The organism is Lentibacter sp. XHP0401 (genome assembly GCF_025751535.1).
GTDB lineage: Bacteria > Pseudomonadota > Alphaproteobacteria > Rhodobacterales > Rhodobacteraceae > Lentibacter.
Genome location: NZ_JAOWLC010000006.1, coordinates 55,820 through 112,084, shown reverse-complemented (window position 1 = coordinate 112,084; position 56,265 = coordinate 55,820). Strand labels below are relative to the sequence as shown.

Sequence of the window (56,265 nt, the reverse complement as noted above, 5' to 3'; positions counted from 1 at the left end):
TCACGCCCTCGGCGTAATCATGGCTCTCGCCGCAGCGCTTCATATAGCCTGCCTCAAGCTCGAGTTGCTCTTCCAGCGTGTTCACCGCAGCCGCCTGAATGGCCGCTTTGGTCAGGCTCAAGCCAAGTGTCGGCCCGCTCGCAAGCTGCTCCGCCAGCGCGCGCGCCTCGTCCATAAGCTGCGCATCTTCAACGCATTTCCAGATGAGGCCCCAGTCCTCGGCCTGTTGTCCGCTCATCGGCTGCGCGGTAAAGGCCAGTCCCTTGGCACGCGCCTCTCCAAGAAGGCGGGGCAAATGAAAGCTCCCGCCCGTGTCGGGGATCAGGCCAACCTTGCTGAACGATTGAATAAACTTCGCCTTATCCGAGGCCAGAACCATATCACACGCCAGCGCCAGATTGGCCCCGGCCCCCGCAGCAACGCCATTGACGGCGCAGATCACAGGAAACTCCAGCGACCGTATCAAATTGACCAAAGGCGCATAAAACCTGCGCACTGTCTCGCCAAGGTCGGGTGGCCCGTCCATCTTGCTGGGGTCTCTGTCGCCCAGATCCTGCCCCGCACAAAAGCCGCGCCCCGCACCCGTCAGCAGCACAGCCCGCGCGCCTTCGTCTCGCGCAGCTTCCAAAGCTGCGCGCAAAGCAAGGTGCATTTCCTCGTTAAAAGAGTTGAGCTTATCCGCACGGTTTAGCGTAATCTCGTGCCAAAGCGGGTGTTTCACCACCAAAATAGTATCCGACATAACACCCTCCCAAGCTTTCGGTTCAAGATCAAGCTTGCATAAACCGAACGGTTGGTCAATAAATTATGCAACCATGAGAAAAGGGAGATAGCCATGAAAGAGATTGCAAGCTACGCGGTGGGGCAGTGGGTCCAGCCGGATGATGCCGCCCGTAACGTGGACTGCGCCATTACAGGTGCGCCTTTTGCACGCATCGGCTCAAGCAAGCTCGATACATTGGCCATGCTCACCCATGCCCGCGAAGTCGGCGGGCCGGCTCTGCGCAAGTTCAATTTCCACGAGCGCGCCAAGATGGTCAAAGCCCTCGCCATGCACCTCGGCGAGCACAAACAAGCGCTCTATGATCTCAGCTTTCACACCGGCGCCACGCAAAAAGATCACCTGATCGACATCGACGGCGGCATCGGCACGATGTTTGTGTTCGCTTCCAAAGGTCGCCGCGAGTTGCCTGAAGCACATGTCTATGTCGATGGCGAGCTGGAGCAGCTTTCCCGCCACGGCACCTTTATGGGCCAGCACATCTGCACGCCCCTGCGCGGTGTCGGCGTTCATATCAACGCCTTCAACTTTCCCGTCTGGGGCATGCTGGAAAAGCTCGCACCAACCCTCCTCGCAGGCGTCCCCGCGATTGTGAAGCCCGCAAGCTCGACAGCCTATGTCACCGAGCTCGCGGTCAAAATCATGCTCGAGTCCGGCATCCTCCCCGAAGGCGCATTGCAGCTCATTTCGGGCGGTGTGGGCGACTTGTTCGAAGGCCTCGGCCCTCAGGATGTGGTCAGCTTCACAGGCTCCGCGCAAACCGCGCTCATGCTGCGCTCACACCCCAATATCGCCAAAAACTCTACGCGCTTTATCGCCGAGCAAGATAGCCTCAACGCCTCGGTGCTTGGCCCTGATGCCGCCCCCGGGACGGAAGAGTTTGACCTCTTCATCAAGGAAGTCACCCGCGAGATGACCGCCAAGGCAGGCCAGAAGTGCACCGCGATCCGCCGCATCATGGTTCCCGAAGCGCAGGTTGAGGCTGTCACAAAAGCGATCTCCGCCAAGCTCGACACCCTCACAATCGGCGATCCGCGCGAAGAGGGCACGAAGATGGGCGCGCTCGTCAGTGCCAGCCAGAAACGCGATGTCTTGGCGATGATCGACAAGCTCGCCACCGAGAGCAAGATCGTATGGCGCGACGAGGCCCGCGTTCCAACAGAGGGCGCATTCGTCTCCCCCGTGCTCCTGCATTGCGAAAACCCCGACACCGCCACAGAGGTGCACGCAACCGAGGCTTTCGGCCCCGTCAGCACCGTTATGGGCTACCGCGATCTGGCTCACGCGGCTTCGCTTGTGGCGAAAGGCGAGGGTAGTCTTGTCACCTCGCTCATCACCGCAGATGCCGATATCGCTTCATCCTTCGTTGCCGAGGCTGCGCCATGGAACGGGCGCATTTACATCAACAACCGTCACTCCATGAAAGAAAGCACCGGCCACGGCTCACCGCTTCCGCATATGGTGCACGGCGGACCGGGCCGCGCAGGCGGCGGCGAGGAAATGGGCGGCGTCCGCGGTGTCATGCACTACATGCAGCGCACGGCCATTCAGGGCAGCCCCGACATGCTCACAAGCATTGGCCAGAAATGGGTTCCGGGGGCCACGCAAACCATCGGCCCCGCACACCCCTTCACCCGCCGCTTTGGCGAGCTTGCCTTGGGTGAAACGCTGCACACGGCAAGCCGCACCATCACGCTCGAAGACATCGAGACATTCGCCAATTTCACGGGCGATACCTTCTATGCCCACATGGATGAAGAGGCCGCCGCGCGAAACCCCTTCTTCCCGGGGCGTGTGGCGCATGGTTACCTCCTCATCAGCTTCGCCGCTGGCCTCTTTGTGGAGCCCAACGAAGGGCCGGTTTTGGCCAATACAGGCCTTGATAACCTGCGCTTCATGAAGCCGGTTGTCGCTGGTGATGCCATCAAAGTTGCGCTCACCGTCAAGCGTAAAACAACCCGCAACGAGGAATACGGCGAGGTGCGCTGGCATGTCAGCCTGACCAATCAGGATGATGAAGCCTGCGCAAGCTATGAACTCCTCACCATGAATGCGATTTGACAGGGAATACCCTTTAACGCCTGACGCGCCCGCGCTACTGTTCTTGCATGAACTCGGGTGCATCAGAGCTTTTTGACACAACCTTCACGGCCCTGCACGCGCAGGGCCCCCTGAAAACGTGGTCGCTCATCGTGACTATTTTTGGCGATATCGCGCCCGCGAAAGTCGACCTGATAGACAGCCAGCTTCTTGCGGCACTCACAGCGCCCTTTGGCGTGAAGCCCGAGGCCTTGCGCGTCGCGCTGCATCGCCTGCGCAAGGACGGCTGGCTTGAGGCCGTGAGAACGGGCCGCCGCTCTGCCTATCACCTGTCTGAAACAGGCGAGGCGCTCACCCGTGCCGCCTACGCGCGTATCTACCGCAATGTGCAAAGCGGGCAGGGGGCCGACTGGCAAATCGAACTGATCGAAGATGCCGCTGCCGAAGGCCGCGCCAAAACGGCCCTTATCGGGCCGAACATTCTTGTGTCCGCTAAGCCTGCAGAAGGCGCTCCGCTCAGCCTGCCAGCTGCCGATGTGCCCGAGTGGATGCGCGCAGCGCTGACGACCGATGAGGTCCTTGAAGAGTTCGCACTCTATGAGCAAACACTTGATGCTCTCGTGCCGGCGCTTGAGGGCAAAGGGCTCACTGATGAAGCAAGGCTCGCCCTGCGGTTTCTGGTGCTACACTACTGGCGCCGCATCGTTCTGCGCCAACCCGAGGTGCACGAAGTATTGCTTGGCGCAGATTGGGCTGGCCACAGGGCACGCGTGCTTACGTTGCAAGTGTTTGAAGCGCTCCCACGCCCGGCGCTGGCTGATCTGGCAGCACAGCAAAACGCTTAATCGCTCTTCTTGCCCTCGGCCAAAGCCTGAAGCGACAGTTCCAGCTCTTTCTCCAGCTCGCGCACGCGCTTGCGATAAGCCTCGTTGGTGCTCATGTCCTGATCGGGCTTCCAAAGCTCCGCCAGTTCCTTCAGCGCCAGACGGTCATGGGCATAAAACGCCTGCTCGGCCTCGGCCGCTTCATATTCCGTCATGCCCACGTTTTCGAGCACATAGCGCCCCGCGCGCAACGAGCTGTCAAAAAGCTCGCGCACAATGTCATTAGCTCCGGCCTCATAGAGCGCAAAAACATGGTGGCGGTCACGGGCCCGCGCGATGATATGAATATCCGGCCGCTCCTTGCGCGCATGGCGCACCAGCCGCAATCCTGCTTCCACATCATCCAGCGAAACAACCAGAACAGCCGCATCGCGCAAGCCAGCCGCGCGCAAAAGCTCGGGGCGTGTCGGGTCGCCCAAAAATGCGCGATACCCGAAGTTGCGCATCAGCTGGATGCGCTTGAGGTTGTTGTCCAGAACCACGGTCTTGAACCCGCTGCTCTCGACAAGCCGGTTCACGATCTGCCCGAAGCGGCCCACTCCGGCAATAATCACCGCGCCTTGCTTGTCGATCTTGTCAGGCTCGCTGACGTGTTTTACGCCTTCAAAACGGTTGGAGACAAAATCATACGCCAGAAACAACATCGGCGTCATAAGCATCGACAGGGTGATAATCAGGTTCAGACGGTTGCCAAGAGAGTCACCAAACACCCCTTGCTGCCCGCCAAACGACACAAGCACAAAGCCGAACTCCCCCGCTTGTGCCAGTGCCAGCGTAAAGAGCCAAAGCTCCCGCTTGCGCAAGCCGAAACCGTAGCCAAGCACAAACAGCACGCTTCCTTTCAACATAATCAACCCGCAGGCCAGCCCCAGCAACAAAGCGGGTTCTGCCGTCAGAACCTCAAAGTTGATCGAGGCACCAACAGTGATGAAGAACAACCCCAGCAACAGGCCTTTAAAAGGTTCGATATCGCTCTCAAGCTCGTGGCGAAACTCGCTGTTCGCCAGAACGACCCCCGCCAGAAACGCGCCCAAAGCAGGTGAAAGGCCCAAAAGGGTCATGATATAAGCGTTGCCAATCACAATCAGCAGGGCAAGTGCCGTATACATCTCGCGCAAGCGCGTTGCATGAATATAGCGAAACAGCGGCTTGCTCAGGAACATGCCCGCCACAATCACAACAGCAATCGTGGCCAGAGTGGCGAGTGTCACGCCCCAGGCAGGCAGGCTCTCGAATAAAGTGGCATCATGAACAGCCTCTTCGCTGGCCAGCGCAATCGAGCCATCCGCGTTTATCGCGGCAAGCCCTGCCACACCCAGCAAGGGAATAAGCGCCAGAAACGGGATAACGGCAATGTCCTGCGCCAACAGAACCGAGAAAACAGAGCGCCCCCCGGATGTCTGCACAAGTCCCTTTTCCGTCAGCGTTTGCAGCACGATAGCAGTCGAACTCAGCGCAAGCACCAGCCCAATGGCAAGGCTCGTCTGCCACGCCAGTCCAAAGGCCGAGGCGGCAACAAACACCGCAAGGCACGTCAGCAGTATTTGCAAACCGCCCAGCCCGACAAGCTTGTGCCGCATCGCCCAAAGGGTGCCGGGCGTCAGCTCAAGCCCGACTATAAACAACATCATCACAACGCCGAATTCGGCAAAATGCTGCAAACTGCGGGTGGCTTCGCCAAGGCCGGGCATAAGCCCGATCAGCACGCCAGCACTGAGATACCCAAGGACCGAGCCAAGCCCCAAACGCGAGGCAAGAGGCACGGCAATGACCGCTGCCAAAAGATAAATCGTAGGGAGTAAAAGCATTGAGTGCATTAAGCTGGCAACGGCGCGTCTTGTTTGATCTGGTTCATGACTATCTGGCTGTGCACACGGCTCACCGCCCCGTGCGCCAGCAGAATGTCATGGATGAGGGCATTTAGCGAGGCAAGATCTTTAGAGTAAATCCTCAGCAGCAGGTCCGCATCGCCGGTCATTGCCCAAGCCGAGACAATCTCGGGCTGCGAAACCATCAATTTGTTGAAACTCTGCGTTATTTTCCTGTCGTGGTTGAGCAGCTGCACCTGCACAAACGCCTGTACGCCAAGCCCGAGCTCTGCGGCATCCAGCTCGGCCCGATAGCCCCGGATCACACCGCTCGCCTCAAGCTTCTGACGCCGCCGTGCCGCCTGACTGGCCGACAGGCCAAGCCGCTCGGCCAGTTCTTGCGAGGTCAGTTGCGCGTTTTCCTGTAAAGCGGTGATAAGTTTTGAATCAATTTGGTCTCTCATGCTTCGAGCTTACGGTAGTAAGGTAAATAATGCGAGAAACCCGCGTAACATTTTCGTAACGCGCGTTGAGTTGCGCAGGAAGCCGCCACATGCGGGCTTGAGCTTTCACATCCAGATCACCCTTGGCCTCGCAACTGCGCGCTGCAACTGTTTTACAGCCAGCCCCAGACAAGCGCGCCCACCACAAGATAGCGCCCGGTTTTGGCCAGCGTGACCAGAGTGAGAAACACCCAAATGTTCTCGCGCAGCACACCCGCCGCCAAAGTGAGCGGATCACCGACCACAGGCGCCCAACTCAGCAACAATGACCAGCGCCCGTATCGGTGATACCAGCCTTCCGCCCGCGCCAGAGCTTCGGCCCCGATGGGGAACCAGCGCTTGCCCTGAAGCGCATTCGCGCCGCGCCCGATCCAGTAGTTGAATAGCGCGCCCAAGACGTTGCCAAAACTCGCCACCAAAATCAGCACCGCTGCGCTGCGGCTTTCCGATGCCAGCAGCGAGGCCAGCACCAGTTCGGATTGCGCAGGCAAGAGGGTTGCTGCCAAAAAGGCGGATAGAAAAAGCCCGCCGTAGACGCTCAGATCGCTCATAGTGGGTGCGGCTCCTTCGGGCGCAGCGGGCAGGCAGCGCACGCTGTATTAATCAATTTTCGGTAAATAAAAAACCGTTTCAGGCGGTGCACGGGGTGTGCACGCATGGTGCACACATATCACCCCCCTGTTTTTACGGCTTCGGTAAAGCTTAACAGGTAGAATCGCCGCGTTAACCTGATCTTCAGGTCAGCCTTTCGGCATCTTCAAAGTCACATCACGGCCGTTCTTCTGATAGCGCAGTTCGGTGTCGCCAATGGCCGAGACGCGACCCCCATCAATACGGTCACCGACAGCGACTTTGCGGTAGCGACCGTTAGACAATCTGACGAGTGCACGGCGGCTCGACGGCTTGCCGTAAACTCCGATCAGGTTCACCCGTCTGAGGTTGATTGCGTTGCGCACTGTGGCCTGTTTGGTAACCGAGGAGCGTGACGGAATGGCCGGTGCAACAGTGCGGGGCGCAACCGCTGCAACCTGCGTAACCTCTTCTTCTTGCTGGTTTCTTTCAGCCTGCTTGACGATGCGGTCAAAGTTGCGGGGGCGATCCTTGGGCTTCACGGAACGGGCTACAGCCTGTGGTGTAGCGTTCGGGTCAAGGTCGCGCGTGTCCGCGTTCGGAACCCTGATCACAACCGCTCCGGCCGTGGGCGGAACAGCTTGGGAAATCGCCTCTTCAATAGCGGCCTCTAGCTCGGCACTCGGGGCAGGATCAGGCTCCGCGCGGGGCACAGCGGCGGCAATTTCCGTGGCCGAAGGCGGGCGCAGCTTGGGTCGAATCGCAGCCAGTTCATTCAGGCTCAAACCGCCCAGATTGGCCCGCTCATTGGCCACTTCCAGCCCCTCAGGCCGCGCCTTGGGCCGAAATGCCGCAAGCGCGTTCGGAGCCTCTTCAACAGCCTCGGGAGCCTCACTTCTGTCAGGGTAAGACTTTGGAAAGTAAGGAGGTTTTCCTGCGAAGACCATGTGTCCTTCTGGCGAGATCGCGCCCTCTGGCGTGGCGATTACAAGACCGTTTTCGTTCAGTTCAAACTGTTGGCCCTGCGCAGAAGGATTGGCCTGTTCTCCAAGCCCACCATCAACCTGCTCAAGCGCCAAAGGTGGCAGCGCAATCGCATCTTGAGACCCGATTTCACTGTCAATCGAGGCGATGTAAAGGTCATCATCCCGCACCAGAGCGGGCGCGTCAGGCGCACTCGGTGGCAGGGTCCAAATGCCTGTAACTGCATAATTTTCCTGGGCTTCCTGAACTGTGATGGGGGAAACCGGCTGGACAGTTGCGCGCGCGTCGCCGTTTTCGACTATCCCCTCGGGCGTGCCCGAAAGGGATGCAAGCTCCAGCGGATTTTCGGGCAACATCGCCTCTTCACCCTCAATCTCGGTTTCATCAAGATCAGGCAGCGCAGTCGCTACATCGGTGCGCTCGCTGCCGAGGAAACGAGACAGCCCTTCGCCGACAAAAATGGAGGCCCAAGCGGCAACACCCAAAAGGAAAACGAGCAGAACTGCCGTTAAAATAAGCCCTAAAAACCGTGGTTTACCCATAACAGCAACGGGTGCTTCAAGCTTCTCGGGTTTGCGTGCGCCAAAGACCGTGAGGCGCTGCTTTTCGCTCTGGGAGGGCGGTACAATGTTAGGTGGGGGGGCAGGCAAAGGCGGCGTTGGGGAGTCGTTGTGTTTACGGGCCGCAGCAGGCGGGGGGGGGGCGATTTTGCCTGCGGGAGCTTTTGTATCTGAACTGCGCCGGCTAAAAAAAGACATGGCGCTTCGTTCAGCACCGGCAATAGGCGCCGGTGCGGCTTTGGGCATGGGCGGCGCAAGCGGCGCCTTTTCGGGTGTCTCGCTTTCAGACGCAGGCAGAGGAATAGTTGGCGCAACGGCACTGGGCTTTTGGCCCGTTTCATGACGTGTCACACCGGACAGCACAGGCGGTGCGCCGTCCCCGCCCTCACTGCGCCGCGATGAAAAAGCGGCGGCGGGAGGAGCCTGCTCTGGCTCAGGTTGCTTCGGTTCAGGTGCTTTGTTTTCAAGCATTTCAGGCGCTTTTTCAGGCGCGGAAAACTCGTCCGTTACGGGGGGGAGCACGGCAGCTTCGTTGTTTGATGTATCGTCTGATTTGGTCTCTGTGGGCGCTGTCGGGAAGGGCTTTGGCTCCGTAACAGGATCGGGCATCCGCGCCACACCCGTCACTTTGACCGCCTCATTGTCGCGTTCCACGGGGCTTTCAGCGGCGTAGCTTTCACATTTGCCGAAGAATGGTTCCCCCGAGAACTCTTCGGCCTCGGGTTGTGCTGCAAAATATACAAGGTCGAACCCGTTTTCACGGGCAAAGCCCTCGGCCTCACGCAGAGTTTCGCGCGCTACGGCGGCAACTGTGAGTTCACCGTGAGATTCGGACCAGTCATAAGACAACTCGTCGAGTGCGTAGGGAGTCGTCCCATCAAGCGCGGCGCGCACAGCAGATTCCTGCGCATCGCGTCCGCCTTCAGGTGCAGGCAGACGGATGTATTTTATCTGTTCAGATGGTAAAACCAGCTTTGCATTGAGCGCATCCGAAGTTAGCTCGCTTGCTGTTTTCTTCAACAAATTCAAAGCTTGAGGCAGATCAGGCACATCAAGAGGCACTTCTCCGACCCGGTCCCAACCGGTATCAGATCTGTGCAGAAGGCCGATGCCTTCAAAGGATAATGTCAGAGCAAAATTGGGTTTCATACAACCGCCTTAAAGCCGATCACAACGCTATTAGCTCTTATTATATCAATACCTTGATGAATAAAACAGACCAGATGCCGCCATGGCTGCGTCACGGCGACATCTGGCTAAATTACGCTTCTTTTGCGCTTATGCGCCGGCCTTGGCGAGCGCCTGCTCAAGGTCTGCAATCAGATCTTTTGGGTCTTCGATACCGATGGAAATACGTACGACACTTGGCCCGGCTCCTGCTGCTTCCTGTTGTTCAGCGGTCAGCTGGCGATGGGTCGTTGAGGCAGAATGGATCACAAGGCTGCGTGTGTCACCCAGATTGGCGACGTGACTGAAGATTTCGAGGTTGTCGACAAATTTGATGCAAGCGTCATACCCGCCCTTGAGCGCGATGGTGAACAGTCCGCCAGCCCCTTTAGGGCAAATTCGCTCGATCCGGTCGTAATATGGCGAGGATTTGAGGCCCGCGTAAGTCACGTAATCCACGGCGTCATGGCCTTCGAGCCAGCCCGCAATCTTTTCAGCGTTCTGCACATGGCGCTCCATGCGCAGGCTCAGGGTTTCGATACCCATAAGCGTGTAATGCGCAGCCTGCGGGTTCATCGTCATGCCAAGGTCACGCAGACCGATGGCGATGCCGTGGAAGGTGAAGGCCAATGCGCCAAAAGTCTCGTGGAACTTGAGGCCGTGATAAGCGGGCTCGGGCTCGGACAGCGAGGGAAATTTATCGGATGCCGACCAGTCAAACTTGCCGCTGTCAACAACGCAGCCGCCCATGACTGTTCCGTTACCTGTGAGGTATTTTGTGGTGGAGTGGACAACCAGCGTTGCGCCGTGCTCAATCGGGTTGCAGAGGTAAGGTGTGGCTGAGGTATTGTCGACAATGAGCGGGATGCCGGCTGCATCCGAGATGGCAGAAATTGCATCGAGGTCGGTGATGTAGCCGCCCGGATTTGCAATGGATTCACAGAAAACTGCGCGGGTGTCATCGTCGATGGCCGCTTTGACCGCGTCCAGATCATCAAAGTCAACAAACTTGGCCGACCAGCCGAAGCGTTTGATCGTTTGGCTGAACTGGGTGATCGTTCCGCCATAGAGCCTCGATGAGGCAACGATGTTGCGGCCAGGAGCCATTAGCGGGAAAAGGGCCATGAGCTGGGCGGCATGGCCTGACGAGCAGCAGACAGCACCTTGGCCACCCTCAAGTGTTGCAATGCGCTCGGCCAGAACGGCAACCGTGGGGTTGGTCAGGCGTGAATAAATGTAGCCGACTTCCTGCAAGTTAAAGAGGGCGGCTGCGTGGTCGGCATCACGAAAAACATAAGCTGTTGTCTGGTAGATTGGTGTTTGTCGTGCGCCTGTTGCAGGATCTGGCACTGCGCCTGCGTGAATTTGAAGGGTGTCGAATCCGTAAGCCATTTTGGCCTCCCATTTGTGTGTTTGAACGCAGATTAGGCAATGTTCAGCGCGCCCACAACTGCGGGTATTTCATGAAGAACATGCGCGCTGATAAAGCGCGCTGCGCAGAACGGTTGTGCGCCTCTGTGCGCCGTCCAGAGAAAAACGTTACCGCGCTTTGAGGTAGATCTGGTGCAGAGCAGAGCCAACCCCGCCGACAAGATACATCACAATCGTAAGCCTCGGTCATCGCATCCAGAAGCCTTCGCGTTTGATGCGGTTGCGGATCGCTTGTTCCTTGCGTGGTAAATCGTTCTGGTCAAATAAATCACGCACTTTATGGCCTCGGCCTTGATAGACCATGCGTTTGATCGGGTTGTAGGCTTTGAGGGCTTTCTTGATCTTGTTGGGCGCGCAGACTTGTTCCAGTGCCTCTACAACGTGGTCGGCCTCGCGTGCGTAGAGCATTGGAAAAAGACGATAGTGACAACTCACAGCACCGTCCAAATAGCCGTCTTGCAGAGTGTTACGGCCGCCCCCCAGTGCATGAATGACAAGGGGGAGGGCAACTTGATCAAGCCACGGGTCCATGGGTTGACAGACAAGCTCGCGGGGAGCGTCATCGCGTATTGCCAAGGCGTATTGCAGAAACTTTTCGCCAAATTCATGCGGACATTTATGGTAGAAATAGCCTGCGTTGAAATAGAGATAGCGCCGCCAGTATTCATCAGGCTGCGACATGTCGAGCGAGCTTTCATAATCCAGCCCGAACTTGTCATAGAGTGATTTCCAGATCTGGCCATAGCCCGGACCGTATAGCTCAAGAGTGGGCCACGTGCCTTCACGCTTCAGCGAGGCCGAGGGCTTGTTGAAATCAAACGGCACTGAGGCGAGATCACCGGTGATCAGTGTGTCTGTGTCAAAGAATACGAACGGCTCACCCTTTGGCAATGCCATGAGCGCTTCGATCTTGTTTCCGTAGGCGTATGCATTTCCGAAGGCCTTGCTTTCAAACGGTATGATCTCGACTTCGAGTGCATTGAGCGCTTCGAGCACGAGAGCATCATCCATGCGAGGATCACGAGGCCAAAGCGGGCCGGGCTGCGGTTCGGCTATGATAACGCGGCCTTTGAAATCTGGGCTGAATTCGCGCAACGAGGCGACGAATAGCAGCGCCTCATATTGCAATCGCCCTGCTTGACCGACTACGAAAACATTGAAATTTTGAGGTTTCTTCGGTTTTCTGGCCATGGGATTTGCTCGGATCTCGCTATTTTGTTGCCACTATAGATACAATCTTGTGCGCCTTCCAAGGGTATTGGAGGGATTTGGAAACAATAACCCTAAAAGTAGAGGGCAATAGTCTCTCTCTCGCGGGGGTGGTCATGTTTGTAAGTGGTGGGCGACCCTGGAATCGAATTCACCATAAGCTCTAATACTCGCAATTATCCTTATTTTCGAAGGATTTTTGAGAGGTGGTCTATGGATGTTTTTCTTATATGTATCGAAAAAGTGACTGAATGTATCGAAACCAGAAGGGTGGTATCGATGTTTTGTCAGAAACGGCCCGTTTCAGGTCTAGTGATAAATTCATAAGTATTCGGTAGTGACGGGAGTGCGTCATGACCGAAAGTGAATGATTGTCACCATTTAGGTGTAGCAAATTGGTCCGCATCCGCGACCGCCGCACCAATTGGCGAAGCGGTTTGCGGCTGCGCTGGCACAGATGCAGTCGCCGTGTTAATCAACAGATAAGTTATCCCTGAAATAATTGGACCGTTGCATTGTCACCATCTCGTTTCCTTTTTCGTATGACGCATCACCAGAATTTGCAGGCATATTTGTCTTCTGGTCGTTTGTTTGCGAAGAATAATCCGAATGTTCAAGCGGGTTACCGCATCTCTTTCGATGACATTGTGGCCCGACGCGGTTCGTCAGAGTTCACGACACCATGCGGTTCAAACGTGAATGACTTCGTACCGTTCTACTTTTCCCCTTGCACGAAAATGGCATACTCGATCCATATCGGAAATGTGCCTCTCAAGGCACCAGACGGGCAGAACCTTGGAATTGCAACAATGGACGATGTGGCATACCTTGTGGTGGAACCAGCAGCATTGTTCGGCTCTGGACGGACGTGTTGGTATACCGACATCGCCTGCAACTCAGGTCTTCCCGCAACCTACAACAACAACCATGATGAACTGGAAACGCACGTTGACTGGAGTCTTTTCGACGACAACCCGAAGATGGGTCGCATTCCAGAAATCGGCTATGCTGGCGTATGTCGCTGGCAACATGACCGTGACTACCCTGTCGAACATCAAATGCGCAGTAAGAAGCGCATGGCAGAGTTCATGGTGCAGGATCATTTGCAGATGAATGAAGTTTCGTGCATCGTGTTGAAGAGCGATACGCACTTGGAGGAGGTCGAGGCTTGGGTTAAGGCATCGAACACACAAATACCTGTGTACGTGAAACCTGGGTGTTACTTTTAGTCATGACCATCGAATACAAAAACGGCGATATGTTTGAAGCGCCCACCGAGGCCATTGTGAACACCGTGAACTGCGTCGGTGTGATGGGGAAAGGTGTAGCCTTAGAGTTCAAACGCCGCTGGCCTGACAACTTCAAAGCCTATAAGAGCCTGTGCGACGACAATAAGCTGTCCCCAGGGCAAATGTTCGTGTTCGACAACAACGATTTTCTCGACGATGGCAAGCATAGGTTCCTGATCAATTTTCCAACGAAGCAGCACTGGCGTTCGCGGTCAAAGATTGAATACGTCAAAGATGGCCTTGTGGACTTCATCGATCAAATACGCGAATTGGGTATAAAATCTGTAGCGATACCACCACTCGGATGCGGTAACGGAGGTCTCGACTGGGCTGACGTTAGGCCGCTTATCGAACAGGCAGCATCACAGCTACCTGACGTGCATTTCGTCATCTTCGGACCAGCAGATCAGTCAGCACAACCTGAGCAAGCACATGTTCCCAATGATCTAACTACGGGTCGTGCCTCCATGATGGTCGCGTTCGCCGAACTTGAAAAATTCTTCGGTGGGCATCTCACGAGGCTAACTGCGCAAAAGATCGCGTACTTCTTACAAGTGCTTGGCATTGACTTCGGTCTTCAGTTTTCAAAGCAGCAATACGGACCATATTCCGTGACTCTACATGAAGCATTCAAGGCGATGGAAGCGAAGCACTACATCTGTGGCTATACCAGCGAAGACCGCGAAGTCGTTGTGACATCCGGAACGTACGCTGCGGCTGATGAGTATCTGAGATCAAATGATGTGGGTGTGTCCGACGCCATCAAGAAACTTTCACTTCTCATCGAAGGTTATGAAAGTCCGTATGGTATGGAACTTTTGGCAAGTGTGCACTTCTTGTCGGTCACTGAAGGCATTACGACTCAGCCTGATATGTCACGCGCATTAGAAGCTTGGAACGACCACAAACGTGCCAGCTTCCCTGAACCAGCAGTAACGGCTGCGTTGGAACGCTTGAAGGAAGATGGGTTCATCAACTGACAAGTCAGTGTGATGTCTACTACTTTCATGAAAGATGTTGCCGTTACGTATAACTGTCACCGCGAATACGAGGCTTGAGTGAAACGCCAGCTTCAGCATAAATTTTTTGGGCAAATGTGAAAGCAATTGCACTTGGGTCAACGTTTCCTGTGATCGACGGCTCAACAGATATATCCTTAACCATGATTGGCAACTTGTCGCGCTTGAGGCACTTCTCGATATCGGTCGTTGGCGATGCTCGAAACCCGGCCAAGATGAAACACCTGACATCCAATGTTTGTGCTTCTCGTAACCCTTGCTCGAAATTTACCCTCGATCCCTTTATGATCTGATGAGTTTCAAGAATGACAGGGGGATGCGATGCTGATTGGATACGCGAGAGTTTCGACCGCTACCCAAAATCTTGATGGCCAGATCGATCAACTGGCACGAGCGGGGTGTGAACGCATTTTTCAAGAAGTCGCATCTGGGGCGAAAGCGGATCGCTCCACGTTGAAGGAAGCCCTCGAATTCTGCCGCACAGGCGATACCTTCGTTTGCCTTAGCCTTAGCCGTGTGGCGAGATCGGTATCCCACTTGATCAAGATCGTGACTGATTTTGAAGAGCGGGGCATAGGTTTCAAGTCGCTGACTGAGGCTATCGATACCACAACACCGACAGGTAAGATGTTATTCACGGTGATGGCGGCCTGTGCGCAACTGGAGCGTGATACACTCATTGAGCGGACCAATATCGGACTTGCAGCAGCGCGGAGTCGAGGTCGCGTTGGTGGTCGTCCACGCAAAATGACGGATCAGCAGATTAGTGGCGCTAAGGCGATGTTCAAGGCCGGAACACCTGCCATCGACATTGCGGCTGCGTTTGGAATCTCGGTACCAACGCTATACCGAACACTGCCAGCCAGTCAGCGATAGGCTGCTAATTCCGACCAGTTCGGCCACGTTACCATCGGGTGCCAATATTGCAGTCAGCGGTTCCGTCGAGATGCAACTGGAAGCTCTTCACCAAAATACATGCTCAGAAATTTCATCATGTTGAACGGCTTTGGATTTGGCCGACGCAGTCCTGTATCGTCGAGCATTGCTTTTTCGGCGTGTTGGTATACGTCAATGTGTTGCTTGAGCCTGTTGGCCACGCCAGGGCTACCAGTGTAGATTTCGTACGCTGCAACCAGATATGGCTCCAACAGTTCTTCAAATTTGTCGTCTGCCAGCTTTGCTGCGCGTCGGTCAAACGTTTCCGCTTCATTGAACGGTGGTAATCCAGAAGCATCGCGTGACTTGTTCTCACGAGATACCTCTTCCCGTAGTTTTTGAAGTTCGGCTTTGGTAGGTTCGATGTTCGTGATTGTTGGCTGATGTTTGCGTGGCATCGCTGTCTCCAAGTTGATGTTCGTTCAACTCTATTTATGAATGCAGCGCAAAAGAACCGATGGTAGGCCAACAAATGCAGGTCTGGATTATGTAACACACACGCTCTCCGTTCGCTGCATTTACTTACAGCGTGTTTTGGCGTTGATGCTCAATTAACCTGCGTTTTTAGCGGGGAGACGAGATATTTTATTCCAATTTTGAGCAAGTCTAAAAAGGTCTTCTCTAATCGCTAGTCTGGTGGTTCTAACAGGGCCAACTCTGAGTCTGACGCACTCATGAAGCCAACGAAATCAATTACTTCAAAGAAATTCCATCTTACCCAGTTACAATGTAAGAGCAAGACTGCACTGAACTTGTCTATGAACTGAGCGCGGTAATTTGGCAGGGATTTGATACCAGCCAAGATATCTATACCGTTGGACATCCACTGATGAATGAACTTCTCAGCATAACTCAACTTTGACCAGTTCTTCTTGATCCATTGTAATCGGTTTTCTCGTTCGAGGTATTTTACACGATCTTGGTCGATGACTATACCGCTGACTGATATGGATTTCCCAAAAGAGAAATTTCGGTTTCTTCTGTCCCAAGTGCTATCGATCTGGACGAATTCTAAAGCAGCGTCAGCAGATTGATCTCCGAAGGACAATTCAACTTTCTCCATGCACATGTATTCTAGGTACCCTTGAGCGCCACCTACCATGGTGCCGCACTCCAACACAGTATGATCTCTGGTGCGACGTGCACAAACCCTATTGCTGCCAGGAAACTCTTTGGCAAAGAGGTTCCGTAGCTCTACTCGCGTCATCCACGGATCGAACAGCAAAAAATGGATATGGAGCATCACGTGCCGAGTGTGAGGTAATGCAGCGTTGAAAACGCCAAAGGGGAGATCGATATCTGGAAACTCCGATGGCAGATCATCAGCATATTTTGATACAATGTCAAATTTTCCTCGTGCAATGGCTCCATCGGTCAATTTGTTTAACACTTTCCGTAGCTTCAAAAGATACCGCTCTTTGGTTTCTTTGAGATCATCGTCGAAAGAGACAAGGCATAGATTAACCGTGAAGCAATGTAGCATCGCTGTAGGCAAGCCCTCAAACGCGTCCATCATACGTTGCCCGCCGCGTACACGATATTCTTTAGATTTTGAACTGGTGGTTGTTGCTTGGGCTTTGCCCAGTGGTTTCAACTGTTTGGTTTTCTTTCTGACTGCTTTGGATTGTTTTGCGTTAGAGCAAGTGGGGCAGTGCTTTGAGTTGCATCGATAGGCTGGTTTGCATCGGCCAACTCGGTTTAGGATCGGCTGAATCCACTGTGCATTTTCAGGTGTAAGCGCCTGCTGTAAGTGTTCAAGAATGGCAACCTTTTGTTGGTATACCGTGCCACTATGAATACTTTCACTTCGGCGTCTTTTCTGAAGTGTCTTCTTTGATAATCTCGACATTACTTGTTCCTTTCGGACCAACAAAATGAGGCCCGTAAAGGTATCTAGGTAAATCGCCCGTCGAAATGCTCACGTTTAGCAAAATAAATACTGGCCAGAATAACTGTGCCCATCGGGATGACCCCTGGTGCTAAATACAGTTAGACAATCGGAGGACGCGAGATGGATAGAAAAAAGGTCACAGTCAAAGGTGTTGATACAGAAGCTTGGGATATCCTTTTGCATCTTCGTCAGGTTGAACAAAGATTCTGTGGTGCGATCCTATCCGACTGCATTCGTGAATATTATGCATGTGAGTATGATGAAGATGGTGATGAAGGTCAGGGATGACCGTTCAGTTGCCATCCACAACGACCCAAAGACCGTCGCGCCCGCTGACGCCAGCCCAATCCAGCTTTTGGTCTTCAAGAAAGGCTCGGACGTTATCATCCAATTCCCCGTTGGCGTACTGGCATTTGTTACCCACTCGGGAGAAAGTGATCCCGAAAATTTCTGCGTTGGTTTGCCCGTCAGCCATAGTTTGGCAAATCGATTGTGACTCCCGAAGATCGGCCAGGATTACGTTTGGGTCTTTGTATTTCGGATCACTGTCAGCAATAGCCGTGGTGCCGAACAAGGCCAAATATGCCGTGATTTGAATGATTTTCATTTGTGTCTCCCAGTGTGAGTAATCGTTTTTTTCGGGGCAACCGCCAAACATAGTGCTACGGCATATGGTAACGTTCACCAGTTTTCAGTTTTGCTGCGCCACATCGGTATCGTGATCGACCCTGACCAATTCCTGTATGCTGACAGCCCCGTTCGTGGCATCGACGATTGCCCGAAGCGTTCTGCGGGATGGAATGTTAATACCATCTCGTGCCCTCATTACCGTTGGAGCACTAACGCCGCAGCGGTCACCGAAAGCTTTCAGGCTAAGTTTGTTCTGATCGAGGTAATCCTTGAGTGTCATAAGGCCATTACCTATCATGTAACAAATGATTCGTCACAGGTAATTTGCATGTTTGTTGCATCTTCTTCCAAATCGTTACACGATATGAAATGGCCAAACTTTCAAGCGATTCAACGAAACACCTTTTTGACCGCATCCGAACTGCTCGGGAGCGGTCTGATATGAGTATGGATGATGCCGCTAAAGCCTTGGGTGTCAGTCGTGTACAGATTTGGCGGCTGGAGCATAAATCCGAAACTGTAAGTGCCGAACGTCTGTTTGAATTGGCAGACCTGTACGGCGTTGATCCCCGAAAGCTTCTTCAAGGTGATGACGCGCTACCCGCACACCATGCTCACTACCGTCGTATTGCAGAAATCGTGGCCATGGTGGAACAACAGGCACAAGCTCTCGATGTGCGTCCTGCCCCAGAACTGGTAGGGGAGGCCGTTGTCGAAATCCTTCAACAAGAAGCCACCCAGCCGACCGAGGTTAAGTCGAACCCATTTGATCCCTCCCAATACCAAGGCTTGATCACTCTTTTATTCAAACAGGCAGCACATAAATGACCCAAGTTTCCCAATCCGAAATCAACAATGCGGCGTGGTCGGCGTGTGATACCTTCCGTGGTGTGGTCGATCCATCGATCTACAAAGACTACGTACTCACCATGCTCTTCCTGAAATACATCTCTGATGTTTGGAAAGACCATCTCGCCACGTATCAGGCGGAACACCCTGACAGCCCAGAACTGGTCGCTGCGATGATGCAGCAGGAGTCGTTCGTGCTACCACCCGATGCCAGCTTCCACACGCTGCACAAGCGTCGCCATGAGGCTGGTAACGGTGAACGCATCGACAAGGCCCTCCATGCCATCCAAGAGGCCAACGGCAACAAGCTGGATCAGGTGTTCCAAGACATCCACTTCAACAGCACCAAGCTGGGGGATGAGGAACAGAAAAACGACCTGCTGCGCCACCTGCTAGAGGACTTCGCCAAGCCCGCGTTGGACCTGCGTCCGTCCCGTGTGGGGCAGTTGGACATCATCGGTGGGGCTTATGAGTATCTGATCAAACACTTCGCGGCGACAGCGGGCAAAACGGCTGGCGAGTTCTATACACCACCCGAAGTGTCCGACCTGATGGCGCGTCTGGCCGATCCTCAAGAAGGGGATGACATCTGTGATCCAACCTGCGGGTCCGCGTCGCTGCTGATGAAATGCGGGCGTCAGATACGCAACAAGACGGGGACCAAACGTTACGCTCTCTACGGGCAGGAATCCATCGGGTCCACATGGGCGTTGGCCAAGATGAACCTGTTCCTGCACGGCGAAGAAAACCACGAAGTCCTCTGGGGTGATACCATCCGCAACCCGAAGCTCCGGGTGAAGGAAGATGCGCTGCGGCACTTCGATGTGGTCGTCGCCAACCCGCCGTTCTCTCTGGACAAATGGGGGACTGCGACCGCAGAGGCTGATACATTCGGACGCTTCCGTCGTGGTATCCCGCCCAAGACCAAGGGCGACTATGCGTTCATCCTGCACATGATCGAGACGCTGAAACCCAAGACGGGCCGTGCCGTGGTCGTCGTTCCCCATGGTGTTCTGTTCCGTGGATCGACCGAGGGGAAAATCCGTCAGAAGCTGATTGAGGAGAACCTGCTGGATGCGGTGATCGGCCTGCCCGAAAAACTGTTCTTTGGGACTGGCATCCCTGCCGCGCTGTTGGTGTTCCGCAAACACAAGGCGGACGACTCGGTGCTGTTCATCGATGCCAGCCGAGAGTTTGCATCAGGCAGCAACCAGAACGCGCTGGAACCGTCCAACATCGACAAGATCATGCAGACATTCACGGATCGCGCATCGGTGGAGAAGTACGCCTATCGTGCAACGCAGGCCGAGATCGCTGAGAACGACTTCAACCTGAACATACCACGATATGTGGACACGTTTGAAGAGGAAGACGAGATTGATCTGATGGCGGTGCGGGCCGAACGGGTAAAGTTGAAAGACGATCTAGCCGAATTAGAAACCCGCATGGCAGGGTATTTGCAGGAGCTTGGTTATGGTTCCTGAGGGGTGGAGCAAAGCCAGTCTTGGGGATGTGGTGAACTACAAAAAAGGGTTCGCCTTCGATTCATCCGACTACTCTGAAAATGGTGTGCGGGTCATTCGCATTTCCGATACAACACGAGACGGTTTGCACTCAAACAATCCGAAGTATGTTGCTGAAGACAGGGCGGATGGCTTTAGTGATTGGCAATTATTTGGTGGGGACATCATTGTAAGCACTGTGGGGTCCCGACCACATCTTCTGGACTCAATGGTTGGCAAGGCAGTTCGTATACCAGCGAACTTCAAAGGCAGTCTTTTGAACCAGAACTTAGTGAAACTGGCCCCAAAAAAAGATCGAGTCATATCTGAAATTTTGTATCCTCACCTAAAGGACAATCGGTTCATCACCTTCATTTCGGGTCTGGTGCGAGGCAATGCCAATCAAGTCTCGATAACCCTCAAAGAGCTATTCACGTTCCCTATACTTCTCCCCCCACTCCCCGAACAACAAAAGATCGCGGATATCCTCTCGACGTGGGATCAGGCCATTGAAAAGACCGAGGCCCTGCTGAGCAACGCCCGCACCCAAAAACGCGCCCTCATGCAGCAACTCCTCACAGGCAAACGCCGCTTCCCCGTGTTCGAAGGTCAGCCATGGAATAGTGGAAAGCTGGTGGATCACTTCGATTTCATAAATGGTCGTGCGTTCAAACCAGATGATTGGGGTGATGTGGGTTTTCCTATCATCAGGATACAAAACCTCACGGGTTCAACTGACGCGATCAACTACTATGATGGTGTGGTGGACGAAAAGCACACGATCCGAAGTGGTGATTTCCTTTTGTCGTGGTCAGCGACACTCGACACATTCATCTGGACTGGGCCTGTGGCTGTGTTGAACCAACATATTTTTAAGGTCGTGCCGAAGTCGGACACACTAAAGATGTTTGGTTTTCACCTGATAACACACGAAATCGGCAAACTTGTTTCAAAGGTTCACGGGACCAGTATGAAACACATCACCAAGAAAGACCTCGCGAAGATTGAGTCATTCTTTCCAAGCTTGGCCGAGCAGGAAAAGATCACAGAGACACTGGATGATGCGGATCGGTTTGTGAATGACGTGCAAGCCGATCTCACCAAACTCCGCACCGAGAAGAAGGCCCTGATGCAGCAGCTTCTCACGGGGAAGCGGCGGGTAGTGGTCTAATGGACGGAGCCTCCCTCAGTTTAATCAAACTCTTATTTTATGCCCTCATCGCTTTGGCGATCTGGTTCTTTTTTTATCGCGAGACCGAAGAGCAAAAAGAACAGAAGCGATTGGAGCAAGAGCGGCGTACCAAAGAACTGGAGCGTTTGACCAAGGAGCGGGCCGAGCAAGAGGAATTAGATCGGCAGCATCGGGAGGCACAGCGGCTTGAGCGGGAACGTAAGAAAGCCGATGCAGAAAAAGAATTTGACAGCCTCGTCTCCAAAGGTATGCCCAATTCAGTTGCCAAAGCGCATAGAGACTACAAATCTGAAAACCCATTACCACGCGGCCAAAGTTGGTATGGTGAGGATGTCTCCCCGCTTACCTTCTACGGCTACCGCGTCGGAAAAACCCGTGGGCTTCGTCAAAGTGAGCGCCGCGAAATCATCCGCTATGTAATGCGGGCACGACTAACCGACCCATTGGCCAAGACCTATCAAACAAGCTGGGGGCGACCGCTAACGCGCCAACGCCGCAACGCCATCATACACCATATCGACAAGCTTGCTGCTCAACGCGGTACACGCATTGGGTATGAAGTGGCCGTTGCTGAATGGACCGCCGACGGTGAATGGGCGGCTGGAATTATGGATGAAGAAACAAAGAAGTTCAGCCAATATGCTTTCAAATAGCTGCTCGGTTATATTTTCACGGCACCTTGCCAAAGTTGCACTGCATTGGAGTGTTGTATGACTCACACCCCCGACACCCGCGAAGAAGCAGCATCAAAGCTACCCGCTTTGCACGTCCTCATGGTCATGGGCTGGACCTATCTGCCGCCTGCCGATGCACTGGCAATGCGTGGGTCTGAACGGTCGGTATTACTGGACCCTGTGTTGCGCGAGTGGTTGGCCGCGCATCGGTTTGACTTCAAGGGACAGCAACATCCGTTGTCGGGTAGTGGTATCAATCAGGTGATCAAGGCGATCACTACCACCAAGCTGAACGAAGGTCTGATCGCGGCGAATGAAGCGATCTACAAGCAGTTGACGCTTGGCATCACGGTTGACGAGTTTGTGGAGGGCCACAAGACATCCGTTACCGTCCCGTTGGTTGATTGGGCCAACGTGGATGCGAACCTGTTCCATGTTACCGAAGAACTCAGCGTGGAACGCCCCGCTGGGAAGAGACAGTATCGGCCCGATGTCGTGTGCTACGTGAACGGCCTGCCGCTGGTGGTAATCGAGGCAAAGCGACCCACGTCGTCGTCAGTAGAGAAGTCCATGGTTGCCGAAGGGATCAGTCAGCACAATCGAAACCAGAAGAATCAGGGCATCCAGACACTCTATGCGTATTCGCAACTGCTGCTGTCGATCTCGGGCACCGATGCCAAGTACGGCACGACCGAAACGCCGAAAAAGTTCTGGGGGGCGTGGAAAGAGGAAGAAATTTCTGAGGCTCAGATGCAGGATGTGAAATCCACACCGCTGAGCGAGGATCAGAAGGCCCTGCTGTTTGCCGACAAACCGCGCTGGGCTAGGAATGACTTTGAGCGCCTGCACAGCGGCCTTGTGCTGCCCACTGAGCAGGATCGCATGATCATCAGCCTGCTTAGGCCCGACAGGCTGCTCGACTTCACCAGGCGCTTCATTTTCTACGACCGTGGCACCAAAAAGATCGTAGCGCGATACCAGCAGTTCGGTGGTGTCAAAGCGATCCTGTCACAGGTGGCCAAGCAAAAGCCCGATGGTCGTCGCGAAGGCGGCGTGATCTGGCACACCACTGGGTCAGGCAAGTCGAACTTGATGGTATTGCTTACCAAAGCACTGTTGCTCGATCCCGAGCTTGCCAGCAGCCGTATCATCATCGTCACCGACCGCGTTGACCTTGAGAAGCAACTAGCTGCGACGTTCCTGACAGGCGGTGCATTCGGATCGGTCGTTGCGACTAAGAAGGACGGTGAGAAGGCCAAGGTGCAGTCGGGTCGTGATCTGGCGAAGCAGATCGGATCGGGGAACGGTCGGATCATCTTCACGCTGCTACAAAAATTCAATTCAGCCACCAAAATGCCCGAGTGCAAGAATACGTCAGACAAGTTGATCGTGCTGGTTGATGAAGGTCACCGTAGCCAAGGTGGCGAAAATCATGAAAGAATGCGGCAGGCTTTGCCGAACGCGGCGTTCATCGCCTTCACTGGCACACCGTTGTTGAAAGAAGACAAGACCCGTAACAAGTTCGGTCCTATCCTTCATGCTTATACCATGCAGGATGCCGTTGAAGACGGTGCGGTCACCCCGTTGGTTTATGAAGAACGCAAGCCCATCGTTGATATCAACGAACGTGCTGTCGATGTTTGGTTCGAACAAAGAACCGAAGGTCTGTCCGAACAGCAGCTTTCCGATCTAAAGCAGAAATATGCGACCCGTGGGCAAGTCTACAAAGCTGAGCGTCGTATCGAACTCATCGCACGGGATATAGCCAAACACTTCAAGCAAAACTTCATTGATCAAAGTCCTGGCCTCAAGGCGCAGCTTGCCACCGACAGTAAATTGTCGGCGATCAGATACAAGAAAGCACTGGATGATACTGGTATGGTCACCAGTGCCGTTGTGATATCGGCACCCGATACCCGTGAAGGCCATGATGACACCGATGAGGCCAAGACACCCGAAGTGCAAACATGGTGGAACCAAACCGTCGGCAATGACCCTGATGCGTATGAGAACGATGTCATCGCTGGCTTTGCTACAGACGGTGCGCCTGACATCCTGATCGTCGTGGACAAGCTGCTGACGGGCTTTGATGAGCCGCGCAACGCTGTCCTCTACATCGACAAGCACCTCAAAAGCCATAACTTGCTGCAAGCCATCGCACGGGTGAACCGCCTGCATGAGGCCAAACAGTTCGGCTATCTGATCGACTACCGTGGTATCTTGGCCGAACTGGACACATCCATTCAGGATTACCAAGACCTCGCGGCACAGACCCAGAACGGGTATGAGGTTGATGATCTGGTTGGCACGTTCTCCAACGTCTCGACAGAATACAAACGCCTGCCAAGCCTGCATGATGCCCTATGGGCGATCTTTGGGTCCGTTCAAAACAAAGGGGACCGTGAGCAGCTTCGCCGCGTGTTGGTGCCAAGAGTCACAGAGGATGAGGCAGGCCACAGCTTCGATCAGGCTCAGAAGGTGCGCGAAGACTTCTACGACGCGCTTACGGCATTTGGCATGTGCCTGAAGCTGGCCCTGTCATCCCGCACCTTCTTTGAAGATGGTGCATTCGATGAGAAGACGATCCAGCGTTACAAACGCGATTTGCGGTTCTTCACAGAACTGCGTGTGCAGGCCAAGCGCGATGCTGGTGAGACTGTCGATTTTTCGGCATACGAAGACCAGATCAGGCGCATGGTTGATAAGCAGGTCAACGGTATCGAAATCATTGATCCCGAGGGCTTTATACGAGTTGATACGCTTGGACAGGATGATTGCCCCGATGATTGGACGGACGAGAAGACCCGCACCGAAGCCGATGTCATCAAAACCCGTCTTCGCAAAACCATCGAGCAAGACCTGATCGATGATCCCTATGCCCAACGTGTGTTTTCAGAACTGCTGAAAGAAGCGATCCAAGCCGCCGAGGCGATGTTCGATCATCCTGGTAAGCAATACACTATGTTCAAAGACCTTGAAGAACAGGTTGCTGAGCGCAACACGCCTGGTGTCCCAGATCGTTTCACTGATCAGCCACGTGCTAAAGCTTACTACGGGCTACTGCTTGATCATTTGAACGGAACGAATCCAACCGAGGACAAGCTTGTCGAGGAAGCACTGTATATCGAGTCTGTGGTAATAGATGCGGTGCAGTCCCATTCGATTAGTCCAGGAAACCTAGAGGCCGCGATCAAGAAAAGCCTGCTGGTGCGGTATTTCAACCTGCTTGGCGGCACCGATGCGGCATACGCGCTGATTGATCAGGTTCTCGCCGTTGTCCGTGCTGGATCAGTGAGAAACTCTCAGTGACCCAGTTTGTGCTGGTATATGGGGATGACCGTATCCCGTATCAGGTGGCCTATGACGACGCCCGCACATCCCGTGTAGCAATCCACGTGAATCCTGATGGCTCTGTGTCTGTCGATGCTCCCAAAGGCTTCGATGACAGCAGCATCAAAAGCGCCGTTCAGAAACGTGCCAAGTGGGTGGCCAACCATGTCCAAGAGGCCCGAGAACGCTATGTCCATGTTCGACCCAAGGGGTATGTGTCTGGTGAGCAAGTCCTGTATCTCGGTCGTCGCTATATGCTCAAGGTCATCCCCGTTACGGGTAAGCCAGCAGCGGTCCGCCTCATAGGCAACCGACTTGAAGTCCAATCCGCGACTGGAACACCTGACGACATAAGGGGACGTGTTAGAGCTTGGTACCGCGTCAAAGGTCGTGACTACCTTGCCCGACGGATCGACAGCCTGTCCCAATCGCTGCCGTGGGTCACTGCTCCACCGCCGTTTCGCTTGCTTGAAATGTCACGCCAGTGGGGAAGTTGTTCGCCAGCGGGCGAAGTCATCCTAAATTCGCATCTGATCAAAGCACCCCGTGCGTGTATCGACTACGTGCTGGTTCATGAGCTTGCTCATCTCAAATACCACGATCATGGACCGAATTTCTGGAAGTTGATCGACGCCCACGCCGGAGACTGGCGTAAGGCCAAGCATCATCTGGATGGATTGGTCGAGCATCTCATAAGCGAATGACGCAAAATGATATGATAAGTTACCAGCACCTATGCTGGTCTAGTCCGGTGTCATTCTATAGGAGAAGCGTCCCAATAGTGAGTAGGTTTTGTTCCAATAAGGGCATCTGAAATTTTACAAATGCCCTTATTTTTAAGGGTATATCACACGCTCATGCAGATGTATTTCATCTCACAGAACCCTTGGGTCGGTCGCATTGACCCAGCGTCGTTTGACATCAAATTCCGGGCCATCGTCGTAGTGACGGATTGCACCAGCCTCCTTGTGGCCGAGGATTGCCCGTTGCACCTGAATGTCTGCACCAGCGCGACGCATCGCGTTTACGAACGTTGAACGTAGCGAGTAAAGCGCCTTTTGTGGGTCTTTGATGGGGTCTCGCATCTGTTCACGAAGCAGTCTTGCAAAGTTGTGCCGCACTGAACCAACTTTATCTGTCTTGATTGTTTGGAATGTCGTTAAGCCGCCATTGGCAATCCAATCGTGGAGGCCCGCAAGCTCTGGATGTAGTGGTACGACTCGTGTCGAACTCTCCGTTTTGCTTCCTTTGATCCTGATCAACTTATCATCGACATCATCTGCTGTGAGTCGAATGACTTCGACGGGCCGCATCCCCGAAAATGCGAGAACACGGACCACCATATGGATGGCTTTGCGGCGTTCATCAGTGAGACCTTTCGCAGGCTTGCCCCATGTGGCTTCTGCGGCATCCAATATGCGTCTGATCTCGGCAGGTTCGAATGGTTTCCATTTCCGCTCTTCGATTGGCCGCTTGTCACGGGGGAGTTTGACACCAGCCATTGGGTTGACGTTGATCAGGTCTTCGTCGAACGCGAAGTTGAAGATGCCTTTGATCGGGGTGAAGACTGCTTGGATCGATGCAGGTTTGATTTCACCAATCAGTTTGTCTCGCAACTGGCGTAAGTGTTCTGTGCGCACGTGCCCAATAGGCACGTCTCGTGTGATCTCAATAAGGCGGGCAAGTTCGCGACGATACTTTGAACGTGTGCCCGATCGGATCGAGTTGAAATCACAATATCTTTCGGTGACTGCGGTGATGGTATTCGGGTCAGGGGAAAGCTCGGAAATCTTTCGCTCCAGCTTTCGTTTGATGAAGTCATGCTCATCTTTCTGATCAGCATCAACTGGCGGCTCTCGATCTGGTCCAAACCCGACATCGTAGGCTTCTACTAACCAGTCCAGATACAGTTCTGGTGCCATTGGTGGGGGCAGGTCGATAAGTCTGATCTTTGCATCTCGAACGAGTTTTGGGTCCAAGGTTTCGATGTGCTTTACCAACTGCGGATATCTGGGAACTTCTTTGATCCTGTTCGGCGGGTCGCCACGTCGCGTTTCTTCAATCCAGAAATTGATTGTGTTGATGTTAGTTTCTTGATCGGGTTGACCCGCATAGGCTGCTTCGGCGCTTTGCAACATCTTTGCAGCAGCTTGCCATGGGCGGGGAATGGTATGTTTTGGAAAATACTGTTTCTCCCCTTCAAGCCGCTCTGTCATCTCATAGAAGCGGGGGAGGTCAAATTCATCGAATGCAACGGCACGTTTTGCCTTCGCCTCACGGACAGCGGTCACACCAGCCTTCCTTAGCTTGTCAGGGTCGCGCAGGCTGGCAATAAGCTCGTCATGCTCCTCAGCCCAAGTCACGACCATCTGAACCGCCTTGGAGTAGCTGACATCGCCGCATGGCAACTGCCACCGACGAATGCCGAGATGGGCCTGCATCTTCTGAGGAACGCGACGCTGGTAGAAGTATCGACCACGGTCGATCTTCAGGTAGGGAATCTTGCCTTCGTCACTCATTGTATCGAAATCACGTCTGTTTGTATCGAATATAGCCAGTATGAGGTGCATTGTAGCACCTCACGTCCATAAAAAACAGCATGTTGAGTAAAATGGTGGGCGACCCTGGAATCGAACCAGGCGTGCGTCTCCGCGAGGGAGTTACAGTCCCCTGCCACACCTTGCGGCCTGTCGCCCACTGAGGGCGGTGATTACTTGGCTGGCTTGGGGTCGTCAACACCAAATTGGCATGATAAGCGGCGCAAGTGAGAGAAATATGGTCTCGGCGTCAAAACAGGGTCTTACGATGAAAAAGCCAAAGTGGGTTGTTGAAAAAGAACGCGGTAAAAAACTTGAGGCGGCCGAGACGGTCTGGCTCTTTGGTCTGCATGCTGTGCGCGATGCTCTGGCCAACCCCAAGCGCGTCAAATTGCGCCTTGTTGTGACGTTGAATGCCCAGGCCAAGTTGGCGGATGTGATTGCGGCGAGCGGGGTTACTCCCGAGCTTTCAGACCCGCGCAAATTTGCTGCTCCGCTTGATCCTAACTCTGTGCATCAGGGTGCTGCGCTGGAGGTAAAGCCGCTTGATTGGGGCTCGGTGGCCGATGCCTGTGTGAGCGGCGGAGATGAGCGGCCTGCGCGGGTTTTACTTTTGGACCGTGTCTCAGACCCTCACAATGTGGGCGCGATCCTGCGTTCGGCCGAAGTGTTCGGCGCACGCGCCGTGATTGGCACCAAGCGCCACGCTGCGCCTGAAACGGGAGCTTTGGCCAAGACAGCCAGCGGAGCGCTAGAGCGCCAGCCTTACCTGCGCGTGACCAATCTGGCCCGCGTGATGGAAGAATTGAAGGGCTATGGATATTTCGTGATCGGGCTCGACGGTGAAGCAGACACGACACTGGAGGCGGAAATCGCCAGTTTTGAAGACCGTCCCGTTGCGCTTGTGCTCGGGGCAGAGGGGCCAGGCCTGCGGGAGAAAACCAAAGAACAATGCGATGTGCTGGCACGGATCGACTTCATGGGTGATTTCGGTTCGCTCAATGTATCCAATGCGGCTGCGGTTTCACTATATGCGGCCACTCGGCAAAAAACTGCCTGATTTAACATCTTGTTCACAGGTTTTTTACATCCTCTTTTTAAGTTCGGATTCGTCCCTACATCTATCCCAGAAGCAGGATGGAACACCTGCTTTCGTAATACTGTCCCTCGTTCCGTAACTGCGCTCAAGTTTGACTTGGGCGCTTTTTTTTGGCTCAAAGGCACTGGAGGACTAAAGCATGTCTGAGAATTACACTGACCGTTTTCTGAAAGATGTTTTGCAGCGTGCCAAGCGTGTTGCCATTGTCGGGCTTTCAAGCAAGGAGACGCGGCCAAGCTACTTTGTCGGGCGGTATCTCAAGCTGCGCGGATATGAGATACTGCCGGTGAACCCCGCCTATGTAGGGCAGGACTTTATGGGCGCACCTTATGTGGCGGGTCTTGCGGATCTACCCGATGATACTGATTTTCTCGACATATTTCGCCGTTCGGAGGATGTTTTGCCGATCGTTGAGGAGGCTTTGGAGCGGTTGCCCAGGCTTCAGAGCATTTGGATGCAAATCGGTGTTGTGCATGAAGAGGCCGCTGCACTGGCTCGTGCGCGCGGGGTGGATGTGGTGATGAACCGCTGTCCGAAGATTGAATACCAGCGCCTTTTTGGTGAGTTGCGCCGGGGCGGGTTCAATACCGGCGTGATCAGCTCGAAGCTCTAGCGCGAAGCTTTTTCAGCGAGGCCTGACTGGCTTTGGCGGCGGGCAAGCTCGGCCATTACATCTGAGACTTTCACATCATTGGCGTGAAGCACGACGAGCAGGTGAAAGATCAGATCGGCCGCCTCGGATGTGAGGCCCGTTTTATTGCCTTTTACGGCTTCGATTACCGTTTCGATTGCCTCTTCGCCAAGCTTTTCGGCGACTTTATCGCGGCCCTGTGCCAATAACTTTGCAGTCCAGCTTTCCTCGGGGGAGGCGGCGGCGCGGGTGGCGATGATGGTTTCCAGTTCTTCCAGAGTCATTATTCGATCCTCATGGGGATGCCCGCGGCCTGCATGTAGTCTTTGGCTTCGCGGATGGAATATGTGCCGAAGTGAAAGATTGAGGCGGCGAGCACAGCGCTCGCGTGCCCCTCGGTGACGCCTTCGACAAGGTGCTCAAGTGTCCCGACGCCGCCTGAAGCTATCACAGGCACGCTGACGGCATCGGCGATGGCGCGGGTGAGCGGGAGATTGTAGCCTGCTTTGGTGCCGTCACGGTCCATTGAGGTGAGAAGGATTTCGCCGGCGCCGTTTTTGGTAACGAGTTTGGCAAACTCGACCGCGTCTATACCTGTGGGTTTGCGGCCCCCGTGGGTGAAAATCTCCCATTTTCCGGGGCTGACTGTCTTGGCGTCAATCGCCACAACAATGCATTGGCTGCCAAAGTGTGCCGAGGCTTCGCCGACGACGTCGGGGTTGGCCACGGCGGCGGAGTTGAAGCTGACTTTGTCGGCGCCGGCGAGCAAGAGATCGCGCACGTCCTGCACGGTACGCACGCCACCACCAACTGTCAGTGGGATATAGCACTGTTCGGCTGTGCGGGTGACCATGTCAAACATTGTGCCACGGTTTTCATGGGTGGCATGAATGTCGAGGAAGCAAAGCTCGTCAGCCCCCGCAGCATCATAGGCCTTGGCGGCATCGACAGGGTCGCCCGCATCGACGAGATCGACGAAGTTCACGCCTTTGACGACACGCCCGTCGGCGACATCGAGGCAGGGGATGATACGGGTTTTGAGCATGTTGAAGCCTTTGATTGCAGCGTAGGGACTGTCTACAGAGCCGAGAAAGACAGTTCAATTCGCTTTGTTTTTGCAGGCGTGTTTAAGCAGCGCGCTCAAGATCGTTAAAGACATCCAGCACTTGAAGTGACGGTGACTCTTACTTGCGAGGGCTGCCGAGGCCAAAGCGAGGGCACCAAAGATCAGGACCGGCAGGGTTGGGGGCGATGAAAAAAGACATTGTTCTTTGCGCCCACGTCAGGATCTCAGAAGCGTAAGGGCTTCTTTGAGGTCTATCGCGCCGTCATAGAGCGCACGACCGGATATCGCGCCATTCAAAGGAGCGCCGCAGGTTTTAAGTGCCTGCAGGTCGGCGAGTGAGCTGACCCCACCTGAAGCGATAACGGGGATGCTGACAGCATTGCCAAGGGCAGCTGTCTCGGCAACATTGGGGCCTTTCATAGCGCCATCTCGATTGATATCAGTATAGATGATGGCTGCAACACCTGCGTCTTCGAAGGATTTAGCGAGATCTGTCGCGTTGACGTTGGTCTCTTCCGCCCAGCCTTTGGTGGCGACCATGCCTTTGCGGGCATCAATGCCGACGGCGACTTTGCCGGGGAATTCGCGGGCGGCGTCGCGCACGAGCTGGGGGTTTTCGACGGCCACAGTGCCTAGGATCACGCGGGCGAGGCCTCGGCTGATCCAGCGTTCGATGGTGGCCATGTCGCGGATGCCGCCGCCAAGTTGGGCGGGGACCTTGCATTGCTTGAGGATTTCCTCAACGGGCGCGTCATTGACAGGCTCGCCTGCAAAGGCTCCGTTAAGGTCAACCAGATGTAGCCATTCGCAGCCAGCCTGAACAAACTCCATCGCTTGTGCGGCGGGATTTTCGTTGAATACGGTTTCGCGCTCCATTTCGCCATGCACAAGGCGCACGGCGCGGCCATCTTTTAGGTCGATCGCGGGGTAAAGGATCATCGGGTTGTCCTGCATATTTGGCGTTGGAAGCTTTATGCACGGGCGGGCGCGAAATGCAATGTGACCTCAAGTCAGGCTTGCGTGGAATCGCCAGAGTGCCTCATGATTATTGGATAAGGGAGGACTTATGATGAAGAAGACACTAATTTTGGCTGTTGCGGGCTTTTGGGCGGCAGGAGCGGTAGTTGCCGAACCCGCGCTTGGCATGTGGAAGACAGAAGTTGACGATGGGTCGTATGCTCATGTTCAGATGAGCAAATGTGGCGCGAATGTTTGCGGCACGATCGCCAAATCCTTCAATGCTAGCGGCGAATACAACTCGCCCAACAAGGGCAAACAGATTGTTCGTGGCATGACGCCGAAAGGCGGCGGAGCCTATGAAGGCAAGGTCTGGCGGCCTTCTAATGACAAAATCTACATCGGCAAAATGCAAGTGAACGGAAACAACCTGACCCTTAAGGGCTGTGTTGCAGGCGGGTTGCTTTGTTCAAGCCAGAAGTGGACTAAAATCAAATAAGCCAAAAAGCGCCGAAGAAGCAAGACGGGGGTAAATAAAATCAACCCGTTTGAAGTGTTTCGCCGTATATCCAGCATCTGTGGTCCAAAGCATTGTGCTTTGGGCCCTATTCTGGAGCGACGCGATGAGACACACGCTTTTTCTGGCAGTGGCATTTGCATTGGCCGCCCCTGTGGCTGTGCAGGCGAACAGTGCAAAGGGGCTTTGGCAGACCGAACCCGACGACAAGGGCCAGACCGGTATTGTCAGCGTGGCCCCTTGCGGCAAAACGCTTTGCGGAACGATTATCAAAGCCTATGACGCGCAGAACCGTGCGGTTGTGACACCCAATGTGGGTAAGCGTATTTTGTTTGATATGATCGAAACCAAACCTGATTTCTATGAGGGGCGTGTTTTGATTCCGAAGTTTAACCGCACGCTTGAGGGCAAGATGATGGTTCAAGGCGCGCGTATGAAACTGAGTGGTTGCGTTGGCGCGGTTTGTGGCAAGCAGACGTGGACGCGGACGAAGTAATTAAGGCTTCCAACCAAGAAAATTGGCGATCATCCTGAGCCCTGTCTCTTGGCTTTTTTCGGGATGAAACTGCACTCCGACAAGGTTGTCACGGCCTACAACGGCTGTGATGTCGCCGCCGTGGTCGGTGCTTGCAAGGCGCTGGGAGGGGGCTGCGACGACGAAGTGGTAAGAGTGCACGAAGTAGCAGTGCTTGCCTTGTTCTATGCCTTCAAAAACAGGGTGATCATGCTCGATTTTGAGCGCGTTCCAGCCCATGTGCGGCACGCGGCACGCGGGGCTTGAGGGCGTGATTTTGCGCACTTCTCCTGCGATCCAGTCAAACCCTTCTGTGGATTCATATTCCAGCCCGCGCGTGGCGAGCATTTGCATGCCGATACAGATGCCCATGAAGGGGCGTGCGCGGCGGATGACCACTTCTTCAACGGCTTCAAAAATGCCTTTGTGATCAAACAGGGATTTGCGGCAAGCCGGGAATGCGCCATCGCCCGGCAGCACGACACGGTCGGCTTTGAGAACCGTATCAGGCTCGGAGGTGACGATGATATCGCCATGTGCGCCCTCGCGCGCCATGCGCTCGAAGGCTTTGTGGGCAGAGTGCAAATTGCCGCTGTCGTAATCTACGATGGCCGTGAGCATTTAGAGCGTGCCTTTTGTCGAGGGGATGGCTCCTGCGGCGCGCGGGTCGGCCTCAAGCGCGACACGTAGTGCACGGGCGACGGCCTTAAAGGCCGCTTCGGCGATATGGTGCGAGTTGAAGCCGTGGAGCGCATCGACATGCAGGGTAAGGCCCGCATGGGTGCTGAAGGCCTGGAAGAACTCGCGGACGAGCTCGGTATCAAACGTGCCGATTTTGGCTGTGGGCATGTCGACATTCCACACCAGAAAGGGGCGGCCCGAAATGTCGAGCGCGGCGCGCACGAGGGCGTCATCCATCGGCAAAAGGCAGGAGCCGTAGCGGTTTATACCTGCCTTGTCGCCCACGGCTTGCGCAAGCGCCTGTCCGATCGCGATGCCCACATCTTCGACGCTGTGGTGGTCATCAATGTGCAAATCGCCCTCGCAACGCACTGTCATGTCGAGCATGGCATGGCGCGCGAGTTGGTCGAGCATGTGGTCAAAAAAGCCGACACCTGTTTGGTTGTCATATGTGCCCGTTCCGTCAAGCGTGAGTGAGACGGTGATTCTGGTTTCGTTTGTAGTGCGGGTGACGGTGGCTTTGCGCATGAGCTTTCCCTTTGTTCTTGGGTGCTTATAGGCGGCCTCTGCGCTGCGGAAAAGCCCTTAGCGACAAGAGCCGTTGCGCCTGTTGCGCCAGCGTGGCAGTGTCGCCCTGCAAGTCAACGAGGAGAGAGCCATGTCGGATTGTGTGTTTGTTCAGCTGCGGTGCAAGCCCGGAACCACGTATAAGGTGGCCGAGGAGCTTGTGCTGAAGGAATTGCACTCCGAACTTTATTCGACAAGCGGCGAGTGGGACCTGATTTTGAAAGTCTATGTGCCCAAGGGTGAGGACATCGGGAAGTTTATCAATGACCAATTGCTTGATATTGCCGGGATTGAACGCTCACTGACCACGTTGACCTTCAAAGTTTTCTAAAATTTCCAGATTTATTTTCGAGCGAGGCATCCCGTTACATTATGGGAGGTCTCTTAATGTTTGGTGAAAGCCCTGCGCGAAGCACCTCTGAAACGACGAAGGGCCGCCCGAAGGCGACCCTATCTGTCTTCTCCCGAGAGAGAAATTGGAGCGGGCGAGGCGATTCGAACGCCCGACCCTAACCTTGGCAAGGTTATGCTCTACCCCTGAGCTACGCCCGCTTCCTTGGGTAGCGCTGATCTAATAAATGAAGCGCGGGGCTGCAAGAGGAAAAGTGCATAATGCTGCGATTATTTCTCAGAAATGCAAATGACGGGCCGAAGACAGGTCGGGGAGCCCCTCTTGGTGGCCGGAAAGCAGCAGGGTTCGGACGGATTTCAGCGTGAAAAACGGCCAGCCGTCTGCGGCGTTAAGATTTGCAAAAACCAGTGATTCCAGGGGGGTGATATGCGTGCACCATGCGTGCACACCCCGTGCACCGCCAAAACGGGTTTTAGGAAGACAAGAAAAACGGGCCGAACGTGAACAGAGCGGACGGCGCAGTGAAGAAAAATTAGGAACGAGGGGGGGCGCGCAGGCCCGGATGGCGGAAGGGCGGAGCTTCTGGTGCTTTGCAACAAATATCGGGTGCGGGCCCAGAATGCAGTATGATGCGCGAGTGTCCGCAATGCTGCGCGTTCCGGTTACATGGCTCAACCACTGATCACATTTGCAACGCCACCGCGGGGCAAGTCGCCCGCAAGTCCTTTAGCCGTTTGTTGGTCTGTTTCGACGTTTTGCCGCACCAGGCCGTTTCCTGGTTAGTGCGACATGCATGATCCGCTGAAACCGAGGGCACTCTAAGTGACTGGGTGCGGTGCAGTTCATGACATGGCGAAGGCCATCCCGTAAGCTGGTCAATTCTCTAATCGTCACATCTATAGCGTCTGCCTTTGCTTCCAAAGCACTGCGCTTTAAGTCCGGGGTGCCTTCTGTTCCAATCATTTCTTTAATCTCCAACAGGGAAAACCCCGCAGTTTGAGCCAAAGCTATAAGTGAAATTCGCGCCTTTACTTCATTCTCATAAAGGCGCTTCAAGCCCCGCCGCCCTACGGAACGGATCAGGCCCACTTCTTCATAGTAGCGAAGTTTTGAAGCTGAAAATCCGCTCAAGCGGGAGAGTTCGGAAATATCTATCAAGACGTTGACCTCAAGTTGGCTTGAAGTTGTATGTTGTGTCCCTCTTGCAAAATATCAACAAGATTTGAGGGCCTTATGCTATGATGACACACATTCTTCTGAACGCTGCTTTCATTGGGGTTGGTGCGACTGCTTTCATGGATTTGATCGCACTTGCCCAGAAGCGCATTCTGTCTCAACAATCACTCAACTATGGCATGGTCGGGCGTTGGTTTGGCCATCTGATCCGAGGGAAATTTAGACATCACCCGATTTCGGCGAGCCAATCTATTCCATTCGAACGCGTTACCGGTTGGAGTTTACATTATCTGATTGGCATTGTGTTTGCTCTCGGCTTTCTTGCTCTTGTCGGTGACGGCTGGCTGGAAGCTCCCAGTTTGTTGCCTGCATTAGGGGTTGGTGCATTGACGGTGCTGGCCCCCTTTCTCGTGCTTCAGCCGGGTATGGGGGCGGGGTTGTTTGCTCGGAACATGCCTAACCCGAGCATCGCACGTCTTAAGAGCTTATTCGCACATTTCAGTTTCGGTATGGGCCTTTGGGTGTCGGCTGTTTGCGCATCCGTGTTTTTCTGACTCGAAACGCGCAACTGCACGAGTGGACATTGGCACCGTAGAGAACCAACGGCGGAAAAGCCCGCATAGCAGCAGTTGTGTGCACAGGCGTTGCGGGTGCTTTCCGAGGGAGGGACGGGGGGCTGGCGATAGGGCTTCAAAAGAAACGGCCCGCCTGTTTGACAGGGCGGGCCGCAGGTCTTTTAGAACAGAATAAGCGGGACGGGAGCGCACTCCTTAAGCTTACTCCAGTTCGATCATCAGGTCTTTGGCGTCAATCTGGCCACCAGCCTGCACATGCACGGCCTTCACTGTGGCGTCGCGCTCGGCGTGGATGCCTGTTTCCATTTTCATAGCCTCGATAGTGAGGAGCATATCGCCTTCCTTGACGGTCTGGCCAACGGTGACCGCGACAGAGGCGACAACTCCCGGCATGGGCGCGCCGATGTGATCGGGGTTGCCGAGCTCGGCTTTGGGGCGCTGGGCGGTTTGGGATTTGACCAAGCGGTTGGGCACGCGGATGGTGCGGGGCTGGCCGTTGAGTTCGAAAAATACCTTGGCTTCGCCATCATCGGTGGTTTCGCCCACGGCAGAGAGCCGGATTTCGAGGGTTTTGCCCGGGTCGATCTCGGCAGTGATCTCTTCGCCTTGTTCCATGCCGTAGAAGAACGTTTTGGTCGGCAGCGTGCGAACGGGGCCGTATGATTTGTGGCGGCCCATGTAATCCATGAAGACTTTGGGATACATCAGGTAGCCGTTGAGATCTTCGTCATCAATAGCGAGGCCTTCAAGCTCTTCCACCACGCTTGCGCGGGTGGCTTCGATATCAACAGGTTCAAGGTGCGCGCCCGGGCGGGAGGTGTCGGGGGCATCGCCTTTGAGCACTTTCTTGACAATCCCGTCAGGGAAGCCGCCCGGAGGCTGGCCAAGGTTGCCGCGCATCATGTCGATGACGCTATCGGGGAAGGCCACGTCTTTGTCCGGGTTCTCGACATCGGCACGGGTGAGGCCTTGTGAGACCATCATCAGGGCCATATCGCCCACGACTTTGGAGCTTGGCGTGACTTTGACGATATCACCGAACATCTGGTTTACATCGGCATAGGTTTTGGCGACTTCGTGCCAGCGCTCCTCCAGCCCGAGGGAGCGGGCCTGTGCCTTGAGATTGGTGAACTGGCCCCCCGGCATTTCGTGCAGGTAAACCTCCGAGGCGGGGGCGGCGAGGCCGCTCTCGAAAGCAGTATACTGGGCGCGAACCTGCTCCCAATAATCGGAGATTTCGCGCACGGCAGTGGGGCTTATGCCTGTGTCGCGCTCGGTATGGCGCAGGGATTCAACAATGGAGCCGAGGCAGGGTTGCGATGTGCCGCCAGAAAAGGCGTCCATGGCAGCATCGACGGCATCCACGCCCGCTTTGGAGGCGGCGAGGATGGTTGCGCCTGCGATGCCTGATGTGTCGTGGGTGTGGAAGTGCACGGGAATGCCGACTTCTTCTTTGAGAGTCTTCACGAGGATTTCGGCGGAGGCGGGTTTGAGCAGGCCGGCCATATCCTTAAGGCCCAAGATGTGTGCGCCTGCGGCTTCCAGCTCTTTCGCCATGTTGACGTAATACTTGAGGTCATATTTGGCGCGGTCCGGATCGAGGATATCGCCTGTGTAGCAGATCGTGCCTTCACAGAGTTTGCCGCTGTCCTGCACCGCGTCCATGGCGACGCGCATGTTTTCAACCCAGTTGAGGCTGTCAAACACGCGGAAGACATCAACGCCCGATTTGGCGGCCTGGGCGACGAAGCTTTGCACTACATTGTCGGGGTAGTTGGTGTAGCCCACGCCGTTGGAGGCGCGCAGCAGCATCTGGGTCATCAGGTTGGGCATGGCGCGGCGCAGATCGCGCAGGCGCTGCCACGGGCATTCTTGCAGGAAGCGGTAGGCAACATCGAAGGTTGCGCCGCCCCAACACTCGACAGAGAAAAGCTGTGGCAGGTTGGCGGCATAGGCGGGCGCGACCTTGATCATATCAATCGAGCGCATACGGGTGGCGAGGAGGGACTGGTGGCCATCGCGCATGGTTGTGTCGGTGAGAAGCAGTTGCTTTTGCGCCAGCATCCAGTCGGCGACGGCTTTGGGGCCGTGCTCTTCCAGCAGGTTGCGTGTGCCGCTGGGAGGTGTCTCGACATGGCGTGCAGGTGCGCGCGGGTCTTTCATATCGGCACGCGGCTTATCGCGGCCTGTTGTCTCGGGGTGACCGTTGACTGTGATATCGGCGATATAGGTGAGCACTTTCGTGCCACGGTCACGGCGCTGCTCGAACTCGAAAAGCTCCGGTGTCTCGTCGATGAATTTGGTGGTGTATTCATTGCTCAGGAACGTCGGGTGCTTGAGCAGGTTTTCGACGAAAGCGATGTTGGTGCTGACCCCACGGATGCGGAATTCGCGCAGGGCGCGGTCCATGCGGGCGATGGCGGCTTCGGGGGTCTGGGCGTGGGCGGTGACTTTGACGAGCAGGCTGTCATAGTAGCGGGTGATGACGCCGCCTGCGTAGGCGGTGCCGCCGTCAAGGCGGATGCCCATGCCCGTGGCCGAACGGTAGGCCGTCAGGCGGCCATAATCGGGGATGAAGTTGTTTTGCGGATCCTCTGTGGTGATCCGCGTTTGCAGGGCGTGGCCGTTCAGGTGAATATCGCTCTGTGAAGCTTTGCCTGTGGCCTCCTGCAGGGTTTTGCCCTCGGCGATCTTGATCTGGGCTTGCACGATGTCGATACCCGTCACTTCTTCGGTCACGGTGTGCTCGACCTGCACGCGCGGGTTTACTTCGATAAAGTAGAACTTGCCGCTGTCCATATCCATGAGGAACTCGACGGTGCCTGCGCACTCATAGTTCACATGTGCACAGATTTTGCGACCCAGCTCGCAGATTTCCTCGCGCTGTTCCTGCGTGAGGTAGGGGGCGGGTGCGCGCTCCACCACTTTCTGGTTGCGGCGCTGGACCGAGCAGTCGCGCTCCCAGAGGTGATAGATCTGGCCGTGGGTATCACCCAGAATTTGCACCTCGACGTGGCGGGCGCGGATGATCATTTTCTCGAGATAGCCCTCACCGTTGCCAAAGGCGGCTTCGGCCTCGCGGCGGCCTTCCTTCACTTTTTCAGGCAGTTCTTGCGCATTCAGGATGGGGCGCATTCCGCGTCCGCCGCCGCCCCACGAGGCTTTGAGCATCAGCGGGAAGCCGACGTCTTTGGCCTCGGCTATGATAGCGTCCATATCATCGCCCAGAACCTCGGTAGCGGGGATGACAGGCACACCCGCCTCGACAGCCACGCGCCGCGCGCTGGCTTTGTCGCCCAGAGCGCGCATGGTGCTGGCCTTGGGGCCGATGAAGGTGATGCCGCTGGCTTCGCAGGCATCGACCAATTCGGGGTTTTCCGAGAGCAGGCCGTAGCCCGGATGAATGGCATCGGCGCCGGATTGTTTGGCGACGCGGATAATTTCATCAATGCTCAGATAAGCCGCCACGGGGCCGAGCCCCTCGCCGATGCGATAGGCCTCGTCGGCCTTGAAACGATGCAGGCCGAGTTTGTCTTCTTCGGCGTAGACAGCGACCGTCTTTTTGCCCATTTCATTGGCCGCGCGCATGATGCGAATGGCGATCTCGCCACGGTTGGCGATGAGGATTTTCTTGAACTCGGGCACGGGGTGGGCTCCTTGATCTGAGAGGCGTATTCGATTCTCGGGCATTGGTAACATTTTCTTACCAATCGAGGCTATAGCTCATTCATATTCGCGTGATTGGGCCAGATGGCTCTTCGGAAAGCGGCCTTATGCGCGATAGGGACGACGAAACCAATGAGACGCAAGGTCCGCAGGATATGCAAGCCGGTTGCCGCAGTTTTCTTTCGGGGCAGAAAGCGATTGTGCCCGCCGCACCCGCAATGGCCGAGAGTTTGGTGAGGAATGCGGAGGATGCGCTTGCAGCCATGTCCGGGGTTTACCGCGCCGTAGAGTGAGGTGTGATAAGGCGCTGGGGAAGATCGGTCAGGTTTTGCACACCAAGTTGGCCGAGATTGGCGATGAGGTCTTGGGTAAGCATATCGGTGAGGTGCTGTGGTCCGCGCGGGCCGAGAGCGGCGAGGGCGTAGTGCCATGCGCGCCCGAGCATGACGAAATCGGCCCCCAGAGCCATAGCGCGCAGGATATCGAGGCCGCCGCCGATCCCGCTGTCAAATATGATGGGAAGATCGGAAGCCTCGCGGATATGGGGCAGCATGTCGATGCTGGCGGGGGCACCGTCAAACTGGTGGCCTGCGTGATTGGAAACCCAGAGCGCATCGACGCCTGTTTGCTCGATCATCGGGATCGAGCTTGAATCAAGGATGCCTTTGACGATGAGGGGCCCTTCCCAGAGCGCACGAACGCGCTCGAGATAGGCATGATCGGGCGAGGTGCGCAGCAGGTAGCCGATGTGGGCCGTGGACGAGAGGCTGCGGGTGTTGCTGGCGTAACTGTCGAGCAGGCGCATACGGGGCGCGCCTGTTTTGAGCATGGCCATGGCCCATGCGGGGCGTTGGGCGGTTTGCCACAAGAGGCGTGGGCCGAACCTTGGCGGCTGGGTGAGGCCAGAGCGTGTCTGACGCTCACGGCGCGAGGCGACGGGGACATCAAGGGTGAGCACGAGGGCGTGAAAGCCCGCTGCTTTGGCGCGGGCGAGTATGTCTTTGAGGATGGCTTCGTCTTTGGGCGGATAGAGCTGGAACCATGCTTTGCTGCCAAGCACAGGCGCGACATGTTCGGGCGTTTGGGCCGCGACTGTCGAGAGGCAATAGGGGATATTTGCGCGGGCGGCCTCGGCGGCGAGGAGCCGTTCGGCATCGGGCCAGATGAGGCCCGACATGCCGACGGGGGCGATGCCGAAGGGGGCGGCGTAGGTTTGGCCGAGAAAACTGCGGGAAAGGTCGGGGCTTTGCGGGCCATGCAGCACGGAGGGCAGGAACTTGACCGCATCAAGCGCGGTGCGGTTGCTGAGGGTTGTCATTTCGCGGCCTGTGCCGCTGTCGAGGTATTCAAACACGAAATGCGGGATGCGGTTTTGGGCGCGTGTGCGCAGATCATCAATGCTCGGGTATTTGGCGTGCAGGTCCATGGAGCGTATTGAGCGCGGGGGCGTTGGGAATGTCCAGTGGGATTGCGCCGCGTTCTTTGGAACGCGGCGCGGTAGCGAGGGGCTCTGCCCCTCGCGCTCCCCGGGATATTTATGGCAAAAAAAAAGACTGATTTGCGGGGATGGGTGGAACACAAGGCGAACATTGCTTTGACTTGGGCTGGAAAATCTTTAGGTATCGGAGCTGAATTGAGCGGAAAAGAAGTGATAAAACGTGGTTTCTCTATCGGAAAAAGCCCTCATGGCGCGGGGCGCGCCCTATCTGGACGAGTTGAATGCGGAACAGCGTGCGGCGGTTGAGACGCTGGACGGGCCGGTGCTTATGCTCGCGGGAGCCGGCACGGGCAAGACCAAGGCTTTGACCACGCGGATTGTGCATTTGCTCAATACCGGGCGCGCGCAGCCAAACGAGATATTGGCGGTGACATTCACCAATAAGGCCGCGCGGGAGATGAAAGAGCGGGTGGCGCGGTTGCTGGGGCAGTCTGTCGAGGGGATGCCATGGCTTGGGACGTTTCACTCTATTTGCGTGAAGTTGCTCAGACGCCATGCGGAGCTTGTGGGGCTGAAGAGCAATTTCACCATTCTGGATACGGATGACCAGTTGCGTTTGCTCAAGCAGTTGGTACAGGCGGCGGATGTGGATGACAAGCGCTGGCCTGCGCGGATGTTGGCGGGGATTATCGACAACTGGAAGAACCGCGCCTGGCTTCCCGAGAACCTGCCTGCGGCGGAAGGCAGTGCCTATGACGGGCTGGGGCCACAGCTTTATGCGCAATACCAGACGCGGCTCAAGGAGCTGAATGCGGTTGATTTCGGTGATTTGCTTTTGCATGTGGTGACGATCTTCCAGCAGCATGAGGATATTTTGGCGCAGTATCAGCGCTGGTTCAAATATGTGCTGGTGGACGAGTATCAGGACACGAACGTGGCGCAGTATTTGTGGCTGCGTTTGCTGGCGGGTGGGCATAAGAACATCTGTTGTGTGGGCGATGACGACCAGTCGATCTACGGCTGGCGCGGGGCCGAAGTTGGCAACATTCTGCGCTTTGAGAAGGATTTTCCCGGTGCGGCAGTGATCCGCTTGGAGCAGAACTACCGCAGCACGCCGCATATTCTGGCTGCGGCGGCGGGTGTTATTTCGGGCAATGAGAAGCGGCTTGGCAAGGAGCTATGGACCGAGGCAGAGGACGGCGAGATGGTGCGCCTGATCGGCCATTGGGACGGCGAGGAAGAGGCACGCTGGATTGGCGAGGAGGCAGAGGCCTTGCAGCGGGGCACGCGCGGGATGCGGCCTATTTCGCTGAATTCCATGGCGATCCTTGTGCGCGCGAGCCACCAGATGCGCGCGTTCGAGGACCGCTTTCTGACCATCGGGATGCCATATCGGGTGATCGGCGGGCCGCGGTTTTACGAGCGGATGGAGATTCGTGATGCGATGGCTTACTTTCGCCTTGTGGTGAGCCCTGAGGATGACCTTGCCTTTGAGCGGGTGGTGAACACCCCCAAGCGCGGGTTGGGCGACAAGGCGCAGCAGAAAATACAGGTGGAAGCGCGCAGCCAGTTTTTGCCGCTGCATGAGGGTGCGCAGATGCTTCTGGATGCCAAAGGACTGGGCGGCAAGGGCGCGGTGGAATTGCAGCGCTTTTTGGACAACTTAAGGCGCTGGCAGCGGCTTGAGGCGAGCCCTGAGGTAACCCATGTCGAACTGGCCGAGATTATCCTTGATGAAAGCGGCTACACCGGGATGTGGCAGAACGACAAATCACCCGAAGCACCGGGGCGGCTTGAAAACCTCAAGGAGCTTGTGAAAGCGCTGGAGCAGTTCGAGAACCTGCAAGGGTTTCTGGAACATGTCGGCTTGATCATGGACAATGACAAGGACGATGCGGACGAGAAAATCTCGATCATGACGCTGCATGCCGCGAAGGGGCTTGAGTTTCCGGCTGTGTTTTTGCCCGGTTGGGAAGACGGGCTTTTCCCCTCGCAGCGCTCGATGGACGAGAGCGGGCAGAAGGGCCTCGAGGAAGAGCGGCGGCTGGCCTATGTGGGCATCACGCGGGCCGAGGAGCTTTGCACCATTTCGTTTGCGGGCAACCGCCGTGTGTATGGCCAATGGCAGAGCCAGATGCCGAGCCGATTTATTGACGAGCTGCCTGAAGCGCATGTGGAAGTGCTGACCCCGCCGGGGCTCTATGGCGGCGGATATGGCGCAGCGCAAACGGGAGGGCGCTCGCGGCTTGATCAGGCTGTTTCGGATGCGGATGTTTACAACTCGCCCGGCTGGAAACGGATGCAGGCGCGCACAGCACAGCGCCCGAGCGGGCAGGCGCAAGAGAGCCGTAACATCGTGATCGAGGCTGTTGCGGTTTCGTCATTTTCTGTGGGGGAAAGGGTGTTTCACCAGAAGTTCGGCTACGGAGATGTCACGGCTGTAGAAGGTGACAAACTGTCGATTGCCTTTGACAAGGCGGGCACAAAGAAAGTTGTTGCGCGTTTTATCGTGAGTGCGGCGGATGCCGACACGATACCGTTCTGATTTTTTCGGGGAGGGGAGAAATGAAGGCGGCGGGCCTTAAGGGAGGAGGGGCCCGCCGCGCATTCTTGTGCCGGAAAAGGGAGGAGAACCGGCACAAACCGGGTGTTTGTTTAGCCGTAGACGGCTTCGTATGCAGCTGCGTGCACGTTTGAGGCATCAAGGCCAAGGTCGGCAAGTTCGCGACCTGTAAGGGCTGACAGCTCGGAAACTGTTTTGCGGTATTGGCGGTGCATCGCAAAAGATTCTGCTGCGTTTGAAACAAGGCGGATGCCGCTGCCGATGACTTCCGCGATGGCTTCGCTGAAGGCGTTCGATGTTGTTGCTACTACGTGGTTCATTGTTTTACTCAATCATGTGCGTGTTTGTGTATCTGTTGACGGGGATATAGGGGGATGCTGCAACTGCGAAAAGGGCTAGTTTGGCAATGCCGCTATGCAGCATTTGCATACGTCCTTACGTGAACGTCAATCGACCTTTCGGGTTGTAATTTGACGCAGGAGGCGCACCTATGCGCATAAGATAATAAGGAGCGCGACCATGGCGACGAAAGAACAGATACTGGCAGAACTTGACCGTTTGCTGCTTCCTGACGGGCGCGGCCTTGCGCAGGCAGATATGGTGCGCGCTGTGACGGTTGACGGCGGGGCTGTGCGTTTTGTGATTGAGGCTGCAAGCCCTGAGGATGCGGCCAAGATGGAGCCTATCCGCAAGGCGGCGGTTGAACTGGTTGAAAAACTTGACGGGGTTGAGAGTGCGTCTGCGGTGTTGACGGCCCATGGGGCGCAGGCCGCGCCCAAAGCGCCGCCGAAGCTGAGCATTGGCGGGCATCCTGACCCCAAGCGCAAGGACATCCGCCCCAAAGGGGTAAAGCGCATTATTGCTGTTGGTTCAGGCAAGGGCGGTGTGGGCAAATCAACCGTGAGTGTGAACCTTGCTGTGGCGCTGGCCCGCGCGGGGCAGAAAGTCGGCTTGTTGGATGCGGACTTTTACGGGCCGAGCCAGCCGCGGATGATGGGCGTGAGTGCACGCCCCGGACAATCGCCTGACGGGTTGATTGTGCCGCCTGAAGCGCATGGCCTTAAAATGATGTCGCTAGGCCTGATGGTGGACGAAAAACAGGCCGTTGTCTGGCGCGGGCCGATGCTTATGGGTGCGGTGCAACAGATGCTCGGCGAGGTGGATTGGGGGGAGCTGGATGTCTTGGTGATTGATCTGCCGCCCGGAACGGGAGATGTGCAGCTCACTTTGGGCCAGCAGAAAGTGCTGGACGGGGCGGTTATTGTCTCGACCCCGCAGGATGTGGCGCTGATTGATGCGCGTAAGGCGATTGATATGTTCGAGAAGCTTAAGGTGCCGGTGATCGGGCTTATCGAGAACATGTCTCTCTATATATGTCCCAAGTGCGGACATGAGGCGCATCTCTTTGGGCACGGTGGTGTCGGGCTTGAGGCCGAGCGCCTTGGAGCGCCACTTCTGGCGCAGCTTCCGATTGATCTTGATACGCGGCTTGGCGGGGATGCAGGGCAGCCTGTGGCCGCGGGCGAGAGTGCTGCGGCGGCGATTTATGCGGATTTGGCCCAAAAACTGATCTGAGCCGAACACTCTGTGGGAATTGATGGGATGTGCCATGGGAAATCATGGGCGTCCCTTTTGATTCAGGGAGCATTTCGCCGAATCAACGGTTTGATTCGAGTGATTTAGCGTATTTCTGACCAGGCAGCGCAGTGGTTTGAGCAGTTACTTCGCGATTTCTCAAAAAAAGTGGGATTTTATGGGTCACGCCTTAGAGGGGGCGAGCGTCACCATATATAGTATAAACTTCGCAGTTTATCGCTACAGTTGGTGTATTCTTGAGGTGAAAACCCTACTACATCTAGTTCTGATCGGCTGTTTGGACTAGATAATGTGGCTTCGGTCCTCAAAAAACTATTGATTACCATGAATTCCCATGGCATCCATGTTTCACGAGATGAGGTTGGGAAACAAAGGGGCGATCAAAAAGACCCCGAAACAAAACTCCCTAAGTCAGGTTTCATACAGGCACCCGCTTCATCAGAACAAGAGATCCGGCGCGCGGGCGAGCAGACATCCCCCCCAGGTGGCGCGCGCAGCTGGACAATCCCGCAAAGCGGGACGAGGGCGGCGGTTGATCAGTGGCAGCAGATCAACCGCCGTTTCCTCATCTAAAACAAGATTTTTTGGGGAACTATAGAGAGGCGGCCCAGAGTGGTTCGTAGATTTCGCGGCGAAAGCCACCATAAGGTGGATGCTAAGGGGCGGGTGTCAATTCCGGCCTCTTTTCGGCGTGTTCTGGAAGCCTCTGACCCCGACTGGCGCGAAGGTGACACGCCCGAGCTTGTGATTGTCTATGGCGACCACCGTAGAAATTTTCTTGATTGTTATACTGTGCAGGCCATCAACGAGGTTGATGACAAGATTGCTAAATTGCCGCGCGGCTCGACAGAGCGCAAAGTTTTGCAACGGCTCTATCAAGGGCAATCATTGCCGACGACTGTGGACGAGACGGGCCGTCTGGTTCTGCCGCAAAAGCTGCGGGACAAGATCGGCCTTACGAATGAAGCCTTCTTCATTGCGGCGGGAGACACTTTCCAGATCTGGAATCCCGAGACCTATGAAAAAGAAGAGCTCGCCAAGACCGAAGAGTGGCTTGATGACCTTCCTGAAGATTTCGACCCATTGATTTACCTTGATAAGGCTGTGAGCGGGGAATAGCGCGAGATGGAACATGCCACACCAGACCGCAGGCATATTCCGGTTTTGCTCACGGCTATTCTTGACCATGTCGCGCCGGTAAGTGGCGTGTGGGTTGATGGAACGCTGGGCGCAGGCGGCTATGCGCAGGGCTTGCTTGAAGCGGGTGCCGACAAGCTGATCGGGATTGACCGTGACCCGCTGGCGCATGAGTTGGCGAAAGGCTGGGCCGCGCCTTATGGCGACCGTGTCGAGCTTCACCAGACCGAATTTTCCAAGCTTGATACCGTGGCCACGGGCGTGGACGGTGTTGTGCTTGATTTGGGCGTGAGTTCGATGCAGCTTGATCTGCGCGAGCGCGGGTTTTCCTTTCAGGGGGACGGGCCGCTCGACATGAGAATGAGCCAGCAAGGGCGCTCGGCCAAGGAGCTTGTGAACGAGCTCGAAGAGGCCCAAATTGCTGATATTATTTACCTTTTCGGAGAAGACCGCGCAAGCCGACGGATTGCTAAGGCGATTGTCAAGGCGCGCACGGTGGCGCCGATTGAAACCACGGGCCATCTGGCCGAGATTATCCAGAGCGTGATGCCGCGGCCCAAACCCGGCCAGAGCCACCCTGCGACACGCAGCTTTCAGGCGATACGGATTGCGGTGAACAACGAGTTTGGTGAGCTGGTGGCAGGGCTTGAGGCGGCAGAACGCGCGCTGAAACCCGGCGGCATTCTGGCTGTTGTTTCGTTTCATTCGCTCGAAGACCGTGTTGTGAAGCGCTTCATGCGCGAACGGGCGGGCGAGGCCGGCGGCGGCAGCCGTTATGCGCCCGAGCAGACGCCCGAACCTGCGACATTCAAGTTGATCAACAAGAAGGCCATCGGGCCGAACGCAGAAGAGCTTGAGCAGAACCCGCGCAGCCGCAGCGCGCTTTTGCGCCTTGCGCGCCGCACCGAGGCTGACGCGCGCGCTGTGAGTGCAAGAGCTATCGGCGCGCCGCAACTGGGAGAGGGGGTCCTATGAGAACCATCGTTTATTTGCTGACGGCAATCTGTGTGATTGGCAGCGCGTTCTGGGCTTACCACGAAAATTACCAGACGCAGGAAGCCTACGGCAACTCCAGGAAATTACAGGGCGAAATCGGTGAGGCACGTGCACGGCTGGCAATTTTGCGGGCGGAATGGGCCTATCAGAACCGCCCCGACCGGCTGCATGAGCTGGCCGAGTTGAACTTTGAGAAAATCGGGCTTTTGCCGCTCTCGCCTGAGCATTTCGGCGCGATTGATGAAGTGAATTACCCTGTCACTGTGGAAGACGAGCTGGAGCTTGAGTTTGATCTTGACGGCTCGGTTGAAGTTTCGAGTGACGGGATCGAGCAGAACGGGGCAGACCAATGACACGTATTCCTCTCAGACCTCTGGCTGCCATTCTGGATGCACGCAAAAAAGGCAATGATCCTGACGCGATCGAGAAGCGTAACACCACGGTGCGCCATGAGGCGATCCAGAACGAGTTGCGCTCGGTCGGCGAGGGGCGCCTTGTTGTGCTCGGGATTATGTTCTTTTGCGCATTTGCCGTGATCGGCGCGCGTATGGGGCTTTTGGCAGGGTCGGAACCGACAGAAATCCGTGCGCAAAGCACGGGCCTCGATATTCTGGCGCAGCGGGCCGATATTGTGGACCGACGCGGCCGTGTTCTGGCCACGAACATTGAAACCCATTCACTCTATGCGCAGCCTCAGGAAATGATCGAGCCTGTCAGGGCGGCGAAAGAACTTGTGAAGATTTTCCCTGATCTCAATGAAGAACGGCTGGTTAAGGATTTTACCGGCAAGCGCAAATTTGTCTGGGTGAAAAAGAAAATCAGCCCCGAGCAGCTTCAGCTTGTGCATGATATCGGTTCGCCCGGGTTGCTTTTTGGTCCGCGCGAGGCGCGTCTTTATCCCAATGGCAAGTTGGCTGCCCATGTGATGGGTGGAACAAGTTTTGGCCGTGAGGGCGTGCATGCGGCGGAAGTGATCGGCATGGCTGGTGTTGAAAAGCAGTTTGACGAATATCTGCGCGATCCGAGCAATGGCGCGCGCCCCTTGCAGCTTTCGCTTGACCTGACAGTGCAAACGGCTGCCGAGCGGGTGATGTATGGCGGGATGCGGCTGATGGGCGCGAAAGGGGCTGCGAGCATCCTGATGGATGTGCACACTGGCGAGGTGATCTCGGTTGTGAGCCTGCCCGATTTTGACCCGAACGACCGCCCCTTGCCGCCTGTTGAGGGCGACCCTGACGACAGCCCGCTCTTTAACCGCGCGCTTCAGGGAGTGTATGAACTTGGTTCGACTTTCAAGGTCTTTACCATTGCGCAGGCTTATGAACTGGGTCTGGTGAGCCCGAGCACCATGATCGACACACGCGGGCCGCTGGTTTGGGGCAAATACCGCATTCGGGATTTTCACAACTACGGCAAAGAGCTGGACGTGGAAACGGTTCTGACGAAGAGCTCCAACATCGGGACAGCGCGGATTGCGCAGATGATCGGGGCGAAGCGTCAGAGAGAGTTTCTCGAAAGCCTCGGGATGCTGGAGCCCACGGCAGTTGAAATGCCCGAGGCAGGGGGCGGTCAGCCGCTTATTCCGAAAAACTGGTCGGAAATTTCGACCATGACAATTTCTTATGGCCACGGCCTGTCCGCGACGCCGATGCACCTTGCGGCGGCCTTTGCGACCATCGCCAATGGCGGGCGCAAGATTACGCCAACTCTGATCAAGCAGAGCGGGCCGAATTATGGTGCGCAGGTGGTGTCACCTCAGGTGGCTTTCGAGATGAACGGCTTGCTGCGCAAGGTTGTCACGGATGGCACGGCCAGTTTCGGGGATGTGGCGGGCTATGCTGTGGGTGGCAAGACCGGCACAGCTGACAAGCCGAAGGCGCGTGGCGGGTATTATGACGATAAGGTTATCGCCACATTTGCGAGCATTTTTCCGGCAGACAATCCGCGGTATGTTTTGATTGTCACGCTGGATGAGCCCGAGGTGTACTCGATGGGCGAGAACCGTCGCAGCGCGGGCTGGACGGCTGTTCCTGTGGCGGCGGAGTTCATTAATCGTATTGCGCCGTTGCTCGGGCTAAGACCAGAAGTTGAACAGGGTGAATTGGCTGGTATAACGCTCACATCGAATTAACGGATAAGAGGCGGCGGTGGGGCATAAAAAACTGAGCGAACTGGGGCTGACGGCGACCAGTGGAGGCGATGTCAGCATCAGCGGACTTGCTGTTGACAGCCGCGAGGTGAAAGACGGCTTTCTGTTTGCCGCCCTTCCCGGAACCAAGGTTCATGGCGGTGAGTTTATCCAGTATGCCTTGCGGATGGGCGCCGGCGCGGTTCTGACAGACCCAGAGGGTGCAGCGATTGCGCGCGATGAGCTTAAGGCCTCTGATGCGGCTTTGGTTGTGAGCGAAAACCCACGGCAGGTTCTGGCGTATACGGCGGCGCTCTGGTTTGAGGCGCAGCCTGAAGTTATGATTGCGGTGACGGGGACCAACGGCAAGACCAGTGTTTCCAGTTTTGCGCGGATGATCTGGCAGGAGCTTGGTTTGCCTGCCGTCAACCTCGGCACAACCGGCGTTGAGGGCGACTGGAGCGCGCCTTTGGCGCACACAACGCCTGAGCCTATCACGCTACACCGCACGCTGAAACAGGCCTATGATGCGGGCATCACCCACGCCGCGATGGAAGCCTCTTCGCACGGGCTTGCACAATGCCGCCTTGACGGGGTGCACCTTGCGGCGGCGGGGTTTACCAACTTCACGCAGGATCATCTGGATTATCACGCGACATTTGAAGAGTATTTTGCCGCCAAAGCCGGGTTGTTCGGGCGGCTTTTATCAGAAGATGGCGTAGCCGTGATCAATATCGACGATCCGCGCGGCGGGGACATGGCCAAGGTTGCGCAGGCGCGCGAGATTGAAGTGATGACGGTAGGGCGCATGGACGGAGCTGACATCCAGCTGACTGCGCAGCGCTTTCATGCCACGGGGCAGGAAGTGTTTTTCAAGCACAATTCCAGGGGCTACCGCGCTGATCTGAAGCTGATTGGCGGCTTTCAGGCTGAAAACGTGCTTTTGGCGGCGGGCCTTGTGATTGCGGCGGGGGAAGAGCCGCAGGCTGTTTTCGAGACGCTTGATTATATGCAGACGGTGCGCGGGCGGATGCAGCTTGCCGCCACGCGCGACAATGGCGCGGCGGTGTTTGTGGACTATTCGCACACGCCTGACGCTGTTGCCACGGCGCTGAAAGCAATGCGCCCGCATGTGGCGGGGCGGATCATTGCCATTATCGGCGCGGGCGGGGACCGTGACCGCACCAAGCGGCCCCTGATGGGGCGCGCGGCGGCGGAACATGCAGATGTTGTGATTGTGACCGATGACAACCCGCGCTCTGAAGACCCGGCGAGCATCCGTGCCGCTGTGTTGGAAGGTTGCCCCGAAGCCAACGAGTTTGGCGACCGCGCCGAGGCCATCCTGCGCGGCGTTGATCTGCTCCAGCCCGGTGATGCGCTTTTGATTGCGGGCAAGGGCCATGAAACAGGTCAGGTCGTGGGTGACGATATTTTGCCGTTTGACGATGTGGAGCAAGCCAGCGTGGCTGTGGCGGCTCTGGAGGGAAGGATATGACCCCGATCTGGACAAGCGCTGATGCGGCTGCGGCGACGGGCGGTGAGGTTCAATCGGATTGGGCGGCGACGGGTGTCTCTATCGACACACGCACGCTTGCGGCAGGGGATTTGTTTGTTGCCCTGAAGGCTGCGCGGGACGGGCATGAGTTTGTCGCGCAGGCGCTTGAGAAGGGCGCGGTGGCCGCATTGGTCAGCCATGTGCCCGAGGGGCTGGAAGGCTGCGACAAGCTCTTGCTCGTGGATGATGTGCTGGCTGGCTTGGAAGATCTGGGCCGCGCGGCGCGGGCGCGGAGCACTGCCAAAATCATCGGTGTGACAGGCAGCGCAGGCAAGACCTCGACCAAGGAGATGCTGCGGGTGATCCTTGCGGCGCAGGGCTTTTGCCACGCGGCAGAGGCGAGCTATAACAACCATTGGGGCGTGCCGCTGACGCTGGCGCGGATGCCCGTTGAGGCGGAGTTTGCCGTGATCGAGATCGGCATGAATCACCCCGGCGAGATTGCGCCTTTGGCCAGGATGGCCCGGCCGCATGTGGTGATGATCACCACGGTTGCAGCGGCGCATCTGGCGGCGTTCGAGAATATCGAAGGCATCGCGGCGGAGAAAGCCGCGATCATGGACGGGCTTGTCGAGGGTGGCGTGGCGGTCTGGAATGCCGACCTTGAGACCGCGCCTGTGCTGGCGGCCAAGGCTGCAAAATCTGCGGGCAAGGTGCTGACTTTTGGTGTTTCATCAAAGGATTACACGCTGCTTTCAACGCGGCTTAAGGACAATATGACAGTGGCCGAGGCCGAGGCATTTGGCGAACCACTTGTCTTTAAGGTGTGCGCTGCGGGGCAGCATTTTGCCATGAACGGGCTGGGCGCGATTGCGGTTTGTGAGGCTCTCGGTGTCGAGCGTGCGGTGGCGGCAGCGGACCTTGCAAATTGGGAGCCGCCGGCCGGGCGGGGCAAGCGCGAAATCTTGCTGCTGGATGAGGTCGACGATGACCACATCGAACTGATTGACGATGCGTTCAACTCGAACCCGGCTTCTCTGATGGCTTCGCTTCAGGTTTTGGCCGATATTGCGCGGCCGGCCAAAGGCCCATGCCGCAAGATTGCGATTATTGGCGATATGCTGGAGCTTGGCACAAGCGAGGCTGCGCAACACAAGGCCGTGGCGCAACTTGGCTCCATTGCTGAGCTTGATATTGTGCATTGCGTTGGCCCTTTGATGCGCCATACGTGGGACGCGCTGCCCGATGAGCAGCAAGGTGAATGGTTTGAAACGGCTGATGAACTGGCTCATAAGGTGCGCGGGTATTTGCGCGCTGGTGATATTGTGCTCGTCAAAGGCTCAAAGAGTATTGCTGTGAGCCGGATTGTGACGGCAATCCGCGAGGCCATGCGCCCCAAAACGGAAAGACGAGGGAACGAGTAAATGCTTTATTGGCTAACATATCTTTCTGATGGTGGCGATTTTTTCAACCTTTTCAGATATATAACTTTCCGTGCTGGCGGAGCGTTTCTCACCGCCCTCATTTTCGGGTTTATCTTCGGGCCTCCGCTGATCAACGTGCTGCGCCGCCGTCAGGGCAAAGGACAGCCGATTCGAGATGATGGCCCCGAAGGGCATCTGGCAAAGGCCGGCACGCCGACGATGGGCGGGTTGCTGATAGTGGGCGCGCTGCTCACCTCGACGCTGCTTTGGGCGCGGCTTGATAATCCGTTCATCTGGATCGTGCTGTTTGTGACGGTTAGCTTTGCCGCCATCGGCTTTGCCGATGATTATGCGAAGGTAAAAAAGCAAACAACTGCGGGAGTATCGGGCCGTGTGCGGATGCTGCTTGGCTTGTTGATTAGCGCGATTGCCGGCTATTGGGCGGCAGTATATCACCCCGAGGGGCTGCAGTATCAGCTCGCTATGCCGGTGTTCAAGAACACGCTGATTAACCTTGGTTACCTGTTTGTGCCGTTTGCGATGATTGTTATTGTGGGCGCGGCGAATGCTGTGAACCTGACCGATGGTCTGGACGGCTTGGCTATTATGCCTGTGATGATCGCTGCGGGCACGCTGGGTGTGATTGCCTATGCGGTTGGACGGGTCGACTTTACCGACTATCTTGACGTGCATTATGTGCCGGGGACGGGAGAAATCCTGATCTTTACCGCCGGGATATTTGGCGGTGGCCTCGGCTTTCTTTGGTATAATGCGCCGCCTGCGGCTGTGTTTATGGGGGACACAGGTTCGCTTGCCTTGGGCGGCGCTTTGGGCGCGATTGCGGTGAGCACGAAGCACGAGATTGTGCTGGCGATTGTGGGGGGGCTGTTTGTGGTCGAGGCGCTCTCGGTGATCATTCAGGTGCTTTACTTCAAACGCACGGGGAAGCGGGTGTTTCTTATGGCGCCAATCCATCATCACTATGAAAAGAAGGGTTGGGCCGAACCGCAGATTGTGATCCGGTTCTGGATTATTTCTTTGATTTTGGCCCTGATCGGCCTTGCTACGCTTAAACTTCGTTAACCTGAAGAGAAGGACGATCCGATGATCCCAGTCGCAGGATATGCGGGCCAGAGCGTGGGCGTTTTGGGCCTTGGGCGCAGCGGCTTGTCAACGGCGCGGAGCCTGCGCGAGGGCGGGGCCGAGGCGCTCTGCTGGGACGACAACGTTGATGCGCGGGAGCGGGCGGCAGCCGAGGGCTTCGAGTGTGTGGACCTGGCGCGCGAGGCGGTGATGAGCCGCTTGGCGGCACTGGTTGTCAGCCCCGGAATTCCGCATCTTTACCCCGAGCCAAACCGCGTTGTGACGGCAGCCCTCATGGCGGGGGTGCCTGTGGACAATGACATCGGGCTGTTCTTTGCTTCGCTTGGAAGCGGTGCTTGGGACGCGCTGGATGTGCCACCCCGTGTGGTGGCTGTGACGGGATCAAACGGGAAGTCGACAACCTCGGCTTTGATTGCGCATCTGATTGAAAGCGCTGGCAAAACCGCTCAGCTTGCGGGCAACATCGGGCGCGGTGTGTTTGACCTTGATGTGCCGCTCTCGGGCGATGTGATTGTGCTTGAGCTGAGCTCCTATCAGACCGAGCTGGCGCGGGCGCTGACGCCGGATATTGCTGTGTTTACAAACCTTTCACCGGATCATCTGGACCGCCACCACGGGATGGGCGGCTATTTTGCGGCCAAACGGCGGCTGTTTGCGGAAGGCGGGCCTGACCGTGCTGTGATTGGCGTCGATGAAAACGAGGGGTTGTTTCTGGACAACCAACTCTCGGCGGGGCAGGGCGATGACCGGGTGATCCGTGTATCAGTTAAACGGAAACTGACGGGGCATGGCTGGAACGTTTATGCGCGCAAGGGCTTCCTTGCCGAGTGGCGCAAGGGGCGTCAGGTGGCCTCGATTGACTTGCGCGAGGTGAAGGGTTTACCCGGCGCGCACAACCATCAGAATGCCTGTGCAGCCTATGCTGTTTGCCGTGCGCTCGGACTTGCACCGCGCGATATTGAGCAGGGATTTCATAGCTTTAAGGGCTTGCCGCACCGCTCGCAACTTATTGCCGAGGCCGGTGGCGTTTCTTATGTGAACGACAGCAAGGCGACGAATGTGGACGCGGCGGAGAAGGCTTTGCGCGCGTTTGAAAATGTCCGCTGGATCTGTGGCGGGCTTGAAAAAGAGGGCGGTTTGAGCGGCTTGCAAGACGCGCTAGGCCACGTGAAAAAGGCCTATGTGATCGGACGCGAGGCGGCGTATTTTGCGATGCAGCTTTCGGGCGTTGAGGCCGAAGTGTGCACCACTATGGAAAAAGCCGTCGAATCGGCGATGAAAGAGGCCGAGGCAGGCGATGTTGTGTTGCTGGCCCCTGCGGCGGCGAGCTTTGATCAGTATGACAGCTTCGAGAAACGTGGGGATGACTTTACCCAAGAGGTCTTAAAGAGGCTTTAACGGCAGATGCGGTCTGTCTCGGCTCCGTCCCATGGGAGGCTAACCTTTTGGGGGATATGGATATTTCCGAGGGGGAAGGCCTCTGACAGCATGGATTGCAGACGCTTCGTGCGCGGCGCTTCTGGGTCGAGCGATGTGCAGCAGACGTATTCTTCCACGAGGCTGGCCTGCTGCTCGTAGGGGTAATCCAGAAAGCGGTTTTCTGTTTCTATTTCAAAGAGATATGGGTCATCCACGGCGCTGTGCTCAGCCGCGGCCTTGAGCGGGTGATAGCCTGTTGTCGCACGGTTCTGCCACTGCCAGATGTGGGTGGCTTCATGGGCAAAAAGCATGGCAGCATAGAGGCTCATGCTGTCGGGGTAGCCGTGCATATAATCCTTTAGAAAGAACGGCTTGGCGAAGAAAACATGGTTGAAAAGCGCCACGGCAGCAGGGCTTGTGGTGACGATTTCTTCGGGGCGTTCGGGGAAGATGCGCTCACGGCATGTGAGGCGCGGGCGCTTCTTGCGCTTGAAGGTGACCGAGCCGACCAGCGCGCCGTTGTGGAGGCGGGCGCGTTCGGCTGCGAAGCTGGGGCCATATATCTGATTTATAAAGGATTTTTCGCCCGTTGAGAGAGGGCGGCCGCAGGCGGCGAGGGTGAGGAACAAGGCGAGGGCTAAGAGGCGCATGGGGCGATGTTAGCGGGAACCCGCCGAGCGCGCGAGAGGGTTAATGCGCGGATTTGGCCGAAATGTGAGGGGGGTGAAAAGCGTGCACAAGGCGTGCACAAAGCGTGCACCGGGGGACTGGGGTGTTGTGATGGGGAGGAGGGGTTAACGGTGCGTGCGGGGGTGGGGGAGGGGTGGGTGAGCAGCCACCCTAAGTTAACGGGGTTTGACGTTCGTTGTAAATTTCGATGAAGTGCTTATGAAATAAAGCGCTTTGCCGAAGGTATCTGAATGAACTTTGAAAACTTATCAGAAGTTGTTGTATTTGATGTAGAAACAACTGGGCTTAGCCCAAAGAACGATCGCATCGTTTCAATAGCTTTGCTCAAGGTGGACCTTCAGAAATTTGAGCTTGATAACGGACAACTCAAAGGGAGTTATGAAGGGCTGACTTTTGTGTTCAACCCACAAATACCTATTCCTAGGGCGGCTACTGAAATTCACGGGATCACTGATAAAGATGTAAAGAACGAGCCCGAATTTGCAGATAAGGCGCGCGAGATAAGGGAATTTATAGGAAGCCTTCCTATAATTGCACACAACGTGAAAGTCGACTCAGCGTTCTTAGATGCTGAACTAATACGCACCAATGTTACGCCACTTAGAAACAATATAAAATTGTGCACAATGTTCGAAACTCATGCTCGCGCCTGTGAAATACATGGTAGAGATGTGAAATGGCCTAAGCT

General features: G+C 55.9%; 53 protein-coding genes and 2 tRNA genes (2 of these 55 only partly in view). 30 read left to right on the top strand and 25 right to left on the bottom strand.

Features of this window, described 5'->3' with window-relative positions:
• Positions 1–742 carry the 5' portion of a 2-(1,2-epoxy-1,2-dihydrophenyl)acetyl-CoA isomerase PaaG gene (paaG, locus tag OE750_RS09640; protein WP_263763948.1) on the bottom strand. 44 nt of this gene lie to the left of the window's left edge, so 742 of the gene's 786 nt are visible here — the first part of the coding sequence; the start codon lies at positions 740–742; the stop codon falls past the left edge of the window.
• Between the two features lie 93 nt (positions 743–835).
• On the opposite strand from paaG, the gene paaZ reads away from it, so the two are divergent.
• Positions 836–2,842 (top strand): phenylacetic acid degradation bifunctional protein PaaZ, encoded by a 2,007-nt coding sequence (gene paaZ, locus OE750_RS09635; RefSeq protein ID WP_412176215.1) that lies wholly within the window; start codon positions 836–838, stop codon positions 2,840–2,842.
• Positions 2,843–2,889: 47 nt separating this feature from the next.
• Positions 2,890–3,666, top strand: coding sequence for a PaaX family transcriptional regulator C-terminal domain-containing protein (locus OE750_RS09630; RefSeq protein ID WP_263763946.1), 777 nt, complete (start codon positions 2,890–2,892; stop codon positions 3,664–3,666).
• Here OE750_RS09630 and OE750_RS09625 read toward each other — a convergent pair.
• The 6 genes from OE750_RS09625 to OE750_RS09600 form a co-directional block, all read right to left on the bottom strand.
• Entirely contained in the window at positions 3,663–5,522 is a 1,860-nt protein-coding gene (locus OE750_RS09625) for a monovalent cation:proton antiporter-2 (CPA2) family protein (RefSeq protein ID WP_412176214.1), read from the bottom strand. The two genes, OE750_RS09630 and OE750_RS09625, sit on opposite strands and share 4 nt — an antisense overlap.
• Entirely contained in the window at positions 5,522–5,977 is a 456-nt protein-coding gene (locus tag OE750_RS09620; protein WP_263763942.1) for an Lrp/AsnC family transcriptional regulator, read from the bottom strand. The genes OE750_RS09625 and OE750_RS09620 overlap by 1 nt, the downstream gene beginning before the upstream one ends.
• A 152-nt stretch (positions 5,978–6,129) precedes the next feature.
• Positions 6,130–6,567: a YqaA family protein gene (locus OE750_RS09615; protein ID WP_263763940.1), complete on the bottom strand. Its 438-nt coding sequence runs from the start codon at positions 6,565–6,567 to the stop codon at positions 6,130–6,132.
• A 189-nt stretch (positions 6,568–6,756) separates the two neighbouring features.
• A complete protein-coding gene (locus tag OE750_RS09610) occupies positions 6,757–9,279 on the bottom strand; it encodes a hypothetical protein (protein WP_263763938.1) in 2,523 nt (840 codons plus the stop codon).
• Between the two features lie 129 nt (positions 9,280–9,408).
• Positions 9,409–10,689 (bottom strand): O-acetylhomoserine aminocarboxypropyltransferase/cysteine synthase family protein, encoded by a 1,281-nt coding sequence (locus OE750_RS09605; protein ID WP_263763936.1) that lies wholly within the window; start codon positions 10,687–10,689, stop codon positions 9,409–9,411.
• 225 nt (positions 10,690–10,914) lie between these two features.
• Complete coding sequence (locus OE750_RS09600) at positions 10,915–11,919, bottom strand: hypothetical protein (protein ID WP_263763935.1); 1,005 nt, start codon at positions 11,917–11,919, stop codon at positions 10,915–10,917.
• A 560-nt stretch (positions 11,920–12,479) separates the two neighbouring features.
• Between OE750_RS09600 and OE750_RS09595 the strand changes: the two genes are divergently transcribed.
• Together OE750_RS09595 and OE750_RS09590 are read left to right on the top strand one after the other, a co-directional pair.
• Positions 12,480–13,166: a DUF4433 domain-containing protein gene (locus OE750_RS09595; protein WP_263763933.1), complete on the top strand. Its 687-nt coding sequence runs from the start codon at positions 12,480–12,482 to the stop codon at positions 13,164–13,166.
• A 2-nt stretch (positions 13,167–13,168) separates the two neighbouring features.
• Positions 13,169–14,206 carry a macro domain-containing protein gene (locus tag OE750_RS09590; RefSeq protein WP_263763931.1) on the top strand — a complete coding sequence of 346 codons (1,038 nt, stop codon included), beginning with the start codon at positions 13,169–13,171 and terminating at the stop codon, positions 14,204–14,206.
• Between the two features lie 43 nt (positions 14,207–14,249).
• Here the strand turns inward: OE750_RS09590 and OE750_RS09585 are convergent, their stop codons facing one another.
• On the bottom strand, positions 14,250–14,459 hold the full coding sequence (locus tag OE750_RS09585; RefSeq protein WP_263763929.1) for a hypothetical protein: 210 nt from the start codon (positions 14,457–14,459) through the stop codon (positions 14,250–14,252).
• A gap of 107 nt (positions 14,460–14,566) precedes the next feature.
• On the opposite strand from OE750_RS09585, the gene OE750_RS09580 reads away from it, so the two are divergent.
• Entirely contained in the window at positions 14,567–15,121 is a 555-nt protein-coding gene (locus OE750_RS09580; RefSeq protein WP_263763928.1) for a recombinase family protein, read from the top strand.
• Positions 15,122–15,174: 53 nt separating this feature from the next.
• Here the strand turns inward: OE750_RS09580 and OE750_RS09575 are convergent, their stop codons facing one another.
• Together OE750_RS09575 and OE750_RS09570 are read right to left on the bottom strand one after the other, a co-directional pair.
• On the bottom strand, positions 15,175–15,579 hold the full coding sequence (locus OE750_RS09575) for a hypothetical protein (protein ID WP_263763926.1): 405 nt from the start codon (positions 15,577–15,579) through the stop codon (positions 15,175–15,177).
• A 230-nt stretch (positions 15,580–15,809) separates the two neighbouring features.
• Positions 15,810–17,030, bottom strand: a complete 1,221-nt coding sequence (locus OE750_RS09570) for a hypothetical protein (protein ID WP_263763924.1) — start codon at positions 17,028–17,030, stop codon at positions 15,810–15,812.
• Between the two features lie 162 nt (positions 17,031–17,192).
• On the opposite strand from OE750_RS09570, the gene OE750_RS09565 reads away from it, so the two are divergent.
• On the top strand, positions 17,193–17,360 hold the full coding sequence (locus OE750_RS09565) for a hypothetical protein (protein ID WP_263763922.1): 168 nt from the start codon (positions 17,193–17,195) through the stop codon (positions 17,358–17,360).
• Positions 17,361–17,364: 4 nt separating this feature from the next.
• Here the strand turns inward: OE750_RS09565 and OE750_RS09560 are convergent, their stop codons facing one another.
• Together OE750_RS09560 and OE750_RS09555 are read right to left on the bottom strand one after the other, a co-directional pair.
• Entirely contained in the window at positions 17,365–17,679 is a 315-nt protein-coding gene (locus OE750_RS09560) for a hypothetical protein (RefSeq protein ID WP_263763920.1), read from the bottom strand.
• Between the two features lie 84 nt (positions 17,680–17,763).
• On the bottom strand, positions 17,764–17,982 hold the full coding sequence (locus OE750_RS09555; RefSeq protein WP_263763918.1) for a helix-turn-helix transcriptional regulator: 219 nt from the start codon (positions 17,980–17,982) through the stop codon (positions 17,764–17,766).
• An 89-nt stretch (positions 17,983–18,071) separates the two neighbouring features.
• On the opposite strand from OE750_RS09555, the gene OE750_RS09550 reads away from it, so the two are divergent.
• From OE750_RS09550 to OE750_RS09525, 6 genes are read left to right on the top strand one after another with little or no spacing between them, the layout of a single operon-like run.
• A complete protein-coding gene (locus OE750_RS09550) occupies positions 18,072–18,530 on the top strand; it encodes a helix-turn-helix domain-containing protein (RefSeq protein WP_263763916.1) in 459 nt (152 codons plus the stop codon).
• Positions 18,527–20,035 carry a type I restriction-modification system subunit M gene (locus OE750_RS09545; protein ID WP_263763914.1) on the top strand — a complete coding sequence of 503 codons (1,509 nt, stop codon included), beginning with the start codon at positions 18,527–18,529 and terminating at the stop codon, positions 20,033–20,035. Before OE750_RS09550 ends, OE750_RS09545 begins: the two co-directional genes overlap by 4 nt.
• Complete coding sequence (locus OE750_RS09540) at positions 20,025–21,224, top strand: restriction endonuclease subunit S (RefSeq protein WP_263763912.1); 1,200 nt, start codon at positions 20,025–20,027, stop codon at positions 21,222–21,224. Before OE750_RS09545 ends, OE750_RS09540 begins: the two co-directional genes overlap by 11 nt.
• Positions 21,224–21,898 (top strand): hypothetical protein, encoded by a 675-nt coding sequence (locus OE750_RS09535; RefSeq protein WP_263763910.1) that lies wholly within the window; start codon positions 21,224–21,226, stop codon positions 21,896–21,898. The genes OE750_RS09540 and OE750_RS09535 overlap by 1 nt, the downstream gene beginning before the upstream one ends.
• 57 nt (positions 21,899–21,955) lie before the next feature.
• Complete coding sequence (locus tag OE750_RS09530) at positions 21,956–25,228, top strand: type I restriction endonuclease subunit R (RefSeq protein ID WP_263763908.1); 3,273 nt, start codon at positions 21,956–21,958, stop codon at positions 25,226–25,228.
• The gene (locus tag OE750_RS09525) at positions 25,225–25,953 is read left to right on the top strand and encodes a M48 family metallopeptidase (RefSeq protein ID WP_263763906.1); all 729 of its coding nucleotides are present in this window, start codon (positions 25,225–25,227) and stop codon (positions 25,951–25,953) included. The genes OE750_RS09530 and OE750_RS09525 overlap by 4 nt, the downstream gene beginning before the upstream one ends.
• 171 nt (positions 25,954–26,124) lie before the next feature.
• Here OE750_RS09525 and xerC read toward each other — a convergent pair whose 3' ends face one another.
• Positions 26,125–27,819: a tyrosine recombinase XerC gene (gene xerC, locus OE750_RS09520; RefSeq protein ID WP_263763904.1), complete on the bottom strand. Its 1,695-nt coding sequence runs from the start codon at positions 27,817–27,819 to the stop codon at positions 26,125–26,127.
• A gap of 42 nt (positions 27,820–27,861) precedes the next feature.
• A tRNA-Tyr gene (locus tag OE750_RS09515) sits at positions 27,862–27,945 on the bottom strand.
• A 109-nt stretch (positions 27,946–28,054) separates the two neighbouring features.
• Here OE750_RS09515 and rlmB point away from each other — a divergent pair.
• On the top strand, positions 28,055–28,846 hold the full coding sequence (gene rlmB / locus OE750_RS09510; protein WP_263763902.1) for a 23S rRNA (guanosine(2251)-2'-O)-methyltransferase RlmB: 792 nt from the start codon (positions 28,055–28,057) through the stop codon (positions 28,844–28,846).
• Between the two features lie 178 nt (positions 28,847–29,024).
• Positions 29,025–29,498 (top strand): CoA-binding protein, encoded by a 474-nt coding sequence (locus OE750_RS09505; protein WP_263763900.1) that lies wholly within the window; start codon positions 29,025–29,027, stop codon positions 29,496–29,498.
• Here the strand turns inward: OE750_RS09505 and OE750_RS09500 are convergent.
• The 3 genes from OE750_RS09500 to hisA form a co-directional block, all read right to left on the bottom strand.
• A complete protein-coding gene (locus OE750_RS09500) occupies positions 29,495–29,800 on the bottom strand; it encodes a phosphoribosyl-ATP diphosphatase (RefSeq protein ID WP_263763898.1) in 306 nt (101 codons plus the stop codon). The genes OE750_RS09505 and OE750_RS09500 overlap by 4 nt on opposite strands.
• Positions 29,800–30,561 (bottom strand): imidazole glycerol phosphate synthase subunit HisF, encoded by a 762-nt coding sequence (hisF, locus tag OE750_RS09495; RefSeq protein ID WP_263763896.1) that lies wholly within the window; start codon positions 30,559–30,561, stop codon positions 29,800–29,802. Before hisF ends, OE750_RS09500 begins: the two co-directional genes overlap by 1 nt.
• Before the next feature lie 237 nt (positions 30,562–30,798).
• The gene (gene hisA / locus OE750_RS09490) at positions 30,799–31,521 is read right to left on the bottom strand and encodes a 1-(5-phosphoribosyl)-5-[(5-phosphoribosylamino)methylideneamino]imidazole-4-carboxamide isomerase (RefSeq protein ID WP_263763894.1); all 723 of its coding nucleotides are present in this window, start codon (positions 31,519–31,521) and stop codon (positions 30,799–30,801) included.
• A 130-nt stretch (positions 31,522–31,651) separates the two neighbouring features.
• On the opposite strand from hisA, the gene OE750_RS09485 reads away from it, so the two are divergent.
• Positions 31,652–32,038: a DUF2147 domain-containing protein gene (locus OE750_RS09485; RefSeq protein WP_263763893.1), complete on the top strand. Its 387-nt coding sequence runs from the start codon at positions 31,652–31,654 to the stop codon at positions 32,036–32,038.
• A 124-nt stretch (positions 32,039–32,162) separates the two neighbouring features.
• Positions 32,163–32,552, top strand: a complete 390-nt coding sequence (locus OE750_RS09480) for a DUF2147 domain-containing protein (protein ID WP_263763890.1) — start codon at positions 32,163–32,165, stop codon at positions 32,550–32,552.
• Here OE750_RS09480 and hisH read toward each other — a convergent pair whose 3' ends face one another.
• Both hisH and hisB read right to left on the bottom strand, forming a co-directional pair.
• Entirely contained in the window at positions 32,553–33,191 is a 639-nt protein-coding gene (hisH, locus tag OE750_RS09475; protein ID WP_263763888.1) for an imidazole glycerol phosphate synthase subunit HisH, read from the bottom strand.
• A complete protein-coding gene (gene hisB / locus OE750_RS09470) occupies positions 33,192–33,779 on the bottom strand; it encodes an imidazoleglycerol-phosphate dehydratase HisB (RefSeq protein WP_263763886.1) in 588 nt (195 codons plus the stop codon).
• 130 nt (positions 33,780–33,909) lie between these two features.
• On the opposite strand from hisB, the gene OE750_RS09465 reads away from it, so the two are divergent.
• On the top strand, positions 33,910–34,149 hold the full coding sequence (locus tag OE750_RS09465; protein ID WP_263763884.1) for an Lrp/AsnC ligand binding domain-containing protein: 240 nt from the start codon (positions 33,910–33,912) through the stop codon (positions 34,147–34,149).
• Between the two features lie 146 nt (positions 34,150–34,295).
• Here OE750_RS09465 and OE750_RS09460 read toward each other — a convergent pair.
• Both OE750_RS09460 and OE750_RS09455 read right to left on the bottom strand, forming a co-directional pair.
• A tRNA-Gly gene (locus OE750_RS09460) sits at positions 34,296–34,370 on the bottom strand.
• A 526-nt stretch (positions 34,371–34,896) separates the two neighbouring features.
• Positions 34,897–35,328 carry a helix-turn-helix domain-containing protein gene (locus OE750_RS09455; protein WP_263763883.1) on the bottom strand — a complete coding sequence of 144 codons (432 nt, stop codon included), beginning with the start codon at positions 35,326–35,328 and terminating at the stop codon, positions 34,897–34,899.
• A gap of 80 nt (positions 35,329–35,408) precedes the next feature.
• Between OE750_RS09455 and OE750_RS09450 the strand changes: the two genes are divergently transcribed.
• Positions 35,409–35,900 (top strand): DUF2938 domain-containing protein, encoded by a 492-nt coding sequence (locus OE750_RS09450; RefSeq protein ID WP_263763881.1) that lies wholly within the window; start codon positions 35,409–35,411, stop codon positions 35,898–35,900.
• A gap of 222 nt (positions 35,901–36,122) precedes the next feature.
• Here OE750_RS09450 and OE750_RS09445 read toward each other — a convergent pair whose 3' ends face one another.
• Positions 36,123–39,566, bottom strand: a complete 3,444-nt coding sequence (locus tag OE750_RS09445; RefSeq protein WP_263763879.1) for a pyruvate carboxylase — start codon at positions 39,564–39,566, stop codon at positions 36,123–36,125.
• 128 nt (positions 39,567–39,694) lie between these two features.
• Between OE750_RS09445 and OE750_RS09440 the strand changes: the two genes are divergently transcribed.
• Positions 39,695–39,880 (top strand): hypothetical protein, encoded by a 186-nt coding sequence (locus OE750_RS09440; RefSeq protein WP_263763877.1) that lies wholly within the window; start codon positions 39,695–39,697, stop codon positions 39,878–39,880.
• On the opposite strand, the gene OE750_RS09435 is transcribed toward OE750_RS09440, so the two are convergent.
• Positions 39,862–41,013: an alpha-hydroxy acid oxidase gene (locus tag OE750_RS09435; RefSeq protein WP_263763875.1), complete on the bottom strand. Its 1,152-nt coding sequence runs from the start codon at positions 41,011–41,013 to the stop codon at positions 39,862–39,864. The genes OE750_RS09440 and OE750_RS09435 overlap by 19 nt on opposite strands.
• 259 nt (positions 41,014–41,272) lie before the next feature.
• Between OE750_RS09435 and OE750_RS09430 the strand changes: the two genes are divergently transcribed.
• Positions 41,273–43,570 (top strand): ATP-dependent helicase, encoded by a 2,298-nt coding sequence (locus OE750_RS09430; RefSeq protein ID WP_263764046.1) that lies wholly within the window; start codon positions 41,273–41,275, stop codon positions 43,568–43,570.
• A 110-nt stretch (positions 43,571–43,680) separates the two neighbouring features.
• On the opposite strand, the gene OE750_RS09425 is transcribed toward OE750_RS09430, so the two are convergent.
• The gene (locus OE750_RS09425; protein ID WP_263763873.1) at positions 43,681–43,908 is read right to left on the bottom strand and encodes a DUF1127 domain-containing protein; all 228 of its coding nucleotides are present in this window, start codon (positions 43,906–43,908) and stop codon (positions 43,681–43,683) included.
• Between the two features lie 199 nt (positions 43,909–44,107).
• Between OE750_RS09425 and OE750_RS09420 the strand changes: the two genes are divergently transcribed.
• The 9 genes from OE750_RS09420 (at position 44,108) to murD (ending at position 54,866) form a co-directional block, all read left to right on the top strand.
• Positions 44,108–45,163, top strand: a complete 1,056-nt coding sequence (locus tag OE750_RS09420) for an Mrp/NBP35 family ATP-binding protein (RefSeq protein WP_263763871.1) — start codon at positions 44,108–44,110, stop codon at positions 45,161–45,163.
• A gap of 633 nt (positions 45,164–45,796) precedes the next feature.
• Entirely contained in the window at positions 45,797–46,303 is a 507-nt protein-coding gene (gene mraZ, locus OE750_RS09415) for a division/cell wall cluster transcriptional repressor MraZ (RefSeq protein ID WP_263763870.1), read from the top strand.
• A 6-nt stretch (positions 46,304–46,309) separates the two neighbouring features.
• Positions 46,310–47,296: a 16S rRNA (cytosine(1402)-N(4))-methyltransferase RsmH gene (gene rsmH / locus OE750_RS09410; protein WP_263763868.1), complete on the top strand. Its 987-nt coding sequence runs from the start codon at positions 46,310–46,312 to the stop codon at positions 47,294–47,296.
• Entirely contained in the window at positions 47,293–47,670 is a 378-nt protein-coding gene (locus OE750_RS09405; protein ID WP_263763866.1) for a cell division protein FtsL, read from the top strand. Before rsmH ends, OE750_RS09405 begins: the two co-directional genes overlap by 4 nt.
• Entirely contained in the window at positions 47,667–49,448 is a 1,782-nt protein-coding gene (locus OE750_RS09400) for a peptidoglycan D,D-transpeptidase FtsI family protein (RefSeq protein WP_263763864.1), read from the top strand. The genes OE750_RS09405 and OE750_RS09400 overlap by 4 nt, the downstream gene beginning before the upstream one ends.
• 16 nt (positions 49,449–49,464) lie before the next feature.
• A complete protein-coding gene (locus OE750_RS09395; protein ID WP_263763862.1) occupies positions 49,465–50,940 on the top strand; it encodes a UDP-N-acetylmuramoyl-L-alanyl-D-glutamate--2,6-diaminopimelate ligase in 1,476 nt (491 codons plus the stop codon).
• Positions 50,937–52,364, top strand: a complete 1,428-nt coding sequence (locus OE750_RS09390; RefSeq protein WP_263763860.1) for a UDP-N-acetylmuramoyl-tripeptide--D-alanyl-D-alanine ligase — start codon at positions 50,937–50,939, stop codon at positions 52,362–52,364. The genes OE750_RS09395 and OE750_RS09390 overlap by 4 nt, the downstream gene beginning before the upstream one ends.
• Positions 52,365–53,447 (top strand): phospho-N-acetylmuramoyl-pentapeptide-transferase, encoded by a 1,083-nt coding sequence (gene mraY / locus OE750_RS09385; protein WP_263763858.1) that lies wholly within the window; start codon positions 52,365–52,367, stop codon positions 53,445–53,447.
• 21 nt (positions 53,448–53,468) lie between these two features.
• Positions 53,469–54,866: a UDP-N-acetylmuramoyl-L-alanine--D-glutamate ligase gene (murD, locus tag OE750_RS09380; RefSeq protein ID WP_263763856.1), complete on the top strand. Its 1,398-nt coding sequence runs from the start codon at positions 53,469–53,471 to the stop codon at positions 54,864–54,866.
• Here the strand turns inward: murD and OE750_RS09375 are convergent.
• A complete protein-coding gene (locus OE750_RS09375; protein ID WP_263763854.1) occupies positions 54,863–55,537 on the bottom strand; it encodes a hypothetical protein in 675 nt (224 codons plus the stop codon). The genes murD and OE750_RS09375 overlap by 4 nt on opposite strands.
• A 270-nt stretch (positions 55,538–55,807) precedes the next feature.
• On the opposite strand from OE750_RS09375, the gene OE750_RS09370 reads away from it, so the two are divergent.
• Positions 55,808–56,265, top strand: the 5' portion of a protein-coding gene (locus OE750_RS09370; protein WP_263763852.1) for a 3'-5' exonuclease. 178 nt of this gene lie beyond the right edge of the window; the window shows 458 of its 636 coding nt (coding positions 1–458); the start codon lies at positions 55,808–55,810; its stop codon lies off the right edge, out of view.

Bases quoted from the DNA above. Each gene is read 5' to 3' on its own strand.
- hisH (WP_263763888.1), bottom strand. From the start codon at position 33,191: ATGCTCACGGCCATCGTAGATTACGACAGCGGCAATTTGCACTCTGCC.
- hisF (WP_263763896.1), bottom strand. From the start codon at position 30,561: ATGCTCAAAACCCGTATCATCCCCTGCCTCGATGTCGCCGACGGGCGT.
- OE750_RS09610 (WP_263763938.1), bottom strand. From the start codon at position 9,279: ATGAAACCCAATTTTGCTCTGACATTATCCTTTGAAGGCATCGGCCTT.
- OE750_RS09405 (WP_263763866.1), top strand. From the start codon at position 47,293: ATGAGAACCATCGTTTATTTGCTGACGGCAATCTGTGTGATTGGCAGC.
- OE750_RS09620 (WP_263763942.1), bottom strand. From the start codon at position 5,977: ATGAGAGACCAAATTGATTCAAAACTTATCACCGCTTTACAGGAAAAC.
- OE750_RS09420 (WP_263763871.1), top strand. From the start codon at position 44,108: ATGGCGACGAAAGAACAGATACTGGCAGAACTTGACCGTTTGCTGCTT.
- OE750_RS09465 (WP_263763884.1), top strand. From the start codon at position 33,910: ATGTCGGATTGTGTGTTTGTTCAGCTGCGGTGCAAGCCCGGAACCACG.
- OE750_RS09575 (WP_263763926.1), bottom strand. From the start codon at position 15,579: ATGCCACGCAAACATCAGCCAACAATCACGAACATCGAACCTACCAAA.
- OE750_RS09485 (WP_263763893.1), top strand. From the start codon at position 31,652: ATGAAGAAGACACTAATTTTGGCTGTTGCGGGCTTTTGGGCGGCAGGA.
- OE750_RS09375 (WP_263763854.1), bottom strand. From the start codon at position 55,537: ATGCGCCTCTTAGCCCTCGCCTTGTTCCTCACCCTCGCCGCCTGCGGC.
- OE750_RS09630 (WP_263763946.1), top strand. From the start codon at position 2,890: ATGAACTCGGGTGCATCAGAGCTTTTTGACACAACCTTCACGGCCCTG.
- OE750_RS09570 (WP_263763924.1), bottom strand. From the start codon at position 17,030: ATGTCGAGATTATCAAAGAAGACACTTCAGAAAAGACGCCGAAGTGAA.
- OE750_RS09590 (WP_263763931.1), top strand. From the start codon at position 13,169: ATGACCATCGAATACAAAAACGGCGATATGTTTGAAGCGCCCACCGAG.
- OE750_RS09555 (WP_263763918.1), bottom strand. From the start codon at position 17,982: ATGACACTCAAGGATTACCTCGATCAGAACAAACTTAGCCTGAAAGCT.
- rsmH (WP_263763868.1), top strand. From the start codon at position 46,310: ATGGAACATGCCACACCAGACCGCAGGCATATTCCGGTTTTGCTCACG.
- OE750_RS09565 (WP_263763922.1), top strand. From the start codon at position 17,193: ATGGATAGAAAAAAGGTCACAGTCAAAGGTGTTGATACAGAAGCTTGG.
- OE750_RS09595 (WP_263763933.1), top strand. From the start codon at position 12,480: ATGACGCATCACCAGAATTTGCAGGCATATTTGTCTTCTGGTCGTTTG.
- OE750_RS09615 (WP_263763940.1), bottom strand. From the start codon at position 6,567: ATGAGCGATCTGAGCGTCTACGGCGGGCTTTTTCTATCCGCCTTTTTG.
- OE750_RS09400 (WP_263763864.1), top strand. From the start codon at position 47,667: ATGACACGTATTCCTCTCAGACCTCTGGCTGCCATTCTGGATGCACGC.
- OE750_RS09435 (WP_263763875.1), bottom strand. From the start codon at position 41,013: ATGGACCTGCACGCCAAATACCCGAGCATTGATGATCTGCGCACACGC.
- OE750_RS09550 (WP_263763916.1), top strand. From the start codon at position 18,072: ATGGCCAAACTTTCAAGCGATTCAACGAAACACCTTTTTGACCGCATC.
- OE750_RS09535 (WP_263763910.1), top strand. From the start codon at position 21,224: ATGGACGGAGCCTCCCTCAGTTTAATCAAACTCTTATTTTATGCCCTC.
- OE750_RS09625 (WP_412176214.1), bottom strand. From the start codon at position 5,522: ATGCACTCAATGCTTTTACTCCCTACGATTTATCTTTTGGCAGCGGTC.
- OE750_RS09605 (WP_263763936.1), bottom strand. From the start codon at position 10,689: ATGGCTTACGGATTCGACACCCTTCAAATTCACGCAGGCGCAGTGCCA.
- hisB (WP_263763886.1), bottom strand. From the start codon at position 33,779: ATGCGCAAAGCCACCGTCACCCGCACTACAAACGAAACCAGAATCACC.
- OE750_RS09390 (WP_263763860.1), top strand. From the start codon at position 50,937: ATGACCCCGATCTGGACAAGCGCTGATGCGGCTGCGGCGACGGGCGGT.
- OE750_RS09505 (WP_263763900.1), top strand. From the start codon at position 29,025: ATGTCTGAGAATTACACTGACCGTTTTCTGAAAGATGTTTTGCAGCGT.
- OE750_RS09480 (WP_263763890.1), top strand. From the start codon at position 32,163: ATGAGACACACGCTTTTTCTGGCAGTGGCATTTGCATTGGCCGCCCCT.
- OE750_RS09580 (WP_263763928.1), top strand. From the start codon at position 14,567: ATGCTGATTGGATACGCGAGAGTTTCGACCGCTACCCAAAATCTTGAT.
- OE750_RS09430 (WP_263764046.1), top strand. From the start codon at position 41,273: ATGGCGCGGGGCGCGCCCTATCTGGACGAGTTGAATGCGGAACAGCGT.
- mraY (WP_263763858.1), top strand. From the start codon at position 52,365: ATGCTTTATTGGCTAACATATCTTTCTGATGGTGGCGATTTTTTCAAC.
- OE750_RS09440 (WP_263763877.1), top strand. From the start codon at position 39,695: ATGCGCGATAGGGACGACGAAACCAATGAGACGCAAGGTCCGCAGGAT.
- OE750_RS09540 (WP_263763912.1), top strand. From the start codon at position 20,025: ATGGTTCCTGAGGGGTGGAGCAAAGCCAGTCTTGGGGATGTGGTGAAC.
- hisA (WP_263763894.1), bottom strand. From the start codon at position 31,521: ATGATCCTTTACCCCGCGATCGACCTAAAAGATGGCCGCGCCGTGCGC.
- OE750_RS09560 (WP_263763920.1), bottom strand. From the start codon at position 17,679: ATGAAAATCATTCAAATCACGGCATATTTGGCCTTGTTCGGCACCACG.
- OE750_RS09450 (WP_263763881.1), top strand. From the start codon at position 35,409: ATGATGACACACATTCTTCTGAACGCTGCTTTCATTGGGGTTGGTGCG.
- OE750_RS09600 (WP_263763935.1), bottom strand. From the start codon at position 11,919: ATGGCCAGAAAACCGAAGAAACCTCAAAATTTCAATGTTTTCGTAGTC.
- OE750_RS09530 (WP_263763908.1), top strand. From the start codon at position 21,956: ATGACTCACACCCCCGACACCCGCGAAGAAGCAGCATCAAAGCTACCC.
- OE750_RS09500 (WP_263763898.1), bottom strand. From the start codon at position 29,800: ATGACTCTGGAAGAACTGGAAACCATCATCGCCACCCGCGCCGCCGCC.
- OE750_RS09545 (WP_263763914.1), top strand. From the start codon at position 18,527: ATGACCCAAGTTTCCCAATCCGAAATCAACAATGCGGCGTGGTCGGCG.
- murD (WP_263763856.1), top strand. From the start codon at position 53,469: ATGATCCCAGTCGCAGGATATGCGGGCCAGAGCGTGGGCGTTTTGGGC.
- rlmB (WP_263763902.1), top strand. From the start codon at position 28,055: ATGAAAAAGCCAAAGTGGGTTGTTGAAAAAGAACGCGGTAAAAAACTT.
- xerC (WP_263763904.1), bottom strand. From the start codon at position 27,819: ATGCACCTCATACTGGCTATATTCGATACAAACAGACGTGATTTCGAT.
- paaZ (WP_412176215.1), top strand. From the start codon at position 836: ATGAAAGAGATTGCAAGCTACGCGGTGGGGCAGTGGGTCCAGCCGGAT.
- OE750_RS09425 (WP_263763873.1), bottom strand. From the start codon at position 43,908: ATGAACCACGTAGTAGCAACAACATCGAACGCCTTCAGCGAAGCCATC.